General features: G+C 50.7%; 40 protein-coding genes and 2 pseudogenes (2 of these 42 cut by a window edge). 25 read left to right on the top strand and 17 right to left on the bottom strand.

What is annotated here, in order from left to right; all coding sequences use genetic code 11:
- Positions 1-480 carry the 5' end (the start) of a bifunctional DNA primase/polymerase gene (locus AABA21_RS06005; RefSeq protein ID WP_338248078.1) on the bottom strand. It extends 555 nt beyond the left edge of the window, so only the first 480 of its 1,035 coding nucleotides appear in the window; the start codon lies at positions 478-480; the stop codon falls past the left edge of the window.
- 205 nt (positions 481-685) lie between these two features.
- Positions 686-904 (bottom strand): hypothetical protein, encoded by a 219-nt coding sequence (locus tag AABA21_RS06010; RefSeq protein ID WP_338248079.1) that lies wholly within the window; start codon positions 902-904, stop codon positions 686-688.
- A 588-nt stretch (positions 905-1,492) separates the two neighbouring features.
- On the opposite strand from AABA21_RS06010, the gene AABA21_RS06015 reads away from it, so the two are divergent.
- Positions 1,493-5,122, top strand: a complete 3,630-nt coding sequence (locus tag AABA21_RS06015) for a WD40 domain-containing protein (RefSeq protein ID WP_338248080.1) — start codon at positions 1,493-1,495, stop codon at positions 5,120-5,122.
- On the opposite strand, the gene AABA21_RS06020 is transcribed toward AABA21_RS06015, so the two are convergent.
- The 12 genes from AABA21_RS06020 to AABA21_RS06075 form a co-directional block, all read right to left on the bottom strand.
- Positions 5,119-6,363, bottom strand: a complete 1,245-nt coding sequence (locus AABA21_RS06020) for an ATP-binding protein (protein ID WP_338248081.1) — start codon at positions 6,361-6,363, stop codon at positions 5,119-5,121. The two genes, AABA21_RS06015 and AABA21_RS06020, sit on opposite strands and share 4 nt — an antisense overlap.
- A 106-nt stretch (positions 6,364-6,469) precedes the next feature.
- On the bottom strand, positions 6,470-8,326 hold the full coding sequence (locus tag AABA21_RS06025; protein ID WP_338248082.1) for a hypothetical protein: 1,857 nt from the start codon (positions 8,324-8,326) through the stop codon (positions 6,470-6,472).
- Between the two features lie 37 nt (positions 8,327-8,363).
- Positions 8,364-10,574: an ATP-binding protein gene (locus AABA21_RS06030; protein ID WP_338248083.1), complete on the bottom strand. Its 2,211-nt coding sequence runs from the start codon at positions 10,572-10,574 to the stop codon at positions 8,364-8,366.
- Positions 10,575-10,589: 15 nt separating this feature from the next.
- Positions 10,590-10,805, bottom strand: a complete 216-nt coding sequence (locus AABA21_RS06035) for a hypothetical protein (protein WP_338248084.1) — start codon at positions 10,803-10,805, stop codon at positions 10,590-10,592.
- Between the two features lie 65 nt (positions 10,806-10,870).
- Positions 10,871-11,704, bottom strand: a complete 834-nt coding sequence (locus AABA21_RS06040; RefSeq protein ID WP_338248085.1) for a hypothetical protein — start codon at positions 11,702-11,704, stop codon at positions 10,871-10,873.
- 35 nt (positions 11,705-11,739) lie between these two features.
- On the bottom strand, positions 11,740-12,399 hold the full coding sequence (locus AABA21_RS06045; protein ID WP_338248086.1) for a hypothetical protein: 660 nt from the start codon (positions 12,397-12,399) through the stop codon (positions 11,740-11,742).
- 161 nt (positions 12,400-12,560) lie between these two features.
- Positions 12,561-13,484, bottom strand: coding sequence for a hypothetical protein (locus tag AABA21_RS06050; RefSeq protein ID WP_338248087.1), 924 nt, complete (start codon positions 13,482-13,484; stop codon positions 12,561-12,563).
- An 82-nt stretch (positions 13,485-13,566) separates the two neighbouring features.
- The gene (locus AABA21_RS06055) at positions 13,567-16,233 is read right to left on the bottom strand and encodes a hypothetical protein (RefSeq protein ID WP_338248088.1); all 2,667 of its coding nucleotides are present in this window, start codon (positions 16,231-16,233) and stop codon (positions 13,567-13,569) included.
- Positions 16,234-16,243: 10 nt separating this feature from the next.
- Complete coding sequence (locus AABA21_RS06060; RefSeq protein ID WP_338248089.1) at positions 16,244-19,030, bottom strand: tubulin-like doman-containing protein; 2,787 nt, start codon at positions 19,028-19,030, stop codon at positions 16,244-16,246.
- A 75-nt stretch (positions 19,031-19,105) separates the two neighbouring features.
- Complete coding sequence (locus AABA21_RS06065; protein ID WP_338248090.1) at positions 19,106-21,523, bottom strand: vWA domain-containing protein; 2,418 nt, start codon at positions 21,521-21,523, stop codon at positions 19,106-19,108.
- An 18-nt stretch (positions 21,524-21,541) separates the two neighbouring features.
- Positions 21,542-22,633, bottom strand: a complete 1,092-nt coding sequence (amrS, locus tag AABA21_RS06070) for an AmmeMemoRadiSam system radical SAM enzyme (RefSeq protein WP_338248091.1) — start codon at positions 22,631-22,633, stop codon at positions 21,542-21,544.
- Between the two features lie 151 nt (positions 22,634-22,784).
- Positions 22,785-27,968 (bottom strand): CHAT domain-containing tetratricopeptide repeat protein, encoded by a 5,184-nt coding sequence (locus tag AABA21_RS06075; protein WP_338248092.1) that lies wholly within the window; start codon positions 27,966-27,968, stop codon positions 22,785-22,787.
- A gap of 637 nt (positions 27,969-28,605) precedes the next feature.
- Here AABA21_RS06075 and AABA21_RS06080 point away from each other — a divergent pair.
- From AABA21_RS06080 to AABA21_RS06115, 9 genes are all read left to right on the top strand, one after another.
- Positions 28,606-30,189: a 5'-methylthioadenosine/S-adenosylhomocysteine nucleosidase family protein gene (locus AABA21_RS06080; protein ID WP_338248093.1), complete on the top strand. Its 1,584-nt coding sequence runs from the start codon at positions 28,606-28,608 to the stop codon at positions 30,187-30,189.
- A 578-nt stretch (positions 30,190-30,767) separates the two neighbouring features.
- Entirely contained in the window at positions 30,768-31,133 is a 366-nt protein-coding gene (locus AABA21_RS39290) for a hypothetical protein (RefSeq protein ID WP_420917099.1), read from the top strand.
- Positions 31,134-31,352: 219 nt separating this feature from the next.
- Positions 31,353-31,745, top strand: a complete 393-nt coding sequence (locus AABA21_RS39295) for an MGH1-like glycoside hydrolase domain-containing protein (protein ID WP_420917137.1) — start codon at positions 31,353-31,355, stop codon at positions 31,743-31,745.
- Positions 31,746-32,240: 495 nt separating this feature from the next.
- A complete protein-coding gene (locus AABA21_RS06090) occupies positions 32,241-33,458 on the top strand; it encodes a hypothetical protein (protein WP_338248095.1) in 1,218 nt (405 codons plus the stop codon).
- Between the two features lie 587 nt (positions 33,459-34,045).
- Positions 34,046-35,296 carry an IS21 family transposase gene (istA, locus tag AABA21_RS06095; protein ID WP_338246819.1) on the top strand — a complete coding sequence of 417 codons (1,251 nt, stop codon included), beginning with the start codon at positions 34,046-34,048 and terminating at the stop codon, positions 35,294-35,296.
- Positions 35,293-36,096, top strand: a complete 804-nt coding sequence (gene istB, locus AABA21_RS06100; RefSeq protein WP_338246817.1) for an IS21-like element helper ATPase IstB — start codon at positions 35,293-35,295, stop codon at positions 36,094-36,096. Before istA ends, istB begins: the two co-directional genes overlap by 4 nt.
- Positions 36,097-36,322: 226 nt before the next feature.
- Entirely contained in the window at positions 36,323-36,493 is a 171-nt protein-coding gene (locus AABA21_RS06105) for a hypothetical protein (RefSeq protein WP_338248096.1), read from the top strand.
- Positions 36,486-37,817 (top strand): TniQ family protein, encoded by a 1,332-nt coding sequence (locus AABA21_RS06110; protein WP_338248097.1) that lies wholly within the window; start codon positions 36,486-36,488, stop codon positions 37,815-37,817. The genes AABA21_RS06105 and AABA21_RS06110 overlap by 8 nt, the downstream gene beginning before the upstream one ends.
- Positions 37,818-38,143: 326 nt before the next feature.
- A complete protein-coding gene (locus AABA21_RS06115; protein WP_338248098.1) occupies positions 38,144-38,863 on the top strand; it encodes a class I SAM-dependent methyltransferase in 720 nt (239 codons plus the stop codon).
- Positions 38,864-39,036: 173 nt separating this feature from the next.
- Here the strand turns inward: AABA21_RS06115 and AABA21_RS06120 are convergent, their stop codons facing one another.
- Positions 39,037-40,002, bottom strand: coding sequence for a gamma-glutamyl-gamma-aminobutyrate hydrolase family protein (locus tag AABA21_RS06120; protein ID WP_338248099.1), 966 nt, complete (start codon positions 40,000-40,002; stop codon positions 39,037-39,039).
- Positions 40,003-40,114: 112 nt separating this feature from the next.
- Here AABA21_RS06120 and AABA21_RS06125 point away from each other — a divergent pair, with 112 nt between their 5' ends.
- On the top strand, positions 40,115-41,293 hold the full coding sequence (locus tag AABA21_RS06125) for an RNA-guided endonuclease TnpB family protein (RefSeq protein WP_338248100.1): 1,179 nt from the start codon (positions 40,115-40,117) through the stop codon (positions 41,291-41,293).
- A gap of 63 nt (positions 41,294-41,356) precedes the next feature.
- On the opposite strand, the gene AABA21_RS06130 is transcribed toward AABA21_RS06125, so the two are convergent.
- The gene (locus AABA21_RS06130) at positions 41,357-42,298 is read right to left on the bottom strand and encodes a WD40 repeat domain-containing protein (protein WP_338248101.1); all 942 of its coding nucleotides are present in this window, start codon (positions 42,296-42,298) and stop codon (positions 41,357-41,359) included.
- A gap of 939 nt (positions 42,299-43,237) precedes the next feature.
- Here AABA21_RS06130 and AABA21_RS06135 point away from each other — a divergent pair.
- From AABA21_RS06135 to AABA21_RS06155, 5 genes and pseudogenes are all read left to right on the top strand, one after another.
- Entirely contained in the window at positions 43,238-43,945 is a 708-nt protein-coding gene (locus AABA21_RS06135; RefSeq protein WP_338248102.1) for a helix-turn-helix domain-containing protein, read from the top strand.
- An 83-nt stretch (positions 43,946-44,028) separates the two neighbouring features.
- Complete coding sequence (locus AABA21_RS06140) at positions 44,029-44,826, top strand: alpha/beta fold hydrolase (RefSeq protein WP_338248103.1); 798 nt, start codon at positions 44,029-44,031, stop codon at positions 44,824-44,826.
- Positions 44,826-46,295: an MFS transporter gene (locus AABA21_RS06145; protein WP_338248104.1), complete on the top strand. Its 1,470-nt coding sequence runs from the start codon at positions 44,826-44,828 to the stop codon at positions 46,293-46,295. Before AABA21_RS06140 ends, AABA21_RS06145 begins: the two co-directional genes overlap by 1 nt.
- A gap of 309 nt (positions 46,296-46,604) precedes the next feature.
- A pseudogene (locus AABA21_RS39300) lies at positions 46,605-46,703 on the top strand (NUDIX domain-containing protein); the annotation flags it as partial.
- Positions 46,704-46,769: 66 nt separating this feature from the next.
- Positions 46,770-47,217, top strand: a pseudogene (locus tag AABA21_RS06155) (RNA-guided endonuclease IscB); the annotation flags it as partial.
- Between the two features lie 26 nt (positions 47,218-47,243).
- Here the strand turns inward: AABA21_RS06155 and AABA21_RS06160 are convergent.
- Positions 47,244-47,414, bottom strand: a complete 171-nt coding sequence (locus AABA21_RS06160) for a hypothetical protein (RefSeq protein WP_338248105.1) — start codon at positions 47,412-47,414, stop codon at positions 47,244-47,246.
- A 292-nt stretch (positions 47,415-47,706) separates the two neighbouring features.
- Here AABA21_RS06160 and AABA21_RS06165 point away from each other — a divergent pair, with 292 nt between their 5' ends.
- The 9 genes from AABA21_RS06165 to AABA21_RS06205 all read left to right on the top strand — a co-directional run.
- Positions 47,707-48,072 (top strand): helix-turn-helix domain-containing protein, encoded by a 366-nt coding sequence (locus AABA21_RS06165; protein WP_338248106.1) that lies wholly within the window; start codon positions 47,707-47,709, stop codon positions 48,070-48,072.
- 37 nt (positions 48,073-48,109) lie between these two features.
- The gene (locus AABA21_RS06170; RefSeq protein WP_338248107.1) at positions 48,110-48,694 is read left to right on the top strand and encodes a tyrosine-type recombinase/integrase; all 585 of its coding nucleotides are present in this window, start codon (positions 48,110-48,112) and stop codon (positions 48,692-48,694) included.
- A 224-nt stretch (positions 48,695-48,918) separates the two neighbouring features.
- A complete protein-coding gene (gene iscB / locus AABA21_RS06175; protein ID WP_338248108.1) occupies positions 48,919-50,187 on the top strand; it encodes an RNA-guided endonuclease IscB in 1,269 nt (422 codons plus the stop codon).
- Positions 50,188-50,203: 16 nt separating this feature from the next.
- Positions 50,204-50,842 (top strand): site-specific integrase, encoded by a 639-nt coding sequence (locus AABA21_RS06180; RefSeq protein WP_338248109.1) that lies wholly within the window; start codon positions 50,204-50,206, stop codon positions 50,840-50,842.
- 606 nt (positions 50,843-51,448) lie between these two features.
- Complete coding sequence (locus tag AABA21_RS06185; protein ID WP_338248110.1) at positions 51,449-52,051, top strand: hypothetical protein; 603 nt, start codon at positions 51,449-51,451, stop codon at positions 52,049-52,051.
- 35 nt (positions 52,052-52,086) lie between these two features.
- Complete coding sequence (locus AABA21_RS06190) at positions 52,087-54,279, top strand: hypothetical protein (RefSeq protein ID WP_338248111.1); 2,193 nt, start codon at positions 52,087-52,089, stop codon at positions 54,277-54,279.
- Between the two features lie 130 nt (positions 54,280-54,409).
- Positions 54,410-55,876, top strand: coding sequence for a tetratricopeptide repeat protein (locus AABA21_RS06195; protein WP_338248112.1), 1,467 nt, complete (start codon positions 54,410-54,412; stop codon positions 55,874-55,876).
- 97 nt (positions 55,877-55,973) lie between these two features.
- Entirely contained in the window at positions 55,974-57,530 is a 1,557-nt protein-coding gene (locus AABA21_RS06200; RefSeq protein ID WP_338248113.1) for an amidohydrolase family protein, read from the top strand.
- A gap of 77 nt (positions 57,531-57,607) precedes the next feature.
- Positions 57,608-57,671, top strand: partial view of a hypothetical protein gene (locus tag AABA21_RS06205; protein ID WP_338248114.1) — the start only. The gene runs 644 nt beyond the window's last position; the window shows 64 of its 708 coding nt (coding positions 1-64); the start codon lies at positions 57,608-57,610; the stop codon falls past the right edge of the window.

Here is a 57,671-nt window from a genome sequence, read left to right on the forward strand (position 1 = left end):
ACTATAGCCACCTTCCCCCCTCGTTTCAATCAAACTGACAACATAGGGAGGCTCACTCATTGGGCGCTGAGCCACCTTGATACTGCCCCCAGAGAGGAGTGGAGTGCGATAGTAGAGATGAATACCCTTTGGGGACCGTTCTGTATATCCTCGTTCGATCCTCTCCAAGAGCGGGTGCAATCCCTCTTCCCGCATCCGCTCAACAAACTGCTGATAAATGAGAACATCATCAAAATCCAGCATCTCCAGGCCGCCGCTCACCTCTCCAGTGATAAACGCAATGCCATACTGGTGGTCATAAAACCAGTGCCGTGCCTGGCCAGGAGTGGGGAGCCTGTGTTGAAAGGCTTTCCATCTAACCGCCGGACTCTTGGTTCCATCGGTCATGATAGGGATACAGCTGATACCCGCACGCAGCGCAACTAACGCCGTCTGGTACACGCTCAGAGATGAAAGGAGTTCAGATGATGCACGCGTCATCGTCGCCACTCCTCTCTCTGCACCGTGCATTCAGGCACCGCGATGTGCGCTGAACCAAGAACATCCATCCATGAATGCATGCCTATATGATTTCCACCTCTCGTGAACTGTTCGAAGACAGGCGCGGGAAGAACACTCGTTCCAATCATTCTTGTACATTATACGCGGCGAACCACGAAAGCTTCAAGAGGTGATGCTGTGACCATCAGGACTCATGCCCCAACTGACTGCGTCCTGTTACCGGCTCCAGCGGTATCGTCTCCATCGAACTGATATCGGCGTGTGGGCGTAGTTGCACGACGATACAGGCGATATTATCCGTTCCACCTCCCTCGTTGGCCATCTGCACCAGCTGGCGCCTCATACACGAAGCATGAGACCAGGGTGTCGCCAGCACTGCCTCAATCCTGTCGTCGCGTGTCATCTCCCACAGCCCAAGAACATATGCAGCAGTTGAAAAAAGGAATGCAATCCTGGAATGCATGGAGAGCACGGCATAAAGAGAAGACACACCCATAGAAGACTAAGGCCGCGGCTGCTTCCCTTCGCGATGAGATCAAAAGGAACGCGGAACTCGAACAACCACAGCGCAAGCCTCATAGGAAGCTACTTTCTCGTTGCCATCGGTTTTGTTATTCTGGCATTCAATTGAGAAGAACCCCTGTAGTTTATATGTTATTTTGCTAGCAAAACGATATATACAACAGACATTGATCGCATTCTTTTGTATAATGATGATTTATGACAGCATATCTGGTAGTATATAAGAATAGCAGTTGATAACTGGCGGCAAAGAGATATCAGCGCTTCAAGAACTTATTTTATAATATGCATGTCGTTATGCTATGCAATTTGAAACCAGGGAGAAGTTTTTTATTCTATACATACATCTTATGAATTACACAATACCTAATGGATCAAAGATCTACAGTAGCGGCACTACATAGGAGAAGACCGGCTGAACGGTAGCGCAAAAAAATATTTATATTAAATGAAAGGTAAAGAGGATACTGTGCAAAAGAGCTTGCCATTTCATGTACAATTGCGTCGCGAACGTGTGAAGCGTAGCCTGACACAGGAAGACCTGGCATCTGAGATTGAAGTTGATGCTAAAACTGTTAGCCGCTGGGAGCAAGGAATAAGTTTCCCACGCAATCGCCACCTTAAAGCTCTTTATCAACTCTTCAATACTGACGCGGAACACATGGGTGTCGTTGAAGAAACCGCTGTCAAAAAGAACATTTCACCGCTCCACAAAACAAAAACATCGGGGAAGCTTCATCTTGCTACAAGTAAAACACTGGAGGAACAACACCAGGCGTCGATTCCACTGCATGAAGCTTCTCCACAAGCACAAGATACATTCGAAAATTCACCTTATATCCACAGAAAATGGGTCGAGGCACCCCATGTAACCAGATTGTATGGACGCAGCGACGAACTTACCAGACTACGGCAATGGCTCGAAGAAAACATCAACATCATCATGCTGGTAGGCATTGGCGGAACGGGGAAGACAGCCCTGGCATTGACGATTGCGCTGCAATTGAAACATACCTATGATCACGTGCTCTGGTATTCGCTGCAAAGCGCGCCTCCACTGCAACAATTTCTCTCTTATTGTCTGCACCAGGAGAATGACGATCAAGACGTTCCGCCATCAGATATTCATACGCAAATCGAGAGCCTGATGCACCTCTTAAATGAGCATCATTGCCTGCTCATTCTTGACAATTTTGAATCAATTCTCCAGCCTGGTCAACGTTCAGAACAATATCTGACGGGCTATGAGGACTACGGCACATTGATTGAACAGCTAGGAGAAGAAGCTCATCAAAGCACCATATTGATTACAGGAAGGGAAAAACCAGAAGAAGTTGCACATCTGGAAATCTCCAGTTCTTTAGTACGTAGTATGCATATCCAAGGACTATCTTATCAAGCAGGAAGAGAGTTCCTCAAGGATCAGCAACTCATAGGAACTGATGAAGAATGGTTATCACTGATTACGCACTATTCAGGTAATCCGCTGGCATTGAGGCTGGTCACAGAACCAATTCAGGAGCTATTTGGTGGCCGTATCGCTCGATTTTTAGCAGAAGGTGACACCATCTTTGGCAACATCCATGATCTCCTTCACCAGCAATTCCAACGTCTCTCACCACAAGAGCAGGAAATTCTCTATTGGTTAGCAATTGAACGCGAAGCGGTTCCCCTGGACCACTTACGTAATAACCTTCTATCAACGCAACCGCATAGTTCTATATTGGAGACGTTGAATACGCTTCGTCGACGCTCAATGATCGATGTCGTTGGCCCTGCTTCATTTACACTCCAATCTGTCATTATGGAGTATGTAACAACAAGTCTCATTGAGCTGTTTGTCACGTCATTTAGGACTGAGCATTTCAGAGCCTGGGCCAACTATGCCCTGGTGAAAATGCAGGCCAGAGACTACACTACAGGACACCAGGTACGTATTGTTCTTGAATCCGTCGCCCAGCAGTTGCTACATATCACCTCTAAAGAAGGTATCGAGCAACGTTTGAAGAATGTGCTTGCCCGCCAACAAGAAGTGGCTCCTCATCACAACAACTACCTTGCAGGCAATATATTGAATCTCTTGCTCTATTTACGCTGCGACTTACGCGGGTTTGACTTTTCGAGGTTGGTTATTCGACAGGCATGCTTACACAACGTCAGACTACCAGATATACAATTTAAACATGCACATTTTATCGACTCAACATTTGCCAGCACCTCTGGCAATGTGCTCTCGGTCGCATTTAGTCCCCACGGGGAGCGTCTCATCACGGGAACAGCTCCTGGCGATATATGGATCTATGAGGCGAAAAGTGGCAAACACCTGCTTACCTGCAAAGGCCATCATGATGGAGTCTGGTCCATTGCCACGAATCCTGATGGTCAAACATTTGCAAGCAGCAGCGACGACTGGGCCGTACGTTTGTGGGACATAACTACAGGGCAGTGTCTACGGACCTTTAACGAACATACGAATCGTGTAAAATCAGTTGCGTTTAGTCCTGATGGCAATTTGCTCGCCAGTGGGAGCGAGGACCAAACGATACGGATATGGGATAGTAAGACCGGGCAATGCCGCAACATCTTGAGGGGCCATACTGATCGTATCTGGTCCATTACATTCCACCCATCTGGCACACTGCTGGCCAGTGGGAGCGCAGATGAGACAATACGGATCTGGAATATTGAGACTGGACAATGCATCAGAAGCCTCCCAGACTCTACCGGCTGGATTCTGGCTGTTGCGTTTAGTCCGAATGGCGAAATCCTTGCCAGCGGCGGCGACAATCAAGTTGTTCGGCTCTGGAATATTGAGACTGGAGAGATTATTCAAAGCTTAAAGGGCCATAACAATCGTATACGATGCCTATCTTTCAGTCCAGATAATACACTTCTCGCCAGCGGTAGTGAAGACTGCCATGTTCGTCTCTGGAATGTCGCGACTGGCCAACCTTACAGAATATTAACAGGCCATACGCACGGCGTGCGTTCGGTAGCCTTTAACCGACGCGGAGATATTCTTGCCAGTGGCGGTGATGATCAAACACTTATTCTCTGGGCCACTCACAGTGGTCACAGCATTAAAACACTCCAGGGGCATACAAACCGCGTGTTTGCGGCACTCTTTCGCTCCGATCAATGGCTGATAAGCTGCAGTGAAGATCATACATTCCGTCTCTGGGATGTCCAGAACGCCATGTGTAGCAAGTTCTTCCCTCGAAACAATGACGCACATGCTCCGCTCTGTATGTCATTTGCGCCCCAGAAAGATTTGCTTGCGAGCGGGGGTGAAGATCGTACAGTACGTCTCTGGGACATTCATACAGGCATCTGCGTTAAAACGTTGCGCGGACATAGCAACTGGATTCGGGCCATCGCATTCAGCCCCGATGGTACAATACTGGCCAGTGGAGGAGAAGACCTGACGATTCGGCTCTGGGATATCGAGACAGAACAATGTGTGAGCGTATTGAAAGATCATACCGGCTGGATACGAGCACTCACCTTCAGCCCCGATGGGAGATATCTCGCCAGTGCAGGCGACGATAGTACGATATATCTCTGGGAACGAGCAACTGGCATCCTGCAAGCAAAGATGCAGGGGCATCATACACAGATCAGAACACTCGCCTTCAGCCCGGACTCCTGCTTGCTTGCGAGCGGTGGCGAAGATCATATGATCTATCTATGGTCCATTGAAAATACTGAACATATTCATCAGCATGTAACGCGCTTACATGGGCATAAAGGTAGGGTTCGATCACTCCATTTCAATGCCGATGGCACAATGCTTGCCAGTGGTGGTGATGACCGTATTATTATGCTATGGAACATGCATAATCGCGAAGTCCTGAGAACTATCCAGGCTCATACCAAACGTATACGGTGGGTACACTTCAGCCCAGATGGACACACCCTTGCCAGTAGCAGTGACGATGGATCAATCAAATTATGGGATCCCCATTCGGGAGCTCATTTGACAAGCTTACTGGTCGAACGCCCATATGAACATATGAACATCACGGGCGTTCAAGGACTGACAGACGCACAGAAAACAACGCTGTACGCCTTAGGCGCCTATACTGATGATGAAGATTAACCTTCCGTACTACTCAACTCCATCTTTCGGCTCTCAGGTGTAGGAAATGTTTCCTCGCAAGCACGCCGAAAATGCATAAACTTCAATCGTGTCTGTTCAAGTACTGCTGTTTCTAACGCTTGGGGAATGATGCGCTGTGCAAGATCCGAATAGGTATAACGATGTTTCTCCTCACCATAATCGGGCAAGCTCCTGGGTTCCGTCAGGACAATGAGTTCCTCCATCCAGGCCTGTTTTATACTCCCTAATGGTCCGAGAATACGGCGAAAAAGCATTCCTCGTTGTACTGCCGATGGACGCATAAATTGATGAACTACCAGCGCGCGCCGCAGAATTGCTGGATCCAAGCCATGAGAAAAATTTGTTGCCATCAATACAGCGATTGGCTTTCCGCGCAAACGGTCAATACGTTGAATAAGTGTATTCACTCCTGCATCATCCTCATGGTGAGTCTGTTTTTTACCACGAGCCTGCGCCAGTGAATCGGCCTCGTCGATAAACAATATCACTGGCACCTGCTCTCGCTCCTGGCACCGTTCTATCTCATCAAACGCACGCGCGATATTCCTCGTTATTTCACCAACATGTCCATCACCACGAACCTGCGTATTAAGCAGAAAAGAGACGAGCTTGACCTGTAACAATTGAGCCAGCACACTCCCAACAGAGCGTGCTAGCATCGTTTTCCCTGAACCTACCTCACCCGCAAATATAAGGAGAGGATAGCGCATCATCAACGTTTTCCCTATCGTATCGGAAAAGCGCTCAGCCCCATACTGTTCCTGCTGCCAGAGCATAAAGCGATCAGGTTCCAACAACAATTGTAATTTGCGGACGGTGGAATGCTTAATATCATCAATACCTACGAGCATATCATATTGAGCCAGCAGTTGCTGATCGGGATGCCGTATCACCTCAGCTATAAATGTTGAGATATCCTGGCCCTCGCTCTTCATGCTATGTCGATATTGTATAATGACTTCCGTATCGGTATCGATATAATTCGCCAGCACGGGCTCAATATTGGTCAGGTGTGCACGCAGTTGGTACTCACCAAGCTGAATATGAACTTCACGTCCCACCCGGACACGCTGCTTACCCACCTGCCGGGCAATCTGTGCAGCAACCTGATCCCGTAACGATTGATAAAAAGCACTTTCATCTGGCTCTTCCGTCAAACCAGAGTAGATCCAGAGCACTTCACGCGCATTTACCAGAGGGGCTATCTCCTGTCGCATCATAATCTCTTCCTTGCCTGCTTCTCAATACAAGAAACATCTTATAGGTGGTCACGCAATCATGTAGTGCCACACAGGTATAAGGCAAATGTATGAGCCGCAGCGTCATTTATTGATTTATTGCAGATGAAGCCTTGGACGAAGATCTACTTTTGCGCTGACGCTCCCCGGAACGGCGCTTCTGCTGACTGCTTTTCTCGTGCGCCGCTTTTTTCGTGGCTTCTAACTGTGCCTGGTATATCTGCTGCACCACCTCATCCTGGGATGCCCTATCAGAAACAGGGGCACTGGAATCTGTATGTACCTCGACCTCGCCATCCAACCCAAGTGAAACACGATATCCAATCTGGCCGTTGAAAGCTTCCACTTCCAGAACCCCACCATTCGAGCACACGTGGATATGTTCGAAGCCCATACGAACCAGAACCTGTTTTACACGCTGCGCAATCTCTACCTGCACAAGATTCTGGACTGGTTCTTCCTGATACTGTTCTTGCCGCAACGTGACCAGGCTCACATGCTCGCTATGTTCTACGAGCGACTCCCCCTGTCCGTTCAACAAATAGATGCCTTTCTCGCGTAGAGCTGCCAGTATACGCTGCGCATCTTTCAAACATTCAGCGTCTGCATAACCCCGAAATGTATACGTGACCTCACCTTCTCTAGAAACCTCAAATTCGATCAGTCTTTCATCTTTTTCCTGTCCATCTGGACTTTTATCCACGTCGATTGAGACGGTAATGCTCCTGCCGACATTCTTTATCATAGCTGGATCGCCTTGAACCGATACAAATCCTTGTTCGGTTAATGTTTGCTGCACGGCATAGGCAATTGCCCGCTGCTGACTCTCTTTTACAGCTGTAAATACCTTCTCTTTCAGTTGCTGAACCCGATTTTGCAGCTTATGAGCGCGTGATGAAATCTCGGGTGTATCACCACCTTCCAGCAATTGCCTGGCAAGCCGGTATTCCTTCTGAATCTCATCAGCCAGATGAACAATAGTAGAGGTTGGAACAATACTTGTTGTTGCAGCTTCCTGTACCATAATCTCTAATGCATTCAGATGACCCATTGCCTGATGAAGGTGCGTGAGCGATTGCGCCCATGATTGGAACGCAAGTTGATTGACATCCTCTTTCAAATTGAATATTTTGTCTTGCACATGTTCGACCCGATTGAGTGCCTTTTGTGGATACGCTTTCACCTCATCCTCCACCCTCAGCAGTTCATCCCGAAGAAGATGCATTTGCTGATCTTGCTTCTGATATTTGCGTTTCCCCAACTGTTTCAATTGGAGCTCGACGAGTTGTAATTGCTTATACGCTACATCTATCACATAGCGAACTTGCCGAGACTGAGAAAGTTCTACGGCTTGCTGGGCAGATAGAGTTTCCCACGCTTCAAGCATACGCTCTAGAACCTGTTGCATTGTGTCGGAAGATCCATGCAGTGCTTGCTCGGCATCGTTCAGGAGAGCGGAATCTAGAATGTCTTTCCCAGCATCTAACTCGATTTGCAAACGCCCTGCCAGCAGAAAACGCTGGTCATCGCTGTCATCATGATGCTTTTTCTGCGCATGAGCCTGCTTTTCCAGTTCAAGCACCGTCTGCATTTGAGCTAGTTCTTGCAGAAACGATTGTGTGGATAAACTCTGTACACGACGAGTCTGAACATCTTTAGCCGGCGATAAAAATGCCATTGCTGCTAAAGAGTCATTGGTGGATACGCGATATGCTGTCGCCATTGTCGTCGCTCGCGAAAGATTCTCAGCCTGTGCCCTGGCAACCAGTGTTGACCATTCATGGCAGTTGTGCTGATAATTCTCATCCAGTTTTCTTCCACACCACATCACACCACGAGCACACAATACGCCAGCACCCACAACAGCCAAACCCGCCATTGCTACTGTGGCGCCCACAAGGGCCATAGGGGCTAGTACAACGGTCGCAGTTCCAGTCGAACTCATACAATCTGAACTCCTTCTCTTTGGCAATCACCCTACCTTACAGCTTATGCAGATCGTTCTCTAGACGCTGGATAGCCTCATCAAGCCTCCGCGCGTCTATCCTTCCCTGTTCATCTTGCAAGGCACTATAGATCTCTTCTTCTGGCAGATCTGGAATAATGGAATAAAAGTTACACGCCTTTAATGCCAGTAAACTTTGATGCTCATACGTCCGACGATCATGGTTCGGCTTGACATCCTGGATAGCCTGATCGAGATGTCGAGCTTCAACAGAAGGAATCTCGTCAGAGAAATCGTTTTGATCAATCTTTTCTTCATAAGCTATCTCTACCGCACGACGAACAACAATTTCAATGCCCGATCCTGTTAATCCCATAGTGGTCGTTGCAACGGCAGCGCTATAAAATTTTTCTAGATCTTCAGCGCGGAAATGTAGATCGCCAGTTTGATCTTTTACTGGATGCTGTTCTAGATCACCGCTGTACTTCACGATCATGGAACTGCCACTCTGATGAGAAATGGCCGCTGGCATCGCCGCGAAAATACGACATGACTCCTTGATATCAGGCACGAGCAACGGCACGACGCGATCAAAACGGCGCAATAAGGCAGAGTCCAGAATGTCGGTGCGGTTTGTGGCAGCGACCCAGAGAATTTTGCCACGATTGCTCGCATTGCTCATCTCCTCCAGGATGCGTGCAAACATACGTCCACCAACCCCGCTATCACCACTCTGACCTGTATCACGCCGGCCCATCGCCTGGTCAATCTCATCAATAAAGACAACAACTGGAAACAGATCCTTCAGCAGACTCAACACCATATCCAAATTACGTTCAGAACTTCCCACCCAGCGATCCTGAATATTGCGCATCTTTACCAGATTAAAATGGCCCTCCTTTGCCAGGGCTTCGGCAATAATGGTCTTTCCTGTTCCAGGAGGGCCAGCCAGCAGCAGTCCACTGGGAACAATAGGAGAATCTTGTTGATTCTTCATCAAGTCGGTGCGCTTTCGCAGATACTTCTTCAACTTTTCCAGGCCACCAATCTCATTAAAACCTCGTACCGGCGGAACAATATCCAGTAACTGACCGCTCTGTGCTTGAATGACCTTTGCCTTCATACTCTGGACATCTGATGAGTGAAGCACAGCCGGTTGATCTGCTGATGACGCTCCCTGCATACGCCGATGTTCCACCGTAATCTGACGACGTAAATTATCGATATCGGTAAGCCGCATGCCCTGCGTCTCAGTAGCGAGCTTGCTCGCCTGCTGATGCTCATCTTTTCCAAATGATTCATCAAGTATGAAGGTTGGTCGGTGATGTCCATCGTAACGATGCTGAGTAAGCAGGTAATAGATATAAGCTTCTCGCTCTTTTGTTTCGGGGAGTGGTACTCGGATCGCAGGGCAACCACTCCCTTCGTTATAGACTAAAGAGGGGATCTGACCAATATTGGTTGTCAATAAAATGATCAGATTACGCGTTTTGCGGATCCATGGATCAAGAGCCCACCGCTGTACAGCCTCCAGTGTTTGCAGTTGTTGCCGATCTCCCTGTCCTTCACCAAGTTGATAGGGAAGCAGCTTTTCGGCATAGTCCAGGATGAGCGCAACAGGCATCTCTCGACGCGTCTCTGGTGGCTGTGCAGTATCAGGCGATACCGGATGCTGTGTACGCAAAACATACTCAAACAACTTAAAGGCTTCTACCGTTTCTTCCTGGTCATTATCAATCTTCAAATCAATATCCTGCCCCATGAGGAGTTGTCCTTGCTGGGCAGAAAGGTGGCGATTGTTCTCTTTAATTTCGATGTGCAATTGTTCGGCAGCATCCTTCAATATCTTCAGGGCCGTACTCGTGGCATTGTTATGGTGGGCAGAAGAAGGAGAGAGAAGATCAGGAGGACAATCATACGCATCAATGCCTCGGGCGAGCGAATAGGTATAGATAGCACGGCAGCGTAACGCCGTAAACAGGAAGCTATGTAAGTATTCGCGGAAGGTCTGCGGCTGCATCCCGATACCCACAACCTCTCCACGGCGTTCATATTTACCAGCCTCCCGTTTACTCCCCTCTCGCTCTCTCCGTTGGCTCATATCGAAGGCGAAATCGGTAATATTAAAATGCAGCACAAATTGCCTTGCAATACGCCCATCATAAAAGGTCCTCAAATCATTCGCCCAATCAGGTCGAAAACGACCCGATTGCATAGGGGCGGTTTGCGGAGACGATTCACTGATCATGGTAGCTTCACTCCTTCAACCACACAACGAAATATGATCTACATGGACCAGTAATCCTTGCTCATGGCAAAAGCGGAGGAACTCTTCAATACTCTCGCGTGTCCCTTTAAACATGATTTTTCCATCAGGCGCAATCCGTACCATAAAACGCTCAATTTTTTCAGGCTCATTAATAAAGGGCCCCTGGGGCAAAGGAGGGATAAGGCGTATTGGCTGTTCGCTATGAGTCATATATCTATTACTCCTTCGTTGGTACCAGATATGGCGCACAATCTTTGGTGCAAAACAGCTACAACTTATTGCATATCAATATGATCGTAGTCATATTCATCTATCAGTATGTCTTGCTTAAATGGGTCACTATTGCTCTCATAGAGCATAGCTTTCAACCGTTCAATTTCTTGTTCCAGTTCCCGATTCTGTATCTGCAACTGTTCTGCATCGCGCTGTGACTGAGAAGCCAGTTTGCGTATATCTCCTAATTGATCTCGCACATCCCGATATTTTTGTTCCAGTGAGACGTTCTTACAACTCACCTCTTGCATCGACTGCTCATACAGTTTCTTTTGATGTGCAAGTTTTTGTTGCCAATGCTCATTTCTCTCCTGCGACCCTCGTAGTTGCTCGGCCATATGCTGCTCTTTCTGCGTGGCATGAGCTATTCTGCGCTCCTGTGCGATACATTGGTCACGGAAACGATCTCTTTCCGCTTGTAGGCGCTTATGCTGAGCGGCCATGTGCTGATATTCATTCTCGCGCTCCTGTTGTTGGCTGCTGATGCGAGCAAATTCAGCGCGGATATGTTCTACTTCACGTTCAACATTCCGGGAAATAGTCTGTGCATCCTCATCAATACGACCGGGGAGGCGCAGCACGATTCCGCTAAAATTTTTCGCATCATACAGGCGAGCCATAACGGAGCGTATATGTGGAGTATGAATGGTTATATCAATCTTTGGAAAGTGATAGCGTATCTGTCCTACAATCTCTTCAAGCCTCGCTTGTTCCTCTAAAGCAGGCATAGTTTGACGATACGCAGCATCACGCACACGATCAATATCAAGTGACATCGGCTTGATTGGCCCATTGTCCGGATGGATATATACGGCAATAATCTCACGATTCATCATTCGTATCCTGTCTTGTATCATCATCGCAAGCATTATCAGTGATAGCCGGGTGAAGCCGACTCATCGCGATCTACAACCTGGACACCGTTGTATGTCATAGCACCCTTGTTATAGCTCACAAGCGTTGTCGCATCAAACTGGGATTGCGGTTGTATCCAGTCAAAATGATAAAGGGGACGATGCACACTATGGCGTTCTTCCGACTTCTCACGATTCCAATCGACCAATAAGATAAAGCGAGCTCTTTTGCCAACCTGCTCTGGTGGATCTAACAAGGCGTTCAAACGCTGGGCATTTGGTTGAGTCGATTTCAACGTTCGTTGCTGCCCTTCATCTGCACCAGCTGAATTGACACTATAGCTTGCATGATAGCGCAGCGGGAAACGATGCGTGTTTTTATCCTCTTCTGGCTCACTGAGCAGTAAATGAATACGCGTGATCAAATTATTTTGCAAAAGCCGGGACAGATCCTCAGATAACAACTCACATACTTCATTATTACTGCTAACCAGTCCGGATGGTATGGCCAGTTCTTTCAACAAATCGATATGTGTATTCTTCACAAATTGTTTTAAATCATCAATAAAGTAGCAAGCAATCAATTGTGATTGTGTAAACACCTTTGTTTTGGCGGTAACAGTTGTATCCACATCAGCATAGGTATCCGCAGTTGTCTTCGAATTTGACTGAGTCATGGCATTGTCCCCTTCATGTTGCTAGCGAGAATGACATCTCGATCAGATTGCTCTTCATGTGTTGATTACTGCACTGATGTTCTCCAATCGTACTATCCTTATCCAATTGCGTACTCCTGTAAGGGTGCTGGAGGTGGCCAGCCAGGCTACCTGGCCGCGCTTCACGTTTCCCGAGCACGATTGCCACCACGTAAGAAAGCAGGAAGGCGCAATACATGCAGCGCGAAGCCTGCCGGGGAGGCTATGACACGAATCTGACGCTGCTGCCGTTGCTGAGGGGATAAATTGTCTGGTACAGCTCGGCACAATAGATAGGCGATCAAAAAGGCCAGAACGGCAAGCAGTTCTAGCAGGAATAGCGGCCACACATGAGCAGGCAGCAAAGGAAAGTGCGTCCAGAGGCCCGGCTTCCCCAACAATTCAACACCAAGCAAAATAAAAGCGAGCAGGCTATAATAGAGATACCACTGTTGACGATACTCGTCTCTCAGCGTGTGCATATGAAGGCAAAGAGACACAAAGGCAACCAGGCTTAAGAGCAGCATTGCTGGCGATGATATTCGATCCACCCACCACAGTACAAGCAAGGTCAGGAAAGCGACGATCCCCTGGATAGCAATGAGTAGCGACAGCGGTCCATAGTTAGAGCTACTGCTGATCATAGGACCCAACCACCCTGGATTCCGTCGAGGGAACACGATCAATGGCGAAGCGAAGATGACCAGCAGAAACCAGATGAAAAGAAAGAAAAGCCAACCAGAGGCAACCACAATGACTGGTCCGAACCCACTTGAAGCAGAGAGCTGGCAGAGAGCAGCAGAGGAGCCGCCACCGCAGACATACCCCCAGGTAAAATTCAGGATGGAGATAAAAATACTACACAGGTACGCTGAAAGCAACCACCAGCGTGGGTACCATCCACGGTAGATACGTCCTAAATCAGGTAAGGTAGAAGGTTGTTGTCGACCACCCGCAAGGGGCTGGCGCGGACCATTATGACTGTTCGCTGCTGCTGGCATCGGAGGGGCTCCCGAGCCGGGGGTACTTCCTGGCCCGGAGGGAGACCCAGGGTGCATATCTTGCATTTTTATGTTCCTTTCATCCCGTATCAAACATAAATAGATATAAATAAATATTTCTAAAAGCACACATGAGCATGCAATACAACTATGGTTTGTAAGGAAAGAGCACTGTGGCATCAAGGCTTGTAGGAGAACCGCCATGGAAAAAAGCCATGGTTAACACCCATTCATTTTTTAGAGGGAGGTATATTGGATACACATAGTCGGGGAGATGGTGTGCTGCAGCCTGCATATGCTCTTGATTCGCGCAAACAAAAACATATTGGGCGTTATGAGCTCCTTCCTCAACACGATACAAGGGGCTGGCGGCACGATCAAATGTTTCGCGCCAGGTATCCTGGCTTTCAAGCATCATCTTAAGATCTGTAATCTCACCGCTAAGATAGTACACAATAATATCATTGATAAATGACAGGATACGCTGTTGTGCCTCCTGCTCATCTAATTCCAGCAAGCTCTGTTGCTCGGTGTGAAAAAGAGCAATCAGTTCTCTGCGGATGTCATATAATTCCTGATGCCATTTCTTGACCGGTGCATGCCTTCTTTGCTGCTGGATCTGGACGAACAGATCATCCAGGTGATTCTTCTGCTTCTCTTGGAGACGCACGCCATTGGCGACAAAAATATCGCGTGTATGAGAGGGACCATGAAAGAGCTCGGATTGGAGAGAATGGGCATGGGTATCCAGTGTATCATGCATGTGCTCCAGAAAATCATCGAAGGTATCCAGCCGCTCCTTTATAGATTGAGCACGGCGTATGACCGGGCCAAGTACCAGGCGACGCAAAATATCTTCTCGCATCTCGCAACGATGAGCATAGTGGTGCTGGTAAAAGAGCAGAATATCGCCCTTTGCTACCTCAACGTTGCGTTGCAACCGCCAGTGATAAAAGCAGTGGAGCATCACAATTGTCAAGCTCATAACAACAAGGGGCGACGCAATCATGAGACTGGTCAGCGGAAACAAGGCCAGGGACGCAAGAAAAAAAGCAAGCATGCAGGGGACTGCAATCACCAGATGATTCAACAACGATGGTACCTGCAACTCACACCAGTGCATGCGTTGCATGAGATGTTTGACGACAGTTTGTTCTTCCTCAGGCATATAGCGTAAAGAGGCACCGCTCTGCACCATATCAGCGGTAACCAGGCGATGATCCATCGTTGGCATCGCACTTGCCCCCTCATCACCGTGCATCGCATTGATGATAGTGCTTGCTTTCTCAGAAACGAACCAGCGGTTGTCTACCGCCACGTCCTTGCAACGGGCAAGGAGATGCTGGTAAGTGGTCGTATGTTCCTGCCGCAAAAGAGCATACCTATGTTCTAACATCGACATTCGATGGAGGAATTCATCAATGAATATCCCGGCCAGTTCAGTACCATATTCTTCATGAGACCAGAATCTCTCAACCTGCAATTTAAGGTCCGCCTCAACACGCTGCCCGGCCTCGCTGCAGGCCTGTGTCACCACCTGATTCCAACTATCATAGAGATCAAGCGCGCTGTTGGCCTGATTTTCCACCACTTCCTCCCAGGGATTACGCAGGCTCACATCTCTTTTAGCTAAATGATAGACCTGTTGATGGGTGAAAACCGTAAAAAGCTTTTGCGAGGCATCACGTAGCTGACTCAGCAATCGCTGTTGCTCATTCTGATAATGGTGTGCCACGGAACTAAAGGTATTCTTTGCCGCACGCTCCGGTGGCAGTTCGAGCATACGCAAATTGGGTCCCAGGCTCTTCTTAAACTGCAAGGTTTTCGTACTCTTTATATTCGCATCGGTCCTTTCACGTAAACGTGGTTGTGTATCATCAAGCCAGGACTGAATATGGTCGACTTGCTCTCTCGCGCACCGCTGGGCCTCTACCCGCCTCCCATCAGGAACCAGTTGCGAACGCAAGTCTTGCAGCCACTGAACCAGCAATGCAATACTCAAACGAGCACTACAATAGGACAACACAGAGGTCTTAGGGAAGACAATAAAACTGCTACTTATGCTTCCCACATTCCCATAGTTAGGGGTGGCAGGATTTATATGCAATGCAGCCTGCAACTGTGGAGTATTCAATAATCCAGTGACCAGCAAACCGAACAGTGCCTCGGCGAGAGCATAATACGACTCATCTTCACTCACAAATTGTTGCTGCGGATAAAAAACTTGATCCTCATAGATAAAGCAAAAGTTGGGGATTTCTCGTTCTGCCCAATACGGTACCTCGCAATCGCTGTTTGTGAGCGAAGGATTGGGAACCGACGCATACGCAGTTGGCGTCACCAGCGGGCCGGTTTGCTGACGTAGTTGAAATGAGCTCAGCATATAGCAGACATTCGTCGCCAGATGCACCTTCGACAAACGCCGATGAACCATCTGCAAGACACTCGCCAGATATGGTACATCGGCTCCCCCAACAATATAGATTTGAGCTCGCGTATCGGAAAGTATATAACCAGCATCACGTATCGCATTCAGACGTCGACCTGTCTGGATAGTACGCAGACTCCACTCGATCAATGACTCTAGAGCATCTTCACGCACCGGGCTATCCTCAAGCATTGTCGCGCTCATCTCGTAATACCGCCCCGTCGGCGATGCTTCCGATGTATAAATGCATCCAATACACTGACTGAGTACATCATCCAGATCAACAAGATGCATCACTGTTTGCAGATACTTCCCAATGTTTTGTCCTACCTCATCAACGAGGATGACCAGGCCCGGGCGAAAACCAAGGGTGAGGGGCTCTTTCATCTACTACCTCCTAATAATCCAAAGACTGAATATCATAGCTATCCTCATCATCTGGATTGATCTGCGTCTTTGGGAAGGTAGCACTGGCTCCTCTTCCATTTTGTCCGTTCAGCGCTGGCTGAGGATTGAAACTGTCACCCGCTGGTGCTCCTCCATGGGAAGATCCATGACCTGTTCGAGAACCAGCAGTATAGCGGCGAATAATCAGCTCGATCAGCGGTTGATGATAACCAAGTGCTTGAGGATCGGTTACCAGGCGCTCAGCATCACCAGAGCTATGTACAGGCATTGAGCCAGCACCATTTCCTTTGTCCCAGGCCCGTTGATAGGTGAGATATGCTTCAGTCGCACTATTATGTTCCAGGTAAAAATCACGTATGGTCGTAATACTGATGGCATGCAAGCCGTACGAAACCTGTAGACGATGAGGATCCAGCGAATCCTTCACATCTGGTGTGTGGCCTTCATTGCTCAATGAGCCAAGGGTCTGCAGCACTTGCTGTAAAATGGCTGCCTGAACACCATCTCGCTGATTCATACCCAGGTAGAGTGAGGTATTAAGGGTAGAATGACTGCCTTGCTGAAGCGCGGCCTCAAATGTCACCAGGCTAGACATTAGTCCACGCATGTGTGCAAGATGTTCTCGCAGATAACCACCAATCTGCACCGCACGCTCTTCTCCATTCTCAGAAACAGGGGTGGCATAGAATAAGAGATCAAACAGATTGAGCGTCTTGAACACGTCTGAAAAATGCTGAAAGAAAAACGCAACGACACGTTCAGCCAACCTTGATGCTGATTGGCGTTCGATGGAGACGATCGTATCATTCTGCTTCTTCATGCCCCGATTGAGATAATCGATACAGGGCTGGACATACCGCGTGAAAGAGAGCTCTTCATCAGTATCTAAGTTGCTTCCCCCCTGCGAGGCTACCCAGCGGTATAAGCGTTCAACGGCAATATTCTGTCCGCTTGGGACGCGGCGCAATGTTTCCAGATCAAAGATATGACGCTGGTGTGGATGCGGATACTCAAGATATCCGCGCCAGGCCATACTGCTCAGGGCCGTAGAGCGGAGATCGCGCGCACGGCGCTCTAAACCTGTTTGCTCATACCAATCCTCCGCCTGGCGCTTCGCCTGACGCACACGCCGCAACAGATCTTCCAACAATTCAATACACCGCTTATACTGAGCAGACATCACCGTTTGTTTAAGAAACGTATTATAGGCAGCTGAGAGCTTACTGGCATAATCTGGTGCGGCGCGATAAACAATCTCGGGTAAGAGCGCCAGGCGATCCAGCTTATCCTCCAATCCGGTCGGGCGCAGGGGAACAGGTATCTCTTTCTCCTGCCGTCGATTTTGCAATATATAGGAATACTCGGCCTCTAATGTCTGTAGATAGGAGATGCGATTGGTCAAAATGCTTTTCGTCTCTCTCTGAGCATTTTGAACTGGATTCTGCTCAATACGAGCGCATTCCTGCTGTTCAACCAGTTCAAAGATGGCCTCGATACGCTGCTCAATACTCTGCTTTTGTCGATCAACGCTCACCCATACTCGATTGATAGTCGACCGTGAAGCTCGTTCAAGTCTCTTGCTGCTTACCTGCTCGTATTTCACTGCATAAGGATCATTACTTGCATCAATGCGCCCGATACTGTTCCATTTCATGATCCACTCTCTTTTTTGAGTGTCGCTTATAGATAACGGCTGTGCCTCGTAGTGCGCCAGCAAGGGAAGCAGAGAGGAGGCAGCCAACTGAGCAAAGGCCGTTACAGTCTCATGCAACGGAAAACTTACCTCAAGAGGGCAGGAGGTTCCAAACATTGTGGGTAGATAACGCTCATCCTGAGATCCCAGCGCTTGCCGGTCAACCCACTTTGAGTGTTCTGAAAATCCAACGCCTGAGGCGTCTGTAGTACGCTGAAAAATATCCAGCCCAACAATACGGGCGGTATCCGCCACCTCAGTCATATTGGCATGGCCAATAAGATAAACTTCATTCGCAATGTATTCATTACTAAGGTATTGCATTTTTCTCCACATATACTTTTCGTACCCGTTGCTTTTTGCCCCCGCCGCTGCACGGCTATACGCGATAAGCTCCAGCAAGCAAGCTACCCCATTGCTCTTGCGCCGACTTAGGTCATCCTTATCGACTCCATTAATGGCTTCAGGCAACATGCAAAACAGATTGATACGCTGTTCATACTGGTGGTAGATTAAGAGGTCACGTACCATGACGGCAATATCGGGCAAAATGCCACTTCCCGTTCCTCCGCCGATAAAGGTGACAATGTTCGCCTGAATCTCACGCTTCCGCGTTCCATGCTGATCGGTATTCAAACGCACAATATCCATCAGCGCGCTATTCAATAAATTATAAATATGCTCATAGTTAAAGCAGGCAGCCACGTGACCATTATTGCGAATGCCTCCTGCACCATTGGCATAGTACTGTGGTATTTTTCCTCGAATAAACGTGTGCTGCTCATGTTGTATCGGCGTAACATTAGAGATACCTGCTGGAACAGCGATACGCAGCGAATATTCCAGAAACGTATTTATATGTTGCCGTCGAAACTCTAATAGTGGCGCAGGCGTGCTATCCGTATCAATGTACACAAATGCGACACGGCGCTGATCTTGCGGCCTCAGTGTAAGCATATGCCGCATTGTCTCTAATGCCGTCAGGGCTGCGGTGCTTCCAAGCAGCACGATCAGACAGGGAGTTGCGATACGCGGTGCAGCAAGAATTGAGGGACGCTCTGACTCCAACATTTCATTATTCATGCGATAGTCCTCTCATAAATTTTTTCTATATGCACAATACATTCTTCTTCAAATATCCGTTATACATCATCGCGTTTACAATTCGTAGGGATCATCCATATCATCATCTCTTCGCTTGCCTCCAAAAAGACCTCCCTTCTTAAAAGAGTTTCCTTCAAGCGAGTCTCCTTCATCAGTCTCCGCGGAAACGGTATAGCGTACCGTTTCATTGCTATCATCATCCTCCTTATAGAGAAGATCAGACGCATCGGTATACTGTGAAGCTACTGGATCGCCATTCCCAAATTGCCAGTGACTGGCATCTCTACCTTCCGCGCGAGCTTTTATAACTCCCCCACGAAGAAAACGAAAACGTAATCCCGCAGGCATACCAAGTTGTCGTGAAGTGAGCTGATCGGGGTGAAAGAACCATTGAAACAATGTGCGATGAGCCTGCCTGATATTCTTGCCATCAAGCTCACCATACCGCGAAGAAGACCAGGATCCAGATGGATGAGGATACGTTACACCGATCACAAAACGTATCACGAGGAACGCGAGATAGGCATAGGCAATGGTAAATAACCAGGCAATACCTTCCTGCAATGGCGTTGCCATACGTTCGCTGACTTCTATCTTTCGCAGCGAGGAAATAGTCATACCATACGAGTCCTTCAGCTGTCCCTGCGTTTGAAACTGCAGCGTATAGATGCCAGAACCCGTCACTGGCACAAGGAGCTGAAACTGGCCATTGTGACTGATCTGGACAGGAACAGTCGTAGCAGAGGGAGAGTTGGGTGAGAGTACACTCACCCTCAATTGCTTGATCGGTGCATATGGCTGCAGGGTTGGCTTTTCGATCATCACCTTCCCCTGGATTACCGCATGAGATAGCGGTGGGCTTTGTTGTAAAGGCCACGCACTGAGAAAACCTGCCCATGCCGGTAAATGATCATATAACAGCACCAGCACAGGATCCCAATGAATAACCTTAGACATTACCAGTTCATTCGCAGGCACCAACTCTTGCGACTGGGATGAGAGGAGATAAGGCTCAGGGAAACTGATAAAAACCTGTGAACGAGCTGTGTTCGCAATACTATTCGCACGGCTGTCCGTCGTCGCGTCAATGGTGAGCATATATGAACCAGAAGGAGCGCTCGCAGGCACCTCAACATCTGCGGAAAAGGTTCTCGTATCCTTCACATTCTGCAGCACAAAGCTTTGTGAGAAGTTTCCAGCAGGACCATGAAAGATGAGCGTGCCATTGAGATCAACACCATCCGGTGGAGTCGCTTGCACTCCATTATGGGTGAAAAATGTGCTGATCGTTACAGGATTATTCAGCGCAACAGGTTGACCATCAGCAATCGTTTGTTGATTTTGCGTCAATGTCAGGTTCGCCAGGTTCATACTTTCATCATTCAACGTTTGGATGACATAACGTCCGCTTCCCTTGATATCCAGTTCCCACGAACCGGATCGAGGTTCATTTACCGAAAAATAGGTATAATAGGGGTCATCATTTGAGATCAACACGTTATCATTCTGCTCACTGATGCTCTGAGCTCCGGGATCTTTCAATATTATAGAGATATTCGCATTTTCCTTGACCACCACCACATTGAGCACATCGGTATACGTAGAAACAGAGAAGTTTTTGGCACGAATCCCATCAACGGTCTGCGCCATTTTATCTCCACCAACACTCTTATGGCGTAAACTCGCGAATATATCAAGAAAAAAAGGGGTGATGTTGAGGGCATTAATGCCTTGGATGATGCCCTGACTATCATCATGGAATTCCCCTCCGGTCTCAGTTGAGAGCCCGTACAAGAAATCATGAAAGGTGGGAAAAGGACCGCCTGCAATTGGATTATTGGCCCCTAAACCAATGGTATCTATCTTCCAATGCTGAGATTGGAACTGCGGCACCAGTTTATTTTGAATACTATTAATCTGCTCCACACCATTTGGATCAGGTTGACCATCCGTCAATAAAATGACAGAACCGTTGATTGATGTTCCCTGAGCAGCCTGCGCTAACATATTAAAAGCCTTCTGTAGTGCATCAGAAGTTGGTGTACTACCATTCGGCAAGCAATCCAGCGAACGCTGTTTGATCGTGGACTTCAAAATGGCATGATTCTTCACGGTCATCAGGATAGGATCATGCCAGCCCTGTGCCTGCCCTCCTGCCAGACCAACAACTCCAACATAGTCATCTGCAGTGCTTAAATCAATAAAGGCATTCGCAGCCGAACAACGATACTTCGCAGGATCATTGGTACTCATTGACCCCGACATATCGAGCACCAAAATAGTCACAGATGTTTTCTCAGTCCCATGATGCTGTTTTGCTTCGTCTTGTTGATTAGAAGTAGCCACTTGAGAACGGCCGTATATTCCTGTGGACCGGGCCCATGCAGTCGCCGGCAAAAGGCAGGAGAAAAAAACACATATCGCCAGACACGTGACAACACCCATATAACGAGGGATAACACTGTGTTTCAATATGCACCTCATTCTTAACTAAGCAACAGTCATTACAATACCCAGGTCGTAGCCACAGGAGACACAGCGACCATCGGAAGTCAATTCATGTATTAGAACCTGATCAAAGCTCCGTTCAATGATCAACGTTTGACATTGAGGGCAAAATGTATGCATCGTTTCAGGTGCTTCGAGCACATCGGTATAGACAAAGTGTAGACCTTGAGCTAGTCCAAGATCACGTGCTCTTAAAATCGTCGCTGGCGGCGTTGCTGGTATATGTTTCATATGAGCATAAGGAACATAGGTCGTCAAATGCCAGGGCGTTCCAGGACCGAGATACCTGACGATCTGGTCAGCTAAACGGGACAGGTGCTCGTCCTGATCATTCAATGTCGGCATAATATTGGTTACTGTCTCCACATGGATACCAAACTCCTGTTGGGCTAGCCGAGCTAATGGCAGCATTTCAGTATTGGCTGAGGTCGCAGCAACCTGGCGATAAAAATGCGCATCCAAACTTTTGATATCAATTCGATATACATCAATATAAGGGCCCAACAGCCGTAGTGCTTGCTCGGTTAAAAAACCATTGGTCACAAACACTGTGTAAAGCCCTGCTTCATGAGCTAAACGAGCCGAATTATAGACATACATTGGAGCAATAGATGGCTCATTAAACGTCCAGACCAGGCCTGAGCAACGCTGCTCTAAGGCCAGTTCGATCGCATACTCAGGGCTCACGTTAGGGGCCGTCAGCGAAGCACCATGTCGCACATCACGAAAGGCAATCTCCCAATTTTGACAGAACGCACAACGAAGGTTACACCCCAATCCTCCCAGTGCCAGGGTACGTGTTCCAGGTCGGTAGTGATAAACAGGCCGCTGTTCAATGGGGGTGACTCCAGCTTCACCAATAACGCCATAGCCTGTCGAGTATAATTGCTGCCGCCAGTTTACAACCGCTGAACAATACCCAACCTGGCGCTCATGCAGGAGGCAACGACGTGTACAGGCCAGACAACGCGTACCTGTAGATTCGACATGTTGTATTCTTGTATCAAATCTATAGATTACCCCTGAATGGACAGCTGGCTCATCAAGCCATAACGTCCCTTTTTCCATGTTCATAGAAAGACTCTCTCATTCAAATGATGACTTTCGTAGCTCATATATTCCAACACATGCATACAAAGGCGTAAACACTCGTAAAAACTGCGTAAAAGATAAAACACACACCTCATTTCACGCGCGAACGTTCGAAACCATTTTCAGCAGTGTTTTATGCACCCACAACGATAAAGCCAGCCCAGAAGAACGGATCTGCAAAAGGTAAGGCCTCTGGTTCCCCATTTGCGATCCTGTTACGGGCCAGGCTCTGGATATTGGATTGCATACGCTCATAGCTCAGACGCAACCCGGAAGGCTGATATTGAAAGTCCAGAGGATCAAATGACGCCAGAACCGCATTTGTTGCTTCTAAACGGAGCCAGTGTTGAGCAGCGTGCAGGGCTCGGCCCGGGGACCATAAACCCTGGGGGTCGAGATACAATTGAGCAAAACGGGTCATCAGAAGGTAGGTAGCCTGATCATCAACAGGCCACAACGTTGCAATAACCGCCGCGGTACCGGCCTGCAGAAAACCAGCAGCAAGTCCTAACGATTCATTGGGGACGCGCCGAATATCGACAATGGACGTTTCACAGGCAGAGAGCACCAGCAGGCGCAGGCCACGAAGTTTGATCGCCCCGTCTAGCACCTCCCCAAGGTAAATACTACGCTCTCGTTCCTCTATCCCGTCACCTCCAGCCAGCACCAACCGTGAACTTCGCGGATCACCAACACAGTACAGACCGTGAAGAGCCAGATGAGCATACTGTGCGCTTTCAAGTTTTTCGATCACAGCATTCCGTGTGATCGAGCGTGGCAACAGATGACAGATATGTGAACTTGTGTAGCCATATTGCTGGGCCACTCGCTTAATCGTCTCAGCTTCTGGCTCCGCATACTGTAAAGTCGCAATACCGCTGGGAAGAGGTGTAGGATTTCCAGCCAGAAAGAGTGTTTGACGTTTTCGCTCGGGACGACTCTGAAGGGTATGGGAAAGCTCCAGGCTACGGGCACTGGGAAGGATGGTTATCTCTTCAAAAAATGCGCTCGTCGGTTGTGGCTCCATTCCATTGATAGAGACCTGTACTGATGGTAAAGGCAAAAGACCGAGCACCCCATAGGGCACAAAATGAACCTTACGTACATGATCTTGCAGAAGGCAAGCTACAACATCCGTCATTCCAAATTTGCCCAGTTCGCTTAGAGCAGCATCAATACGTACTTGTTGTGTGCCATCAACCGTCTCAAATAAATCATACAAAAGGTGCTCGCTTAACCTGGGCAAGAGGAGATGTTTGTATGCTACCGTACCCGCATGATCACGTCGCACAATCACAGCTATCCCTTGCACCCCACTAAACACAGAAGAGGCCACCAGGTACACAAGTGCTTCATTCGGAAAGGTCAGGCTACGCTCAATCCCTTCTCTCGTTGGTACAGGTGTCATAAAATCAGGATTATCGTAGTTGCGAATAAGCTCCCTTGCTCGCACAAAAGCGTTATAGGCAACATTTACGCTCTGCTCAGAAGACTGTTTATTGAGAACTTGATATTGCATCTTCCGTAACGTATTTCGTGCAGTAAGAAAAGTCTTCATTCGATCACGGGCTTCTCCCGCTGGCATCCGTTCCAGGTGAATATCATCCAGATCAAGCGCGATCCTCTGAGCGCGGGCGCGTCCTTCCTCTAACACGATTGCCATAGCCACAGTATCGATAGGTTCTATCAGTGACATGACCCAGGCGTCAAGCGCATAGATATCTAACTGCGAGAATTCAGCCACCATCAATGCCTGGTCATTGCTCACAGCGGCACTGGCAACCAGGTCACGCTGAACTTTACGCATCTCACTTAAAGCATAATGAACTTGCGACCATTGCTTTAATAACCAATGTACGCGAACTTTTGTATACTGCGCTCGACAAAACATTGCTGGAGCAACCCGGGCTGTGCAAACTGTCTGGGCCGCATCCAGATCCAATAGTGCATGTTGGGCATCATCTACCTGTCCATTAATGCGCGCAAGTTCTGCATAGATCAGACCGCGATTCGCGATAGTGCTCGCCCATTCAAATGGTGTTTCCTCGCGAGAAAAGATCGTCAACGCAGAATCAAAATCGAAAATGGCGCGTTGGAGGTTCTCCGGATTATAGCCGTCCATCTGCGGTTTAAAAGCATAGGTAATGGCACGTTCTCGTAACGTTTGCGCCCACTCCAGAGGCGTGTGCTCATAGGTAAAAATGTTCAGGGCCGCTGTAAAATCGTCCAGAGCCAGTTGAATCAATGCATGGGTATCATTGAATAACTTGAGAGCAGGCTGCCCAAAAGTCTCAGCCAGGGTCTGGATACGTGTTCTCATGCCAACGTGCCATTCATCTCTGGCGAGTAGTGCAGAAAGGCGATTAAAGATTCTCCCACGGCTTGTCAGAAGCCTGGCTTTCTTGAGCGACATCTGCAAATGTTCAAAAATTTCTATCGCAACATCACAATCCTGACGAGCCTGCAAGAGGTTTTCATATGCGTCACCGGCTAACCGCTCTGTATAGATAGCGGCCCGATTCGTTAGCGCGGCGGCCTTCGTAGCCGGCAGGTCAATCTTCTCCATAAGAGCCAGGACGCTATTGGTATCGTCGAGAGCCAGTTGTTGATTGTGTACCCGGTCCCGTATCGTCCGTTGCAGATAACAATAGCCGCGGTTGAGCAACGCAGTACAGGTGAGAGAGAGAAATGCTGAGCCTTCTAAAGCCTGCAAAACATCAGAAAAATCCTTAATTGCCTGCTCAAGATTCTCAGCCTTCTCGCCTACCACACGTGCCATATAGGCATAGCCGCGGTTCGTCAGGGCCGTAGCCCAATCTTCCAGATGTGAGGCTTTTGTCAAGAGAGAGAGTGCCAGATTAAGATCTTTGATCGCCTGTTCGACATTGTCACGTTTGCCACCATTCAGCCGTTCCACATATATAGCACCACGAATGATTAACGCGCAGGCCCAGAGATTGCGTACGAAGGGAGATGTGCTGCCCTGACCACACACAATAGCAGCGTTACAACACGCGATAATACGTTCAAACTTTTCCCGAGGGGGTATTTCTAACACCTCATTGATTATCTTCGATTGATAGACGTATAATGTCATCAGCTGCCATTGCTTACCATAACGATCAATGATCGGGGCAGCCTCCGTAAAATCGGCCAGGATGGTCTCAAAATCACAGGCTTCCCTGGTTATTAACCACAATTCAAACAGCATCATGCCCCGCATAAGACGCACTGCCGCCCGTTCATACATCTTCCCATCTATATCAAAAAAAGCAGAAACCGCATCCATATCACGGAGACTTTGCTGGATATGAAAATGCCGCTCGTCTTTGCTCAGCAGGTGAGTGGTATCGTCGATAACAAGGCAGCCATGAGTATTCCCTCGCATCAGAGTCGCGGCCATCCATCCATACGCAAAGCGCTGCCGATCCACCAGCGCAAGAATCCTTTCACACTGCTCTAGTACCTGTTGAGGGCTCATCGATTTCGCTTGCAAACCAGCGATGAGCAATACCGCTTTGATATGAGGCGTCTGCTGTGCATCAACAAGATCAATCAGCTTATACATCTTCTCGCCTAGTGTCTTTGCCTGGGTAGTATCACGCACCTGATCTAAACTTTGCACCGTAAAAAGCGGCAACAAGGCATTCAGCTGCTCAGGTGAGAGTCGCAGCATCTCTTCCATCAGGACCTGGCTCACCATCAGATCGTCCTTGGCAATATCCAGAAAATCAGCAGGCTTTCTCACGATTGATGGCTCGTCAGGCTCTCCTTCATCATATTCTTCTTGTCTGTCAGGGCCACCTGTCGCAACCGCTTTAGCAGACATACTGGAGGGCAGTGGAACTGATGAAGTGGTGCCTGGCAACATTTGCTTAAGGAGCTTTATCGTCTGCGCAACCGACTGTGCGCCAACTGTACTGTTAACGTCCTGAGAAGCCATATACAGTATGGCAAACATCGTTGGAGAGAGAAAGAGGTCCAGGTTCTCAAAGATTCTTCGATTCATTTCCTGAAAGCTTGAGGCAATCATGAGCAGGTTCATACATTCAATAACAGGCAAAACAGCCAGTATGTAGCGCTGCCAGGCTACATCCAGGGACAATTTTCGGGCATCCTCCAGAATTACCAACATCATAGCGAGATATTCGGCACGACCATTTTCACTGGTCACCTCAGCCTTCTGTTTGAGTTGACGCAGGATCACCAGCGCCTCCTCCGAGACCAGAATGGCCCCATTCCTGCACAAAAAATCATACTGGAGATTTTGATCATACAGTCCTAACCATTGCTCAAGTGTTGAAGTAAGAACCTCGGGCTCAAAATGTGCTGCCAACAGGTCAGGGTCTGACACTTCTTCCATCTGAAGTTGCGCTTCCGCAACCTGCTCTAAGTATTGAGCACAGTCACGCCAAGCCGCAAATATCTCTTTGAGAGCCTGTTCATCACACAATTCACGGTAGAGGGTTGTCAGGCAATACAAAATAGCTTCGTGCTCTACTGTGCGCGGTAGATCACTCAGAGCCGCCTTATATGCCTCGATAGCCAGAGCAATATTTTTCTTGCGCAATCCATAAAAACGTCTGCTATACGCTTCACCCTGTAAACGATAGATCTTCCCCCGTATCTCAGTGTTCTCATGCTCACATTTTAAGGCTACTTCCAGATCAGTAATGACGGTCTCAATAGCATCAGCCTCTTTCTGCTCCGCCTGCAAAAATACGGTATTGGCACGTTGGAGATAAAGATACCCTGAACGAGAGTTCAGGTCCCGTCCAACAAACCAGGATAAAGCTCTGGTATAACGCGCACGCGCTGGTTCTAAATAGGCTTTATCCAACGTCTCATTAAACATCATGCTATAAAGATCTCCCAATTCCTGGTAGACAAGTGAGCAGAGGAGTGGATCATCATCAGGAAAAAGGCTGTGAACAAGCCGCTCTAACAGCTCAATCCAGTTGGAGAGATCGAGTGGGAAAAGCTCGGCAATATCAATGTTTTGATCATCTATTGCCTCTCTTAAGCGCTGCTGTACCTCCGACACACCATATATCTGCGCATAACAGAGTAACGGCGCATAATAGCTGAGTGTGTTACAAGTAACATCTTCATCATCATTATAACTTACATATAACATTGTGAGATAGAAAGTCTGGAAAGGAGTATACGAGGAAAAAACAAATGATTTCGTTTCAATAACTTTAGCTATCTGAGCGAGCGAAGATGCTTCAACCAACATTTGCAACGCGGCTACAATTTCATCGTCATTAAGAGCCGATTCGTTAGCTTTTGTTATAGGAAGATACCAGCTAATCATAACAATACTCCTCACACTATATGACATCTCCCTCGCTCTGAGCGGGAATTCATTCAGTTTTTATAGAGTATAGCGAACAGTCAAACAAAAGAAAACCGCAAAGAAAGGGCATTTGTAACGCATAGAGAGGGCAAAAGATGGACATCACGTGAAGGAATACCAATGTCCTTTCAAATAAGGACAAATGTTACCCACATAAACTATTCTAATTATTTTTATTGATTTATATTATGTGCGAATATGATAGTACAGAACTTTAAGTTTTCTATATCATTTTTAATGATACCATATTATAGAAAAAAGTCCAGACCACAGGCCTGGACTTTTGGGTTCGAAGATCGATAAATGTGTGATATAACTATACAAGAATGAATATTTTTACATGCTTTAGAGGAGTAACATGTCTTATCCTGGCAATGTCTATAAAATATCCAGCTATTGTCCTTCCAAAGTACAGAATAATTGAGTATATTTAAGCATGTGAGACTAATAACACTTTCTAGTACCATTATTTTATAAGAGTATACTACTTGCCATAACATAGCAGAGGAAGCTTTACGAGCACTCTCCTCAATCGCTAAAAGCAATGTAGTGATAGTATTTCCTGTGTTATCCCAAAGTTAAGGAGCCTCTAATCATGAATGAAGAGCCCGCTACCAATTTTGTATTTAACACCACACCGTTCCCCGAAGATGAAAAAAATGTCACTTTGGAGATCATTAGTTATGAAGAAAATGTCAGAAAAGGCTTACCCCAAAAAAAGCAGTTGGAAGGGAAAATCACGCTGAACCCGGACCGTTGCCACGTTCTTTATATTCCTCCTGAAGAGGAGACGGCAGAAAAAGCAGTTCCGGTTGTCGATAGAACACGCTATGATCTCTACCTGGTTATCATACCTTTTAATCTGCATGAAGCTATTGGTAATAAACACTATGTTGAGGTGACTTTTTGGGTCGAAATGAATGATCCGCAGCATACGGCCTTTGACCTTTGCCCAAAGAACATTTCATCAAAGGTAGAGGTAACCAAAACATATACCATCTCTCCACAAATCAAATTTCAGGAAATAGAAGCCAGCTTAGGGCAGGTAAATAAACAGCTGCACTTCGAGGTACTACGACCAATCATTACAGCAACAGGAGAGGGAGAACATAGATTTTACTGGACCTACCGGGGGTATGAAGGAAATAATAGGGTTGTTGCGGAGGCTAAACAGGCTCTTTGCATTATTCAGGTACCACGTGGAACATCAACCCTCGAAGGCATTATCTCCTGTGAAGTAGTGATGGCTCAACGCATTGGCATTGAATGGCTCACCAAAGATTGTCAGGTTGCCCCTTATAGTTTCCGCTGGCAGCTGGATCAGTCCAAACGTTTTTATGCTGAGACCACTACGGGCCAGCGACAGCGCTCGGCCCATCCACAGAAGCAATCCGATGTTTGCGTTGTGTGCGCGCTGGCAGAGGAAGCAGAAGCCTTTATTACTCTGGTCGAGAATACCTGTCATTCCACATTCATGAGAGGCACTGATAAGACAAAGAAAGATTACCTTACAACCACGATTCAAAATAGCAAAGGAGAAAACCTTAAGCTCCACGTGATATGGCCTCCTCGCCATGGGCCAGTAGAAATGAGTGTTTATCTGCCTACAATACTCGGAGAATTAAATCCACGCCTTGCTATCATGACTGGTATCTGCGCTGGAGATAAACGCAAAACCAGCTTAGGAGATCTCATCGTTGCCGATCGTACTGTCCCTTATGATGAAGGGAAATTTACACTTGATAAACATCATCAACAGGATTTTCAGCCCGATGGAAATATAAGGCATACACATCCGCAAATACTTCAAGCAGTTCGCATGTTCAATGGCTGGAAACAACTTGTGTCTCTCCTCGGCCGTCCCCTTCCAACCTGCTATATCGCAGCTATGGCTTCAGGCAGTGCGGTGCGTAGTGACGATCCTTTCAGCCAGATACAACGTATGGCGGCACGTGGAGTTATCGCTCTTGATATGGAAGGCGCGGCCTTCTACCGTTGTGTGGCTGAATTTCCAGAGATGTATGCCCTTCTTGTGAAAGGCGTCTGTGATTATGGCGACATGCGAAAAAATGATGCGTATCACCAGTACGCAGCCTCAGCATCAGCCGCTTATGCACTCGCCTTCATCAAAGAATACGTCAACAGTGATTGGATATCCGGGGAAGGAAAAGCTCAGTAAGTATGCTCTATACCAAACCCACTACGGATAAATGAAGAACAAATGTAACCTTGCTCTGGTTTGAAAGAGTCCCCAAAGCTAAGATATACGAAATGAAGCTTGAGATAGGGGCCAATCATGAGCAAGGTTCAAAAAAATTGACATAGAAGAATTCAAAAGGGGACGCAGTACGGCTGGTAGAAATGTCAGGCAAGTGACACTCTGCATGATCTCAAGTCCAGCGGCTTCTGAAAAGTTACCTCTTCAGCCGTTTTCTCGCCGTTTCCTACAGGTTACACCAATCTGCAGATAATACTGTATACGGGTGGGCAGTGCCATAACGACAACCACGTAAGGACGACCAATTCCCCACGATCCTTATATCTGATATTCATGGCTCCCACCCCATCACGATGAAACCAAAATCCGCACAGGTGACAGATAAAGTAGGCCAGATCCATAAAGTTACGCCCTTTGGCCACTCTTTTTGTCGGTTTCCACACTGTGGACAGGTTTTTGACGTAGAGGCTCTTCTTGCAACACCACAACCATCCCACATCGCTCGACTCTGTAGGTGAGTTTGTGACGGACGCTGCCATGTGACCACTGATGGGGCTTCTGTTCTGTTTGGAACTACCATCAAGAGCTTGGCGAATATCGCGCACATCACCAATCACCAGCCTCGACACGCCTGCTCAATGGTTTCTGTGGATTGTCCGCGCAAGTCGCGCAGAGAGACGATCGAAGCCGTGGAAGGCACCTGGATAGGTATGCAATTCGGTGGGAACACCAGCCTGCATCAGACGTGTCGCATACTCAATATCTTCGTCGCTCAGCAAATCGGCCTCGTCAACGCAGAGATAGGCAGGCAGCAAATGGGTAAGGTCGCCTGCTCGTTGTTCTCAGCCAGATACAGCTTCCAGGTTTTTGGGAGAGAGCAGTATTCCAGACGCGCTCGTCAGTAATGTTCGTATTAAAAGGAAGACTGTCTCTCCCTGCGTTCTATGGAAAAATCCATCGAGGCGAATACGACGCGGTAAAGCTTACGGACCTGGCATACATCCCAAGCTAAAGAGAACGAAAGGTGTTCTTGGCGAGCCGTGTGCATGGAAATCGTGCCCGCACGGTTCTGAGGGAGACCGTTGGAAAAGGACCATATCTTCACGGTTCATGGACAAAAGGATATGGCACCTCGCTGGCGGTCTACCCTACCCAGAAGCCCCCGGCTTGTAGCCCGGGGAGCTTCAGTAGACCCGCAGCGCTTCGTTGGCGCAATTCCATTCCCGAGTGTCTCCTATGATGAGGAAGCGTATCATCCTGATAAATGGTGGCGAGGACCGATGTGGCCGCCAGTCGCTTATTTTATGCTGGAGATTCTCAGAAAATATGGGTATGATCATGAGTATCAGGAAATAGCCGGGCGCTTGTATACCGTCATGCTGCAAGATGGGCATTTTTGTGAGTGTTTCAATTCCCAAACTGGTGCAGGAATGGGATGCAATCAGCAGAGTTGGACAGCAGCACTGCTGCTCCATTTGAACAAGCATCTCCAGGGTGTGCCTTCACTACTTTTGTAGAGTAGTGAAATCTTCGGATATGGTTCTAATGGTTTCAATACTTTTCTCAAAAGAGAGAAGATAACACGTAGAACATGCAGAATATTTATAGGCCCGATTTGAATTGGGAAGCCGTGCGCCAGGCGGGTGAATACATATAGTGTTGTTCAAATAGTGAACCGCTCTCTCTTGTATATATGTGGTGCTACTTCTTCCATGCCCACATTACTCGTCTGGTGGTGTCTTGCATTTCCGCTAAAGACATGAAATTCTGCTTGAGGAAGAGTTATGACAACGAGCATCTCATCGTAACTCACCCTACCATTCCGCTCCCTTCCTCTTCTCTTACAGCCCCTACTCCATCACTACCGATCACCTACGCCCTCACTTCTGCGCCCTGCTCAGTAGACTTATCCATGAAAACAAAAAGGTCAGAGGGCAGATACGCCATTCGTCGCGTGTCGCCTTCCATCCACAATGAAAGCACCATATGCCCTGGAGAAAGAAGGAACTATAATGCCACAAACACCACCAGAAGACGCGCATGATCACACTGTTTTCACTCCGATACCACCGATGTCTGGATCCCAACAGCCACCGCAGGAAGAACAAACGCCCACACAGGGGAAGCAATCACTGTTCTATACACAGGAAGATGATCCTGATCTCCATTTGCCTCAGATGGATGAGCAAGACGACCAGGCAGATCAGAGTTCGCCATTTGTGCTCCCATTCCAGCCTTCTGGAGTGATGCCAATCATGGCGACGATGCAGACACACCAGCAAGGAGCAACCGGGACGCCACCGCCAGCAACCACATCACCGGGAAAAAAGCGCTGGGGGTCGTTTCAGCTGCTCAAAATCTTCCTTATTGGGGGCGTAGTCCTCATCACCATCATTGGTGCCAGTTTACTCGTGTTTGCGCAGTCGGCTCCTCCGCCAGAAGCGATACACGTCACAAGTACGCACACACCAACGACACGAGGGACAACCCCAACAGCAGCATCAAAGCCCACACAAAGGCCACCAGCACAAAAACCAACACCAACGCATCCATCAACACCACCGGCAACTCCTGCGCCTGCTCCGTCACAACAAGGGGCACAAGGGACTGACAATTCACCTGCAGGAACACTTCCATCACCACACCTCCTCAACCAGCTTGGATGGACACACGCTGGTCTCACAGTAGGAGATGCGCTAGAAGCGCTCCGTACAGGCACGACCTTTACCGATCGCGAGATGAGCTACGACTACCGCAACATCGGAACTCCAACACGCCATAGCGGAACGCTCACTGGATCGACCTTTCTCCTCACGCCAGGAGGACAATTCCGCTTTGTCCATAATGACGTGCGCATGATCAACAATACGCTCTACAATAAAATTCAGGCTGGAAAAATCATTCAGCAGGTGGTCAATGCTCAGTCAACTCTCGTTCACTTTCAGGTCGTCCAGGTGCTGGGACAGCAACACACATTTGCCTGGATCTCTGTTACATTTGAACTGCTTCAATCGAAGATTGATCCAACCAGCGGCAAACGCAGAGAACAACTCCAAACCGACCCTGCTACCGGCCAACCGCTTATTCATCATATGGCGGTGATCTTAGTGAGAATCTTGCCACAGAACCAGGGCACCAGCGCCCCAATGGGGGGCACCGGATGGCTGGTCAATACCTATGCGCTTGATACCAATACCCTGCCAGCGATTACGATCGATCCCTATCTCTAAACAAGAACTCTATGTTGTGTTACTCTCGGAATAAAATGGCCGCCAAAAACGGCATAACGTGGCCGCACTGAGAAATTGCTACGCTCGGTTAGCCAGAATATAATCCCTTCCATAACGGCAATTCCTGGCCGCGAGTGCAAAAAACCGGCATAACGTGGCCAGGAATCCATTTTTGTATGGTATACTTTGAGCAAGAGAGCGAAACATGTAGCAATGCATTCTTAAGGACAGATGCTCTTTTCCATCTCTTTGCCGAAGGACAAAGACGAGAGGAGTGCGCCAGGATGCTCAGCAAAGAGGCATTTGATCAGTGGTGTTGGCAGCTTGGCCTTTCAGACCAGACGAAGGAGGTCATTACCCGCATTCGTACCTCGAATCCTTCGCGCTGCGTGCAGGGTTCTGCGGGCAATGTCAGCGAAACATATCCTCCCTCAAAATGGGGTTCGCAATCCAGTTTGCGAGCCACAAGAATGAACTCCCCTTTGCCTTGTTAGCGCCGGGTGTATACTGAGCCGGTGAAAATTGACCGACCCCCAAGAAGGGCGGTATTCTGAGGAAAATCCAAAACACCCTCAGGAGATCCACCCATGCTTAGGAGTCAGACAGTGTTAACCATACATGATCTTTTTCATCAAGGCAAATCTGTGCAGGAAATTGCGCAGGAGTTGAAGATTTCACGCACCACCGTGCGCAAATATCTCAAGCATCCAGAAGCGGTATTGTCCTCATCGCGTCCACCGCGGCCTTCCAAGCTTGCTCCTTTTCACGAGCAGATCACGCGATGGGTCACTCAAGACCACTGCACCAATTGTGAGGTCATTTTTGTGCGATTACAGAAGATGGGTTACACCGGTGGCATCAGTATTCTCAAGGAGTTTGTCCATCCTCTTCGGCCAGCGGTGGCTGGGCATGCCCCCGTACAGCGTTACGAGACGAAGCCAGGTGACCAGGTGCAATTTGATTGGGGCGAGTTTGTGTACGAGGAGGCCGGCGTGCTGCGCAAGTACTACGGTTTTGTCGCGATTCTGGGCTACTCGCGCATGCGGTTCGTGACGTTCGTCAAACGGTGCGATACGCCCACACTCATTCGTTGCTTGATGGACGCCTTTGAATACTTTGGCGGGCTCACCCGCGTCGCTCTGACCGATCGCATGAAAAGTGTCCTGCTCGAGATGGTGGAGAACCAACCGAAATGGAATCCACGTTTTGCTGATTTCATGGTCTCGATCGGCGTGAGTCCACGAGTGTGCAAACCCTACACGCCCCAGACGAAAGGCAAGGTGGAACGCTCGGTGAGCCATGTGAAAACGAGCTTGTGGGCGGGGATCACCTTCACTGACCTCGATGATCTCAACCGTCAGGCACGTGCCTGGTGTGAACGCATCAATACACGGGTGCATCGGACGACGCATGTGCGCCCGGTCGAGCGTCTGGCCGAAGAACCGTTGTTGCCGTTGCCTGCCGATTTTGCCTGGGAGCGCTTCGCGACCGAGGAACGCAAAGTGAGTTGGGATGGCTATGTGTCCTACGATGGCGTCCTCTACGGCCTCCCAGGCCCGCTGCATCTGGCGGGCAACGTGGTCCTGGTCCGGGAGCGCAAAGGGGTGCTCACCATCTGGTCAGAGGGGAAACGGATCTTTGAGATTGAGAAGCGACCGCGATCTCAGGAGAGCGTGCCGCATCCAGATCAGTGGACGACTGTCCCCTCCGTTTCAGCGCAACGGCGCACGCCGGCGCCAGTCGGCCATCTGCAGCCAGCACCTGATGTGGCGAACCGTTCGCTGCAGGAATATGATCAGTATGCTCGCATTGAACCCGTGCAGGAGGTCTTGGCATGAAGCAGAGTATCTACCACCAGTTGCATCTGACCTCTCTGGAGGTAGCCTTGCCTCAGTTGTTGCAGGAGGCGAGCACGCAGCAGTGGACCTACGAAACGTTGCTGCAACGAGCGCTGACCACCGAATTGGAGGGACGGGAACAGAAAGCGATCGCGCGGCGCCTCAAGGCAGCTCGTCTTCCCAGCGCCAAGACGCTCGAGGGGTTTGATTTCTCATTTCAGCCCTCGCTCTCCGAACGCCGGCTACGGGAACTGGCTGATCTGTCGTTCGTGCGCACGTGCACCAATATCGTGTTGCTGGGTCCTCCGGGGACGGGTAAAACCCATTTGAGCGTGGCCCTGGCCAACCGGGCGCTGACAGCTGGCCATTCCGTCCTGTTCACCACACTCTCCGAGTTGGCGCATGCGCTCTCCACGGCGTCGCATCCTGGCCTGGTGCGCAGCCGGTTGCGCCACTACATCACGCCCAGTGTGTTGGTGATTGATGAGGTGGGCTACACCACCTTGTCGCAAGAGCAAGCACGCTACTTCTTTGAATTGGTGACGGCGCGCTATGAACACGGCTCGATCATTTTGACCTCCAACACCAGTTTCGCAAGTTGGGGAACGTTACTGGGTGACGATGTATTGGCTACGGCGCTGCTCGATCGGCTCCTGCATCACGCTGAGGTGATTGCCATCAATGGACGCAGTTACCGCATGAAAGAACGGCAGATGGATCGCGCAGGCGTTCCGGCGCCTGCGGAGGCGACGCTCAGTGCCACAGGCGCACGAGCTGCCGGCGTTGGAGCATCGGCATGAGGTTCGTCGGCGCTCTGATCATCCAGTCTGGCGCTGCGTGTGGCCGGCGTTTGGTCGCCGGCGTTTAGGAAATGTGTTTTCTCGGGGCGGCCAGTTCCAAATCGGCTCGCGACTACATCGGCATTGACAGCCTACCAGATCGACCACGATCCCGATGTTCTGGAACTGTATGACCAACCCGGAGAGAGATCACTGAATGCAGATCCCCAGGCCACGGAGCGGCTTGATGCAGCGACTGGGCCTCACTACCAGAACCCGACGAGCGAAAGAGAATCCCCCAGAAGACGAAGAGAGTGAGGAACCACCAAAAAAGAAGACCCCTGCGTCTCGTCGGCGGGTTGGCCAGCGCAAACCGACGCGCGATGAGGTCAAGGAGGAGGCGACGGGCGATGAATGAGGCGCAGCTTCTGGAACTTCCTCAATGGGATCTTGCGGCTGAACAACTGCCCAGGCGGAGTGTGCTCTATGCGCCCGCGCCTGCTGGCATGAGAACAGCCATGGGGGGGAGCTTGACCAGCTATCTTGCTTGTCTGGCTGCGGCGCATTGTGTCTACCCAGGTGTTTTGCTTCGGGAGATGGTCCTTCCCATGCTTGAAGAGGCTGAGGCACAGGGCAGTGAGCGAGAGTTGCATCCCCTGTGGAGGCGTGATGGGAGCCTGTCACATTTGGTCAATGTGACAGGCTCCCGTGCTCAGGCGGCTCTCCAAGTTCTGGAAACGCTGACCATGCGCACTGATCTGAGTGGTCTTTCTCTGGCTGCGCTCACGGAAGTACTTTCGCTCCGAGGGCTAACCAGGAATCGATTAGCTTGGTGTCCCCTATGCTACAAGGAGTGGCAGACAAACGCGCAGGTTCTGTACGATCCGCTTCTCTGGAAGTTTCGAGAAATCTCCCTCTGTGTTTGCCATGGAGTGCGTTTGCAGACAACTTGTCCGAATTGTGCCCGATCACAGCCACATCTGGCTTGGCGTTCTCGGCCAGGATACTGTACGTTTTGTGCCTGGCCACTATTTGGAGAGCAGATCGAAAGGCAGAAGCCGATCGATCCAGAAACGACTGCATTCATCTGGCAGCAATGGATCACAGAAACGCTGGGCACCCTAGTTGCACGGCTTCCCTCGATACAGGATTACCCAAGACGCGAACGCATCCGGTTGGCGGTCAACCATGCGGTAGAGGGGTTGGCTGACGGAAATATCGCAGCATTCGCTCGGATACTTGATCTTTCGCGAAATACCGTCGAGAACTGGTGTCAGGGCAAGCGCATCCCTGAATTGGATATGCTCTTACGGCTCTGTTATCGGCTCAATCTTCCCCTGAGTGAGGTGTTGTTGCAGGAAGCAGAAGTACTCCAGCCGTGTCTTCAAGATTCCATCTCCGAGACTTGCTTCCAGCCTCGGAGACGAACTGCCATCGACAAAGAGCAGATCGTCCATTTACTTGAGGAGGCCGCAGGCGGCGCAGAATATCCCCCACCCTCGCTGCAAGAGGTAAGCCAGCAGCTTGGTTATCAGCCGACAACGCTGTACAAGATCAATCGGGTAGCTTGTCATGCAATTGCGGAGCGCTTCACGGCATATCGCCGAGAACTACGAGACAGGCGCTTGCAAGGCTATCGTGAGGAGATCCGGCGGATTGCCTTGTACCTTCAGGCAGAGCAGGTGGCGCTGACGCAACGGCATATCGCCCGGTATCTTGCCGCAGCCAGCTATTTTACGTGACCCTGCTGTCCGAGTGTTCTTGCGCAATGTATGCAACGAGGTGCAACAGTGCGCCGATGACGTCGCTAGCAGAAGTCACCCAGGATTCCAGCCTGACTAGGATGATGCTTGACACCAGCGGAACTTGCCCGTCATTTGACAATGGCCGGGTTCTTCCACGAAGTCAATGAAGAACGCCCGTTCTTTTGCGCGTTCTGCGGCCAAAAGCTGTTGAGAAAGGCTCCTTGCTGTTCTTTTGTACAAGGGAATGCGTTGACATGATGGTTGTCGCTTTTGCGAACAAGCTCTGTCTATCTTGAAAAGAAAGTTTGAAAAGGAGAGAAGCCATGTTTACACCCAGAAATCCCTATGACGAGTTTGCCAATCAATACGCTCAGATGAGAACGGTCCAGGAAAAGATGGAGGGGAATGCCGATGATCATCTGTCTCGATTCCTCCACGTTATTGGAGAGGTCTCAGATCTCTCGGTGTTAGATGCAGGATGTGGGGAAGGCTATCTTTCCCGCGTCCTGGCACAGCGCGGTGCGCAGGTGACTGGTATCGATATTTCATCTCGATTGGTTGAGATGGCTCGCCTCAAAGATCCAAACCGAACCATCACCTATCAGGTGGCCGACCTCAGCCAGCCGTTGCCTGCCTATCAGGACCATTTCGATCTGATCGCCAGCTTTTTTGTGCTCAATGATGTCTCTGATTACCGAGGGTTTCTGGCCACGTTGGGTTCTGTGCTCAAGCGAGCTGGTCGCCTGGTACTTTTCATGAATAACCCGTATTCCATCATGATTCGAGGCTATATTACCGATTACTTTGCGGCTTCTGATCAGGCATTTCCTTCGCGAGGCTTGGCTGAGCAGGGGGTAAAGGTCCATTTTTATCATCGAACCCTGCAAGACTATCTGGACGCCAGTTTTACCGCAGGATTGCAGTTACAACAATTGGTTGATGTGCCGACTCCTGAAGGCAACTTCACGCGACGCGAGGATACCCTCATCCCAGAGGGCTATCACTTCCCGTTTTTCACCATTCTCAGTTTCATCAAAGCTTGATGACCACTCCTGGTTTGGCAGAAATCAGATGAGGAATTTTCCAAAAACGGCATATCTTGGCCGCGAGTCACATGTTGTTCCTTCATGGAAAGCAATCTGGCCTACTTGTATGGTGTGCCTGTTCTTCTATGTGGGCACGCCATATAAGTAGGCCAGTGACAGGAAGCTTCGCATCATGTGCGTTGGTGGCTATTGGAGAGAAGGGGCAGGTTCTGTGCCACGAGAATAGAAATTTTGGAACAAAGCTCATCGCGCATCGATCTCCACCCCTCCTGTTGGCGCCGCGTGTCGTTAAAAGAACGACAGGCTTGCAGAAAAGCCGCAAACACAACCGTTACATACTCCTGATCGAGCCCCCAGTCACATCGTCCAAGCATGCCCAGGCCAAAGACTCCATCGCTGCGCTCAAAGGCAGCCATCGATCCATCTTCAGTCTGCGCACAGGAGCCGAGCCCACAAGCCAATCGCTCCACTCCTCGTTGTGGCATAAACACCATCTCCCAGGGCTGCTCGCCATCCTGCCGACGAACGGCTGGTTGCAGTGCAGACGCCAGAGCGCTCTGTGCACGGACACGGATCGTGTGACGGGCCCAATCCTCTGGCGGTAGTGTAGTAATCTGATCGCTCTCTCCAGGAGGTTCTCTTCGCGTTCCACCCAACGCACAATTCCATTTTTCCGCACCGTCGGCGATCGCGAGCACCGGCATGCCCATGTAAGTCGCCAGTTGTGCCAATGCAATCTCCCACGCAATGGGCCGGTTCTCCGGGCCAGGCTTCTGTTCACCAGCTTTCCAGACAGCATACCAGTCGGTCCCCTGTATACCCGCCGGAAGCAACAAGCCATCTATGGACTGTATCAACGACCAGAGCGATTGGTAGATATGCGTATGCGTTGGAAATGGCCACAATGGAATAAGCAACACTCGTGCGCGGATACGTTCGATCGCCCAAGCCCCAACCGCATCCGCCATGAGCACAGGTCCCTGACTCCCCTGCTTGACGAGAATCGGGATACCGATAATGGGTTGATACGCTGATACTCCTTCCGCACTCCACACATCACGCGATTTTTCCTGTGATTCATCATGCGTCTCTGCCATCTCCTGTCCAAAGATAGTCGATTGGGAATTTGTCGTCATCTAAAAATTCGGCTTTGCGGATACCCCTGTGCTTCACACATGAGGAGGAAACAAAGCCGCTCCTTTCCTTGTTTTGTTGACTTTTCACACTGCATCTGCAAAAATGTGAAGCATGAGTACACAGAAACGCGCCTATAAATTTAGGGTGTATCCTACGGACGAGCAAAAACAGATGCTTGCTCGAACGTTTGGCTGTGTACGCGTGGTGTACAATTGGGGGTTGCGACAAAAGACCGACGCTTATTGCAAAGAGCAACGCCGCCTCTCCTACAAAGACCTTTCCTCGATGCTCACCGACCTCAAAAAGCAGGATGACTATGCATGGCTCAATGAGGTTTCGTGTGTCCCTACGCAACAGAGCTTGCGCCACCTCAATAAAGCCTTCCTTAACTTCTTTGAAGGACGAGGGAAGTATCCCGTCTTCAAGAAAAAGCGCCATGACCAATCGGCTGAGTACACCAGATCGGCTTTTATGTGGCGCAACGGGCATATCACCCTTGCCAAGATGAGCGAACCATTGAACATTCGCTGGTCGCGTCCCTTGCCCGAAGGAACCGTTCCTTCTAGCGTCACCGTCAGGAAAGACTGCGCCAACCGCTATTTCATCAGCATCCTGCTGGAAGAAGACATTGCCCATCTGGACCCCATCGAGAAAACGGTGGGTGCCGATTTGGGGCTCACATCGTTTGTGATCCTCTCGGATGGTGAGGTGATCGGCAATCCCAAGTTCTTCCACAAAGATGAAAAGAAACTGGCAAAGGCCCAGAGACGACATTCCAAGAAGAAAAAAGGGTCCAAGAATCGTGACAAGGCTCGTCTCAAGGTGGCTCGTATCCATGCCCGTGTGGCTGATCGCCGCCGTGATTTTTCCCACAAGCTTTCGACTCGCCTGATCCGTGAAAACCAAACGATCTGTGTTGAGAGCTTGCAGGTGAAGAACATGGTCAAAAATCGGAAGCTCAGTAAAGCGATCAGTGATGTCGGATGGAGTCAGTTTGTGTCTCAACTGGAATACAAAGCGCAGTGGTATGGCAGGAACCTTGTCAAAATCGACACGTGGTATCCTTCCTCCAAACGCTGCTTTGACTGTGGACATATTCTCGACTCCTTACCGCTTGATGTGCGAATGTGGACCTGCCCGGAATGCGGCGTGGTCCATGACCGTGATCTCAATGCTGCTCAGAACATCAGGTCCGTGGGGCTCACGGACCTTAACGCCTGTGGAGAGGCCGTAAGACCCGATGCGGTGAAAACCAAATCGGGCAAGCCTCAACGAAGCAGGAAACCCTAGAGGTGACTCTAGGAATCCCTCGGCAAAAGCCGTGGGAAGGATGTCAACATCATACCCTTTCTCTCAGATCTGAATGTGCCAGAGCATCACGTGCTGCCCAAATGCACCACCAAGAAGATTCCCTGAAGATGACCAGGCGAAGGCAGTAAGTGGCTCCTGTTGCTGTTGAACCAGTAGCGGCTTCATCGTCTGCATAGACCAGATAATGAGCTGCTTATCGTCCCCACCCGATGCCAGCCATCTTCCATCTGGCGAAAATGCCAGGGCTCGCACAGGGTGTGTATGTTTCCGCAGATGCATTGCACTATCAAGGCACTGGACGCCAAAGGCATCGGGCACCTGGCGCTGGCAGGTTCGTCCATCCCCCCAGAGAGAAATCACACCATCATCTCCGCTCACAGCAAGTATCCCTTGTGACGAGAAGGCTGCCGCGCGTAATGGACGCGCGTTCTGGAAATAATAGCCATGAATCTCCTGTCCGCTCAGCGCACTCCACACCCGCGTCACGCCACCATTAGAGGCGGTCGCCACCGTGGTTGAAAGGGTCGCCAACGTTTCAATAGAGGAAGTATGTCCACGAAAGATCGACAATGGTTGGTGCGATTGCCCATCCCAGACAATGGTCACTTTATCTGTACCAGCAGAGATGGCTCGCGGTACCGTTTCCTGGGTCCATCCAAGGGAGGTAATAGATGCCGTGTGGTGAACACCATCTTCAGCAAGGAGCTTCCCTGTGTGCGCATCGAAAAAGAACACGACATTGGCCACTGCGGCCAACAGTTGCGCGCCATCAGGCGACCAGGCAAGAGAACGCACATGCGCAGAAAACTGATGCTGGTAGAGCACTACCCCATCCACATTCCACACAAACAGCTTGCTATCATTGCCTCCTGATGCCAGCAGACGCCCATCAGGTGACCAGGTCAGCGTTCTCACCGTTTGGTGATGCTGGTCAAACACCGTACGCAGGGTGATGGGAGCAGATACCTTTGCTGGTGTTTGCACAGATACCTTTGCTGGTGTTTTCAGAGGAGGGCGGCGGCTCAAGAGATGTTGGGCAAAGGAAGTCGTCATACCAGACCCGAGCCCCAAAAACTGAAGGAGGCGAGCACGCTGATGAGCGATCGTCTGGAAATGCGCACTGCAGCAATCGGCACTGGAGTGGGACGCCTCCCCCCGCTCCTTTTCACCTCCAGTTGTCGTTTCTCCGGTTTCACTGGTTCAAGAATAAAAGAACTTCCAGAGGGGATAGTGATATCTGCGAATCGACCCCTGGTAGGCAATGTCCGCCCACCAGATGCCAAACGCAGACGATAGGTGAGAGGGGAACCATAGGAATCAACCAGGGGATACCCCAGTCGAGCAGCCAGGGTCGAAACCCACGGACCAATGGCTGCTTGATCATCTACCCACACCTGGATGCTTTTTGAAGCTGATGTTCCCTGAAGTGCAGGCCGTACAATAATAAGCTGACGCAGTGCCATTCCTATTTTTTATTCCTCCTGATATCTGCCAATGCGTGCATCAAAAAGGGCAATCAACACGAACAAGTATAAGAAAAACGAGAGGCAACACAGAGGCAGGGCAGGGGCAGGTAGGTGTAGCCACGCGTACTACAAGTGGCACTTCTTCGTAAATTGGACCAAACTCCCCCGACATTTGGATTCATTTCACCTTCTAAAAAATGAAACATTGATTTTGACATGTTTTTTGAGAGTAGCCAAGTCTCTGCACCATGCTCGCGGATGCCATGGGCATTGACAACACGAGAGAAACTGAACGTTACATGTCAAAAAGGGACGATTGTGAAATGGGGTTGCTCTCTGAGAGAGCCATTTGGAATCCTCGGCTCCTTCTATAACCGACCTGGCAAGCCAGAAAAAGAAGAGTATAAATAACCAGCGAATGTGCAGGAGATAGGTAAGCACAACAGGAGTGCATGGTATGACTAATAGTGACCCACCAGAGAGTACAGGCGAAGCGCTAGAACGTAAGGCACGATCTTCTGATTCCCCTTTCGTGGAACAGATTGGGCATCTCTACGTTGAGAGAGAATCTGCGTCTCTTTGTTCCGCAGACGGTCATTGGAATTTGCTTCTGGTGAGATATCGTGGCGAGACAAGCGCCTCGGTCTGGGGTCCCACAACGAGAGGTGCGGCCATGCCGTACCGCGTGGGCGCTGAGATTCTTTTCATCACGTTTACGCTCGGTACCTTTCTCCCACACATGCCAGTGGGTCCCCTGTTGGACACGGGGAAATTTCTTCCGCGAACATCTACCACCTCCTTCTGGTTGGGCGATTCCTCCTGGCCATGTCCTGACTATAGAGACGTCGAGACTTTCGTCAACAAACTGGTACGCGCGGGTCTGCTTGTACATGAGCCACTGGTAGACGCAGCACTCCAGCGCCAGCCGCAAGCGCTATCCCAACGTTCTCTCCAGCGCCGCTTCTTGCGGGCTACTGGCTTATCACTGCGCGATCTGCAATCCATTGAACGTGCACACCATGCGGTACGCTTGCTCCAACAAGGTGTCTCTGTTCTCGATACGGTGGAGGAGGCCGGCTATTTCGATCAGCCCCATCTGACCCGCATGCTCAAGCGCTTCACTGGACAGACTCCGGCTCAAATTGCCCGCGTGGGAAAGCCGTGAGCATCAGTCGTCTCAGTACAAGACAAGGTTCTTTGATTGCAGTACGATAGCAATGTCCAATCAACCGTTTATAAAGGAGTTATATGAAAAAGCTTTTTTCACAAGACGGAACAGCTATCGCATTTGATCAGGTAGGGAAAGGGCTAGCCATCATTCTGGTGCTAGGCGCATTCAACGATCACGCCAGTGGAGTCCCACTGGCTGAGCGTCTCTCGGAACACTTCACCGTTTTCAACTATGACCGCCGGGCGCGCGGCGCAAGTGGAGATGCCTCGACCTATGCCATCGAGCGGGAGATTGAAGATATTGCAGCCCTCATCCACGAGGCTGGGGGATCGGCCTCAGTGTTTGGCTATTCCTCTGGCGCTCTCCTGGCACTGATGGCAGCAGAGAGCGGTCTGCCCATCACGAAACTGGTTCTCTACGAGCCACCATTTTTGGTAAAGCAGGGGCTGGCCGGGCGCGCACGTGAAGTCGTGCCACAACTTATTGACCTTCTCTCAACAGGAAACCGTGGGGCAGCGGTTGAACTCTACCAGACAGCATTGGTAGGTATTCCGGCTGAAATCGTTGCTCAGTTGCGAGACGCCCCCTTCAGGCCAGCACTTGAAGCCATAACGCAATCGCTCGTCTACGACGCGACGATCATAGGGAAAATGGATCTTTTAGCCCAACGCCTCGATTCCATTTCCATTCCGACGCTCCTGGTCAGTGGTGAAGCCAGCCCAACCATGCTCAGCGACGCAGCTCAGGCTATTACAGATGCTCTCCCTCACGCGCAACACCGCAGCTTGCCGGGGCAAACACACGACATCAATGCGTCGATCCTTGCTCCTGTAATGGAAACGTTCTTGATAGATATATTGCAAGAGAGAACATAATGAAAACATCTCCAGTCACAGAGCAACAGAACTGTGAACAACGAGAGCAAGGGAGCACGTCTCACTCCCTGACACTTGCCGTCGTCAGCCTGGCCATCTTTCTGGATGCCCTTGACGTGTCCATCGTCACCATTGCCTTGCCCAACATCCAACAGGATCTCCAATTGACGACGACGGAATTACAATGGGTTCCAGGCATCTATGTTCTTACCTACGCTGGCTTTCAGTTGCTGGGGGGGGGCGCTGCTGATCTGCTTGGTCGCCGTCTCATCTTTTTGCTAGGGGCCACGCTCTTTGGCGTGGCCTCCTTGATGGCGGGACTGGCGCCCAGCGGCTGGCTTTTAATTCTGGCCCGCGGAGGGCAGGGGATAGGCGCGGCCTTGACCTTTCCTGCGGCAGTCTCCATTCTCACGACAACCTTTGCCGAAGGACCGAAGCGCAACAAAGCTCTGGGCGTCTTTAGTGCAATGGGGGCTGCGGGTTTCACTGGTGGGGTCATCCTCGGTGGAGTGGTAACCACTTCTCTCAGTTGGCACTGGATCTTCTTCCTGAATATCCCCTTCATGCTGCTCATCCTCTTGTTTTCTCGTCTTGTTGTGCTAGAGGATCGACCGCCTACCCGAGAGCGAAGATATGATCTTGCAGGTGCTGTCACTGTGACTGCCGGGCTACTCCTGCTCGTCTACGCGCTCACTCAGGCGCAGGAAGAAGGGGCGAACATGGTGAAGACGGGTGGGCTCGTTGCACTAACGATTTTGATCCTTTTGTGTTTCCTGCTGATCGAACGATGGTCAAAGGCTCCACTGATGCCGCTCAGTATCTTGCGCTCACGAACCCTTTTCGTGGCAAGTGTTGCCTCACTCGCCTTGCAGGGTTCAGTGTTCGGCTTCCTCTTCATCTACACCCTTTCTTTGCAAGAGGTGCACCACTTCTCTCCGGTGAACACAAGCCTGACGTTGGTGCCAGCAAGCATCGCTTCCGCCTTGATCGGCTTGTTTGTCGCGCCCTGGTCCATACATCGGTTGGGGATCAGATTCACCGGCGTTCTGGGCCTGCTGTGCCTCTCGTGTGGCATTATGCTCTTTTGGAGAACGGGTGAAGCAGGCAACTATACAGGAGCGATCTTGCCTTCGGTTGTGCTGGCTCTGGCTGGCGCTGGCTTGGCTGGCCCGACGCTCTCCGTTTCTGCTATCAGCGGGATCGCACCAAAGGAGCAGGGCCTGGCCGCTGGCCTCCAGGGGACGTTTTTGCAGGCTGGTGGAGGACTGGGTCTCGCCATTACGACAGTCGTGATAGCAGCCTCCCTTGCCTTTGAACATGGGATAGCACACACGTCTATCCCGGAGATCACAGCCCAATCCAATAGTTACCACACAGGTCTCCTGGTTGCCGCAGGAGGGGCAATCCTCGGAGCGCTCATTGCTCTTGTTGGCCTCAAGATAGGGCCAACAGTGCCGTCCAATGATTAATGACCACGTCTCGTCTCAGAAGAGAGTAGAACCTTTTTCTATTTATGCAAAGCTGGACCCAACCGAGCTTGCGCTTGATGATATGCTGGTGGGGCCACAGGTGCCGCTTGGTTGATGATCGTAGGTATCATAAGCTGATCTGCTGGAGGCGAGAGCAAGCCATGTTTCGGATGGGCTTATCCTACTCGGTCAAGTGAGGAAGCACCCCCATCGAAAAGAGAGACAGAAAGAACATACAAAATGGAGCAAAAGATTCGAGATCACCATATTGCCGTGGTGCTTGTAATAGATCAGCAGGGCCAGCTATTGATGCAGCACCGCGATGGCGCTGCATATGCGTGGCCGTACAAATGGGGCTTGCCGGGAGGCGGCATTGAGCCGGGCGAAACCCCGGAAGAAGCGGCCCGCAGAGAGTTGGAAGAGGAGACAGGTCTCAAGGTACATGGCAACCTCAAGCTGTTCTGGGAGAGCACCCTTCCTGCGGGTCCACTGCCAGGAGTGTCCGGTTCAGGTGGGCTGACCAAGTTCAATCGATTTCAACGCAAGATGGCCAAGTCTCATTGGGGTGACGCGGCTTGCGTTGGAAGGAGTACCCCGCAGGTGTTGAAGATGGACCAGATCCACCCATTGCGCATTCGGGCAACGGGACATGGGCGACGACAAATGTGCGTCACCGATAAATATGGGTTTCCCAAGCAGCACAAAGGCCGGAAAGGGACCTATCTGGGGTACCGGACCGGTGATATGGTCAAGGCGGTCACGCCGAAAGGAACCTTTCAGGGACGCATCGCGATACGCTATCGTCCCTCATTCCACCTGGGCAAGATCGATATTCATCCGAAATACATGCGCCGTCTGCATCGGGTAGATGATTATGAGTATCACGACGGAAGGAGTGCGTGATGCTCCTCCCCATGGGTGAACCGAGGGGTACCCGCATCACGCGAATTATACGATGGAGTGGAAGAGCCGTCCGCCGCGTTTGAGGATGTGGTAGAGTTCGCGGTAAAAGACGCTTGCATAGAGGTCGCCAGCCAGGCGAAAGGTCGGGGGATCCTGGATACAGCCAAAGCTCTCATCTTCAAAGGTTGGCACAACTTCGTAGGCATCGCCTATCAACTGGGTGATCTTTAAGTTGTTCTGGCTCTTTTCCCTCCCACACGACTCCGCATCATTTCTTGCAATACCTGTATCTTTTCTACAACAGCATCATAGACCCAATGCGTATGTCTGCTACGGTATAGCTATGGCTTCAGCTACTCCTCCGCTTTCACCCCAATTACCCCGATGCTCTTCAACCATTCCAGCCTCAGAAAACATAGACTAGACAATATGTAGAGCGAGTACATCACTCCTCCTATCAAATTCTGACGAAGACAGTTTATACCAGCAATGAAAGGAAAATACTGCGATGCCTTTTTGGCATAAAGAGAGATCTTCTCTCTTCCAAAAGAAGATATACATCTTCCTAATCCAGCGATCATTCACCTTGAAAGGCAATGCTAACGAAAGGGGCTCCACCATGCCACGTACGAGATCACACGCAAGAGATACACAGTCACATTTGGAGAAAACAACACCTCTTGAACCGTTACCGCCTCCGCCAGAGGCATTGATGGATACAACCGAGTTACTCCACTTTCTCAAGCTTGGCAAAACAAAAATTTCAGAGCTGATCAATCAAGAGGGACTGCCAGTCCATAAATTTGGCCATGCGTATCGATTTGATCGCAATGAAGTCTGGCAATGGCTTCAAAATCGTCGGCAAATGCGGTAAAGTAGGGGTATCCAGTCTTGCCTCTCAGAAGAAAGAAGTGCATGCAATAGTAAAAAGAACAACCAATTCTGAGCTTCCGACAAGCAAAGCGAGGCAGAAAAATGATTATGGGGACGGTACCATCTACGAGCGCCGAGATGGGCGCTTCGTCGCCATCCTGCGATCATCCACCGGAAAGCGTATCGAGCGTTACGCCAAAACGCGAAAAGAAGCAAAGGAGAAATTGAAACAGCTTATTCGTGAAAGTGAGCAGGGCACGCTGATTACCGAGCGCAATCAAAAGCTCGGGGACTATCTCGATTACTGGTTGAAGATGCGCCGCGATTCCCTCGCGATCAAAACAACAACCTATGTTTCGTACAGCAGCTACATGCATCGCAATGTCATCCCGGTGCTTGGAAACATTTCTTTGCAGCAGTTAACTGGCACACACATACAAAAGCTGTATACGCTGCTACGCAGCAATGGGACTTCACCGAATACGATCCATCTTATCCATACCATCTTGAGTGCGGCCCTCCGTGACGCGGTCAAGTGGCATCGTATAGCGCTCAATCCCTGCAAGCACCTGACGGCACCACGGACCAAGAGAACTGAGATGAAGTACATTACCCGTCAATGACCCCCTCCTGAAGGAGGAGGCTTGCAAAAGCCTTCATTGACTAGTCTTGGCACGTGAGAACGTGCTCCGTTCGCGAGGTCATGCTACCTACAAATGCCTGCTCTAGTTTGTAGCTCTAGCGTTTGTGATTAAAAGCTCTGATGGGGAGGAGCGGTGTTGCAAACACGACAAGCCTCGTGAACATTGACGAAGAGCACTCAACATCCGAAAGGATGGAAAACGCTATGCTCGTTTTCATTGTAAATTGTTATGGGAAACCGCTCATGCCCTGCCAGCCACGCAAAGCCCGCCTCCTCTTAAAAGAAGGCAAGGCAAAAGTGGCCAGGAGGGTTCCCTTCACGCTGCAACTGCTGTATGGCAGTAGCGGATATAGACAAGATGTTGCTCTAGGCATCGATGCCGGAACACGGCATATTGGCGTCTCAGCCACGACCGACCAGACCGTGCTCTTCGAGGCGCAAGTACAACTCCGTTCCGATATTCAAGAACTGATAGCAACCCGCAGACAGTTTCGTCGTGGACGACGCAGTCGAAAAACGCGCTATCGCCAAGCGCGATTTCTCAATCGAAAGAAACCACCGCAATGGCTTGCTCCTTCCGTTGAGCATAAGGTGGCTGCTCATCTGAAGGTCATCGCGTTGGTGCAGACCCTTCTCCCAATCAGCAGAACCACCATCGAGGTGGCTCAGTTCGATATTCAAAAGATACGCAATCCTGAAATTGAAGGCAACGATTACCAGAAAGGACCTCTGTTAGGATTCTGGAATGTGCGTGAATATGTGTTGTTTCGTGATGGGCATATCTGCCAATGGTGCCAGAGGAAGTCCAAAGATCACGTGCTGAATGTGCATCATATTGAATCTCGCAAGACGGGTGGAAATAGCCCAGATAATTTGATTACCTTGTGCGAGAGTTGTCATGATCTCATCCACCGGACCCATCAAGAGCAGGGGATCCAGCGAAAAAGTCAGCGTTTTCGTGATGCCACGCAGATGGGTATCATCCGTTGGCGCATCTATCAGGAAGCCAAGCAGCGTTTTCCGCAGGTGCATCTGACGTATGGATACCTGACCAAACACACGCGCATTGAGCAGGGGTTGGAGAAGTCGCACATGGTGGATGCACGCTGTATCAGTGGGCATCCGTTGGCTGTCTCGGATGGAGATTGGTATCTGATCAAGCAGGTAAGAAGGAACAATCGTCAACTGCATAAAGCCACCATCAGGAAAGGTGGGCAGAGGCAAAGAAACACCGCTCCCAAGGAGGTGCATGGTTTTCGCTTGTTCGACTGCGTGCGGTATCAAGGGCAGATCTGCTTTGTGTTTGGTCGCAGAAGTTCTGGCTACTTTGATCTACGTACCCTCGATGGTACAAAGGTCCATGCAAGTGCCAGTTACAAGAAAGTAACGATCGTTCAAAAGGCGACGACCTCGTTAATTGAAAGGAGAAGCAGCATTCCCCCCACGCTTGAAGGTGCCAGTATCCTGCCGTAACGGTCATGAACAGGCGATGCAACTCGTACAAGCGGCCAGAGGTCACCGGATCGAGAATATCATCTTACTGGCGGTCACTTTGGGATTGAGGAGAGGAGAGTTGCTCGGTTTGCATTGGGATGACGTTGATTTCGAGCAAGGCATGCTCTATGTGAAGCGCACCGTTTCATATGTTCCACCCTATGAAGGAGCGCAACATACGCACATTGAAACCGATCCTAAAACAGCCACCAGTAAGCGTACGATCATTCTGCCCGCGTTCATTCTGGAAGCGTTAAAGAATCATCGTTCAGTGCAACTACAAGAACGCCTGAAGGCGGGGAAAACGTGGAAAAACAATAATCTGATCTTCTGCAACGCTGTTGGAAAACATGTCGCTCCAACGACGCTGACGGATCAATTTAAACACGCGCTCCGGCAGGCGAATCTCGCGGACATGCGCTTCCACGATTTGCGCCATTCAGCGGCAACGATTTTATTGTCCATGGGGGTCAATATCAAAGTCATTCAAGAGCTGCTGGGCCACGCGAATATCAGTATTACGCTGAACATTTATTCGCACGTGACGCCGACGATGCAGCGAGATGCGATGAAAGATTTAGACCAGCAGTATCAGTTAGCGCAAAAAGGAGGAAACATGGCCCAATCGATGTAGTCCCAAGGGGCTGCTGAAGCGGCTTTATGAGATCAGGCAGATGCTTGGCATCCTGACAGCCAATTTGACAGCCAATTTTTCCGAACAAGACGGTTTAAGACGTATCATGGCGCGCCGGTACGCATGCACTTTTGAGCTTGAAATCCCAGAAAAGACATCCTCTGTGTTCCCTTCGTTGAAGTGAGATTGGTAAGACTGGTATAAGACGATATAGATTTTGTACCTCCATTGCAGCGTTTTGTACAAGACATTGCAGTCAATTTGCAAAGACATCCTCGTTTGTTTCCTCCATTTTCCGCTTGCGTGTGCATAGAAATAGTGCCACACCCACCCGCAAATCTTTTTTTTCTTATTCCTATGGGTAACAATGCCGATAGCTCTTCCTATTATTGATGACAATGGCTGTGCCTGTTTTGCGCAGAGCATGATTATGGCCGGGAAGCTCGTATTAAAGCCGTATTAAGAGGAAAAAATCGGGGAAGAATCGTGGGAGATGGTCCAAAGCTCGACACTCTATACTCATCATAGATTTTGTACCTGTAGCTGTATCGTTTATTTGGATTGCGCCTCTGATGCATGAGAGAGCGGCATGCAAAGGGAGTCGATGTGGTCAAGAATAGGTCGGTTTTACAGTTAGAGCGGAGCAGGCAGCCAGACGCGATGCGATCGCACGTTGTTACTGGTCTGGGCACCAAAGCCTATACACCAGCTCCCCGCGTAACGGCTGTCGCGCATAAGGGACAGGCACTAGAGCTATGGCGCTGGCGCATCGTTGCCCTGCTGCGCGTCCTCTGCGGTAGCCTTTGCCTGGGGGATGCCTGGTTGAAGTGGCGTGGTTCCTTCACCGATGGATATCTCTCGCTGCTGTCCCATGCCGCCGGGGGGCATATACCTCTGGTGTCCACCTGGTTCTCCTGGTGGCTCGGGGTGGCACAGCTGCAGACGCAGGCGTTCATCGCCATCACACTGCTGGCGGAAATATGCCTGGGGATCTGTCTTATTTGTGGCGTGTTTACCACGCTTTCTTGCCTGATGGGTATGTTCCTGACGGCGCTGGGCTCTATGGGTATGGGCCTGCTCACTGGTTTCTTCGGGCAGGGTTCACCAGATATTGGTGTGCTGGTCGTTTTCTGGCTGACCTTCCTGGGTCTGATGCTCAGCCGCGCGGGACGGTACGCGGGCCTGGGTCCAGACAAAGTAAGCTTGTAGATTGTGTAGACGTACGTAGTCTGAGAGGATCTTTTATGGCATACAATGAGGCATCTCAATTTTCGGGCTACCTGGGTGGGTCCGTGGGTCCACAAACCCCTAATCCTATGATGCAAGGCATGGAAGCGGGCTTTCATCAGGAGCAGATGCAGGGGAGGGGCCAGCGCAAGGCCAATGGGAGGGAGACTTCCTTCTTCCACGGTGAGGCGCTGGCACGCGACTTCTGGGCGGAGCATACCGGACCCTGGATTGTGCTGGTCTTTTCGGCGGCCTTCTCGCTCTTCCTGGTCTCGATGGTCCTGTTCGGCCAGGTTCCCGGGAAAAGCTTCTTTCTCAAGAGCGCTTCGGATATCTTCCAATTTGTTGGTGAGGGCATCGGTCTTGTCTTCTGTACTCGTATTGCTTTACGTCTGCATAAAGTGTCCAATCAATTGCGTCGCCAGTTGCTTGAGAGTAAGACCGGTCGGTACTCCCCCAATGAACTGGCCACTATCCATAATGAGGCGCAGGCGGCCCGGCGGGCGTTCATGGCCTGGTCACTGCTGGCCTGTGGCATTGCCCTTTATGCCAGCGGCCAGGCTGTCTGGACCAGCTATGATATCCGCATGAATAGTGCCGATGTGCCATTTCCGGGCATCTATGATATCGGATTTGTGGGATCCTATCCTTTCTTTCTGCTGGGCACGCTGTTTCTGACACGACGCAATAAGGCGTCGGTTGGCCGGGTACGCCTGCTCCTGGATGCCCTGGCGGTGATTGGAACAGCGCTGGCCCTATCCTGGTTCTTCCTGTTAAGCCCACTCATTGCTGGCCTGACACAGGCTCCCAGCCCGGGCGCCGCATTCCTTTCGATCTACTTCCCAACTGGCGATCTGTTCCTGGTGGCGATCGGCGCCTTTCTGATGTTCAGCCCACTGGCCAGTCGGGCGCAACAACCGGTCTTTATTCTCCTGTGCCTGGGACTCTTCTTCCTGGCTATCACCGATAGCTTGCTGGCGTTCTATAGCCTGTCTAATAATTTCAATACGGGCACCCTGCAGGATGTGCTGTGGCCACTGAGCCTTTCTCTGATCGGATTGGCGGCGATCGAGTATCCACGCAGCGTGGCCCGAGAACAGGAGCAGGATCAGCGCCTGAAGAATCTGCGTCTGCCGGGCAGTTCAAGTCTGTCCCCCAACCGCCTGACCCAGATCAGTTTGACGGCACAGACGATCGCTCCCTTTATCCTGGTCCTGGCAACCTGCGCCATTCTCTTGACGAATATTGCGCCCCGTGGTGGCATCACCCTCATCCAGGCCGATATCGTGGCGCTGCTGCTGATCCTGATCGTGATCGCGCGTCAGGCCATGACATTGCTGGAGAATAACCGCCTGACGATGCAGATGCGTGGCGAACTGGTGATCTCCAGGCGTGAGCTGCAGGTGACGCGACGCGAGGCCGATGAGGCAACACGCGACGCCCAGGAGAAGCTGCTAATGGAGCAGGGAATCGCCGCTCTGCGCGATGTCCATGCCCGGGTCGCCCGTGGTGACATTGTGGCGCGCGCCCCAACGGTCAGTGGCCCCCTGCTGCCGATCGCGATCAGCTTGAATCTGATGCTGGACCGCATCAGTGCCCTGTCGCAGCGCGGCGCGAGATATGATCAGATGGCCCAGGAGTGCCGGGTTTTGCAGGAAGGGGTGGACCGCCTCGGGCAGGGTCTGCCACCATGGGGACCCAATCAGCAGATGCCGCAGGGCGCGCCCGAGCTGCGTTCGGTCTACCTGGGGCTGGCCCACATTCAACGTCGGCAGGAGGGTCAGTGGAGACGGATTGGAGCTGCCCTGGATTCGATCAACAACCTTACGCGTCGCATCTATGAGGCACTGACCGAGATCAAGCAATCCCCGCTCTTTAAGACCGAGGTAAACGCCAGCTTTGAACGCATGGTGCTCGATCGCGTCATCCGTGAGGTGGATCTGCTGGCGGAACAGCAACACAACCTGGTGGGACAGGTGTCGCAAAGCATGGTACGCAACGAGGCTTCGGCACAGAGCAACGAGAATGATCCTCAGCAGAAGGCGCAGCCTCGCAACCAGCGTCCCAACACCGATGCGGCTCATGAAATACGCTCTCTGCTCCCTCCACGCCAGAGTCCTTCACAGGCTTTGCGGCACAATGGGCATAGCGAGCTCAGCCAGCACTTTTATCAGTCTCATCACCTGGAACAGTTACCACTAGACGAGTAGATTGACGTTGCGAAAGGAGAAGGTTCATGCATAGCGGCAGCGTTCCATCACCGCTGTGCCCACCTTCTCCCTTGACCCTGTTCATATGTGGCACGAACGTTTCCTGAACTCAGAAGAGAGGCCGAACGAGATGGATCATAATATACAATACGAGCCGCAGGCGGGATCGGGGGCTCCGTTTTGTCTGGGACATCCTTCGCACGCGATGCGGCCGGGGGAGGGTATCTGTAACGTATGCGGCGCCCTGGCGACCCATACTACGCTGGGGATCTACGAGGTTCGTAAACTTCTGGGGACTGGGAGGAGTGGCCATGCGTATCAGGCGATACATCAGCGATCAGGCCAGCCGGTGGCGATCAAGCTGTTTCCGGCCTCTATGGCCAATCCTGATCTCTGGGAGGCTGCCCGACGTGAAGTGCGCGTAACGACGGCGTTGCGCCACAACTCTATTCTCTCGGTGTTCAGCTGCAGTACCTGGTCCTCGGAACAGCTCGATGGTGGAAGCGGCGCTCACTTTGAGCGATCATCTTCTGGCTCGACCAATCAGTACCTGCTGACGCTCTGCCAGTATATCCCCGGCGCGCTCAGGCATTTTGTGGCCTATCTGCAAAATAGCGAGAACCAGCAGACGATCTATCAACAGGGGAGATCACCACGCGCGCTGGTGATGCACGTCTTGCAGCAGATCGGCTCCGCCCTGGCGGCGGCCCATGCACGTGGGCTGACCCATGGCGCGCTGGTCCCGGGCAATATCCTGTTTTCCAGCTATGAGCGCGCCTGGGTGGCTGACTTTGGCCTGGCTCGCCTGCAGCCTCCGCCCGCGCCATACCTGGCCCCGGAGTTGTATATGGCGGCCCAGGCCAGCCAGCAGGGCAATGCGCAGGCGTATTGGAACGCGGTCAACGCGGCCAGCGATCAATATATGTTCGCGGCCCTCTGTCAGCAGTTGTTGCCGCAAACGCTGCCAGCACAGGAGTACGAGCCCTTGTTGCCCATCCTGAGCCGGGCCCTGCATCCTAAACCTGAGCGGCGCTACCCTTCTCTGCAACTGCTCATACAGGATATGGTGACCCTGACATCACGGCCAGTTCAGATGCCGGTCAACCAGCAGTTTAAGCAACCACAGATCGCCGGCACACGGCGTTCACTCACACCGTCAGGGATATCATCATCGGGCTTCAACCAGGGGAGGCGTAATAGCGCGCCCTTGACGCCGCTGCCGGCCTTTCCATCAGGGCCACTGACACCGGCCTTGCCAGCGACGCCGATTACGCCCGCTATGCCATTGACACCGGCCGATTGGGAGAGGCGCGGCGATAAGCTGTTCACGATGCGCGAGTACGATGAGGCGCTCAAAGCCTACCACCGGGCCATCGAGGTCAACGCGGGCAAAGCATCGATCTGGCTCGCGCTCGGTGATACCTACTTCGCGCTCGAACGCTACAGAGAGGCGCTGATGGCCTATGAGCAGGCCATGCATATCAACCCGAATGATCCACAAGCCTGGCTCAACCGGGGCACGGTTCTCGATGCCCTGGGACGCCATCAGGAGGCGCTCGATTGTTACGATCGCGCCGATCAACTGCGCTCGGCCTGATAGGCTCTACCTCCTGCTTATCCGCGCCCTCCATGCCATGCGCTTTTCGCGGACATCTATGGGTGGACAAGCAGAGAATGCAGAGGAGTTTTTTTGTATGCAGACACTGACCAGGGAACAATTGCGTAAAGATGAGGTTGAACGCTCTTATCAACAGACACATCTGCGCCATCTCTTAATTCGGGGCTGTACAATCCTGGCCCCGAACGAACCAGGCAAGCTGCTGCATGATCAGGATATCCTGATCATCGGTCGCTATATCGCCGCGGTTGGTCCAAGCGGCACGCTCTCGTTGAATCCACTACGCCTCGACAAAGTCATTATCGGGAAGGATCGCTTGGTCCTGCCGGGTCTGATTAACGCGCATACGCATTCGCTGGAGAATTTGTTGAAAGCAACCTCTCCATCGCTGCCACTGGAGCTGTGGTTGGTCCCGTTATTTGGCAACTCGATTGCATGGTCGCCGCACCTGGTCTATCTCAGCACCTTGCTCGGCGCGCTCGAAATGCTCAAGACGGGCACCACCGCCGTTCTGGACCATCTCTGGACCAGCGCTGGTGTCGCCGGTGAGTACCTGGATGCTACAATGCATGCATATCATGATGCGGGCATCCGGGCTGCCGTCGCCCCCTCAATTGAGGATCGCGATCTGGTACTGGAAGCGGGCGCCAGATACGGCCTGCATTTCCCGGGTCATCCCTTTACCGATCGCTTCGCCGATTGGGAGCCGATCGAGGTGCAACTGGAGGTGCTGGAGCAATTTATCGCGACCTGGGACAATAGCGCCAATGGGCGCCTGCGCTGCTTCACAGGCCCCAGCGGCATCCACTGGTGTAGCCCAAAATTATTGGAGGCGTGCCTGGAGCTCACGGAACGCTACCAGACCGGCATGCATCTGCACGCGGTTGAGACCGAGCTGCAGGCGGCGGTGATCCACGAGACCCTGGGGCAGGGAGGCATTCGCTACCTGGAGCAGATGGGGCTTTTGCGACCCGGCACGTCGCTGGCACATACGATCTGGCTCGACCCCGGCGATCTGAATATCCTGTCGCGCACCGGCACGACGGTGGTGCACAATCCGATCAGCAACCTGCGCCTGGGCAGTGGCCGCTTCCCTCTGTCGGACGCGCTGGACCAGGGGGTGCACATCGCGCTGGGGAGCGATGGCTCGGCCAGCAATGATCGCCAGAATATGTTTGATGTGCTCAAGCTCACGGGCCTGATGCATAATCTGCCCCAGGTAGATTATCGCCGCTGGCCCCAGCCCGCAACGATCCTGCAGGCGGCGACGGAGGGCGGCGCGACCGCGCTGGGGCTGCCGGAAGAGCTGGGACGCATTGAGGAGCGGCAGCTGGCGGATCTGATCTTGCTGGACCTGGATGCCGACGCGTTTGTGCCGTTGCGCGATCCTTACCTGCATTTGATCTACTGCGAACATGGGACGGCGATCGATGGCGTGATCGTCAACGGTGAGATCGTGGTCGAGCAGGGAAAACTGCTGAACGTTGATGAAGCGGCCCTGCGCCAGGAAATTCGCGAGCAGTGTCGCTTCGCCATGGCACAGGCGCCAGATGCGCAGGCGTTGCTCGCCCATACCAACGAGATTCTCGCGCAGCTCGACAAACTACGCCAGCTGTTTCTACAGAAAAGATAACATTGGGTAGTTATTTATACTAGTAGCGGTATTTTATAGGGTATCTTCGCTCTATTTTTAAGGGAGGATTTTTCCAGATGGAAGATTCGTTGAAACGACCAGATAATGTTGAGATGAACCGCAATTATCCTGATGAGCCGC

Source organism: Dictyobacter halimunensis (assembly GCF_036245075.1).

Coding starts and splice junctions, on each gene's coding strand:
- AABA21_RS06040 (WP_338248085.1), bottom strand. CDS start 11,704: ATGATGAATCGTGAGATTATTGCCGTATATATCCATCCGGACAATGGG.
- AABA21_RS06055 (WP_338248088.1), bottom strand. CDS start 16,233: ATGAAAGAGCCCCTCACCCTTGGTTTTCGCCCGGGCCTGGTCATCCTC.
- AABA21_RS06135 (WP_338248102.1), top strand. CDS start 43,238: ATGACTAATAGTGACCCACCAGAGAGTACAGGCGAAGCGCTAGAACGT.
- AABA21_RS06025 (WP_338248082.1), bottom strand. CDS start 8,326: ATGAGTTCGACTGGAACTGCGACCGTTGTACTAGCCCCTATGGCCCTT.
- AABA21_RS06010 (WP_338248079.1), bottom strand. CDS start 904: ATGACACGCGACGACAGGATTGAGGCAGTGCTGGCGACACCCTGGTCT.
- AABA21_RS06195 (WP_338248112.1), top strand. CDS start 54,410: ATGGATCATAATATACAATACGAGCCGCAGGCGGGATCGGGGGCTCCG.
- AABA21_RS06180 (WP_338248109.1), top strand. CDS start 50,204: ATGCAACTCGTACAAGCGGCCAGAGGTCACCGGATCGAGAATATCATC.
- AABA21_RS06120 (WP_338248099.1), bottom strand. CDS start 40,002: ATGACGACAAATTCCCAATCGACTATCTTTGGACAGGAGATGGCAGAG.
- AABA21_RS06020 (WP_338248081.1), bottom strand. CDS start 6,363: ATGATGCGACAGGAGATAGCCCCTCTGGTAAATGCGCGTGAAGTGCTC.
- AABA21_RS39295 (WP_420917137.1), top strand. CDS start 31,353: ATGGCACCTCGCTGGCGGTCTACCCTACCCAGAAGCCCCCGGCTTGTA.
- AABA21_RS06030 (WP_338248083.1), bottom strand. CDS start 10,574: ATGATCAGTGAATCGTCTCCGCAAACCGCCCCTATGCAATCGGGTCGT.
- AABA21_RS06115 (WP_338248098.1), top strand. CDS start 38,144: ATGTTTACACCCAGAAATCCCTATGACGAGTTTGCCAATCAATACGCT.
- AABA21_RS06125 (WP_338248100.1), top strand. CDS start 40,115: ATGAGTACACAGAAACGCGCCTATAAATTTAGGGTGTATCCTACGGAC.
- iscB (WP_338248108.1), top strand. CDS start 48,919: ATGCTCGTTTTCATTGTAAATTGTTATGGGAAACCGCTCATGCCCTGC.
- AABA21_RS06200 (WP_338248113.1), top strand. CDS start 55,974: ATGCAGACACTGACCAGGGAACAATTGCGTAAAGATGAGGTTGAACGC.
- AABA21_RS06075 (WP_338248092.1), bottom strand. CDS start 27,968: ATGATTAGCTGGTATCTTCCTATAACAAAAGCTAACGAATCGGCTCTT.
- AABA21_RS06110 (WP_338248097.1), top strand. CDS start 36,486: ATGAATGAGGCGCAGCTTCTGGAACTTCCTCAATGGGATCTTGCGGCT.
- AABA21_RS06090 (WP_338248095.1), top strand. CDS start 32,241: ATGCCACAAACACCACCAGAAGACGCGCATGATCACACTGTTTTCACT.
- AABA21_RS06190 (WP_338248111.1), top strand. CDS start 52,087: ATGGCATACAATGAGGCATCTCAATTTTCGGGCTACCTGGGTGGGTCC.
- amrS (WP_338248091.1), bottom strand. CDS start 22,633: ATGAACATGGAAAAAGGGACGTTATGGCTTGATGAGCCAGCTGTCCAT.
- AABA21_RS06060 (WP_338248089.1), bottom strand. CDS start 19,030: ATGAATAATGAAATGTTGGAGTCAGAGCGTCCCTCAATTCTTGCTGCA.
- istA (WP_338246819.1), top strand. CDS start 34,046: ATGCTTAGGAGTCAGACAGTGTTAACCATACATGATCTTTTTCATCAA.
- AABA21_RS06140 (WP_338248103.1), top strand. CDS start 44,029: ATGAAAAAGCTTTTTTCACAAGACGGAACAGCTATCGCATTTGATCAG.
- AABA21_RS06035 (WP_338248084.1), bottom strand. CDS start 10,805: ATGACTCATAGCGAACAGCCAATACGCCTTATCCCTCCTTTGCCCCAG.
- AABA21_RS06105 (WP_338248096.1), top strand. CDS start 36,323: ATGCAGCGACTGGGCCTCACTACCAGAACCCGACGAGCGAAAGAGAAT.
- istB (WP_338246817.1), top strand. CDS start 35,293: ATGAAGCAGAGTATCTACCACCAGTTGCATCTGACCTCTCTGGAGGTA.
- AABA21_RS06165 (WP_338248106.1), top strand. CDS start 47,707: ATGCCTTTTTGGCATAAAGAGAGATCTTCTCTCTTCCAAAAGAAGATA.
- AABA21_RS06145 (WP_338248104.1), top strand. CDS start 44,826: ATGAAAACATCTCCAGTCACAGAGCAACAGAACTGTGAACAACGAGAG.
- AABA21_RS06045 (WP_338248086.1), bottom strand. CDS start 12,399: ATGACTCAGTCAAATTCGAAGACAACTGCGGATACCTATGCTGATGTG.
- AABA21_RS06080 (WP_338248093.1), top strand. CDS start 28,606: ATGAATGAAGAGCCCGCTACCAATTTTGTATTTAACACCACACCGTTC.
- AABA21_RS06050 (WP_338248087.1), bottom strand. CDS start 13,484: ATGCAAGATATGCACCCTGGGTCTCCCTCCGGGCCAGGAAGTACCCCC.